Annotated in this window: 50 protein-coding genes (1 of these 50 running past the window's edge); 30 read left to right on the top strand and 20 right to left on the bottom strand. The window is 66.8% G+C overall.

Annotated features, from left to right (window positions below; all coding sequences use genetic code 11):
• The 17 genes from tsf to BW38_RS13370 all read left to right on the top strand — a co-directional run.
• Window positions 1-492 carry the 3' portion of a translation elongation factor Ts gene (gene tsf, locus BW38_RS13290; RefSeq protein ID WP_032975792.1) on the top strand. It extends 387 nt beyond the left edge of the window, so 492 of the gene's 879 nt are visible here — the last part of the coding sequence; the start codon falls outside the window, past its left edge; the stop codon is at window positions 490-492.
• A 269-nt stretch (window positions 493-761) separates the two neighbouring features.
• Window positions 762-2,300, top strand: a complete 1,539-nt coding sequence (locus tag BW38_RS13295) for a GGDEF domain-containing protein (protein ID WP_032975791.1) — start codon at window positions 762-764, stop codon at window positions 2,298-2,300.
• Window positions 2,301-2,419: 119 nt separating this feature from the next.
• On the top strand, window positions 2,420-3,148 hold the full coding sequence (pyrH, locus tag BW38_RS13300) for a UMP kinase (protein ID WP_025877663.1): 729 nt from the start codon (window positions 2,420-2,422) through the stop codon (window positions 3,146-3,148).
• 97 nt (window positions 3,149-3,245) lie between these two features.
• Window positions 3,246-3,800: a ribosome recycling factor gene (gene frr / locus BW38_RS13305; RefSeq protein ID WP_025877664.1), complete on the top strand. Its 555-nt coding sequence runs from the start codon at window positions 3,246-3,248 to the stop codon at window positions 3,798-3,800.
• A gap of 5 nt (window positions 3,801-3,805) precedes the next feature.
• On the top strand, window positions 3,806-4,573 hold the full coding sequence (gene uppS, locus BW38_RS13310; RefSeq protein ID WP_032975790.1) for a polyprenyl diphosphate synthase: 768 nt from the start codon (window positions 3,806-3,808) through the stop codon (window positions 4,571-4,573).
• Entirely contained in the window at window positions 4,570-5,406 is an 837-nt protein-coding gene (locus tag BW38_RS13315; RefSeq protein ID WP_025877667.1) for a phosphatidate cytidylyltransferase, read from the top strand. The genes uppS and BW38_RS13315 overlap by 4 nt, the downstream gene beginning before the upstream one ends.
• Window positions 5,407-5,408: 2 nt before the next feature.
• Window positions 5,409-6,599: a 1-deoxy-D-xylulose-5-phosphate reductoisomerase gene (locus BW38_RS13320; RefSeq protein ID WP_032975788.1), complete on the top strand. Its 1,191-nt coding sequence runs from the start codon at window positions 5,409-5,411 to the stop codon at window positions 6,597-6,599.
• Between the two features lie 55 nt (window positions 6,600-6,654).
• Window positions 6,655-8,013 carry an RIP metalloprotease RseP gene (rseP, locus tag BW38_RS13325; protein WP_032975787.1) on the top strand — a complete coding sequence of 453 codons (1,359 nt, stop codon included), beginning with the start codon at window positions 6,655-6,657 and terminating at the stop codon, window positions 8,011-8,013.
• Window positions 8,014-8,087: 74 nt separating this feature from the next.
• Window positions 8,088-10,451, top strand: a complete 2,364-nt coding sequence (gene bamA, locus BW38_RS13330; RefSeq protein WP_032975784.1) for an outer membrane protein assembly factor BamA — start codon at window positions 8,088-8,090, stop codon at window positions 10,449-10,451.
• Window positions 10,452-10,874: 423 nt separating this feature from the next.
• A complete protein-coding gene (gene lpxD, locus BW38_RS13335; protein WP_032975782.1) occupies window positions 10,875-11,897 on the top strand; it encodes a UDP-3-O-(3-hydroxymyristoyl)glucosamine N-acyltransferase in 1,023 nt (340 codons plus the stop codon).
• Window positions 11,894-12,349 carry a 3-hydroxyacyl-ACP dehydratase FabZ gene (gene fabZ, locus BW38_RS13340; RefSeq protein WP_025877675.1) on the top strand — a complete coding sequence of 152 codons (456 nt, stop codon included), beginning with the start codon at window positions 11,894-11,896 and terminating at the stop codon, window positions 12,347-12,349. Before lpxD ends, fabZ begins: the two co-directional genes overlap by 4 nt.
• Before the next feature lie 19 nt (window positions 12,350-12,368).
• A complete protein-coding gene (lpxA, locus tag BW38_RS13345) occupies window positions 12,369-13,160 on the top strand; it encodes an acyl-ACP--UDP-N-acetylglucosamine O-acyltransferase (RefSeq protein ID WP_025877677.1) in 792 nt (263 codons plus the stop codon).
• Window positions 13,161-13,213: 53 nt separating this feature from the next.
• Window positions 13,214-14,416, top strand: coding sequence for a lipid-A-disaccharide synthase (gene lpxB / locus BW38_RS13350; protein WP_223482669.1), 1,203 nt, complete (start codon window positions 13,214-13,216; stop codon window positions 14,414-14,416).
• Window positions 14,413-15,084 (top strand): ribonuclease HII, encoded by a 672-nt coding sequence (locus BW38_RS13355; protein WP_032975781.1) that lies wholly within the window; start codon window positions 14,413-14,415, stop codon window positions 15,082-15,084. The genes lpxB and BW38_RS13355 overlap by 4 nt, the downstream gene beginning before the upstream one ends.
• A 215-nt stretch (window positions 15,085-15,299) precedes the next feature.
• Entirely contained in the window at window positions 15,300-18,878 is a 3,579-nt protein-coding gene (dnaE, locus tag BW38_RS13360; protein ID WP_032975780.1) for a DNA polymerase III subunit alpha, read from the top strand.
• Window positions 18,879-18,937: 59 nt separating this feature from the next.
• Window positions 18,938-19,801 carry a hypothetical protein gene (locus tag BW38_RS13365; protein ID WP_032975779.1) on the top strand — a complete coding sequence of 288 codons (864 nt, stop codon included), beginning with the start codon at window positions 18,938-18,940 and terminating at the stop codon, window positions 19,799-19,801.
• A gap of 129 nt (window positions 19,802-19,930) precedes the next feature.
• Complete coding sequence (locus BW38_RS13370) at window positions 19,931-20,890, top strand: acetyl-CoA carboxylase carboxyltransferase subunit alpha (RefSeq protein WP_025877686.1); 960 nt, start codon at window positions 19,931-19,933, stop codon at window positions 20,888-20,890.
• A 484-nt stretch (window positions 20,891-21,374) separates the two neighbouring features.
• Here BW38_RS13370 and BW38_RS13375 read toward each other — a convergent pair whose 3' ends face one another.
• The gene (locus BW38_RS13375) at window positions 21,375-21,830 is read right to left on the bottom strand and encodes a CopD family protein (RefSeq protein WP_025877688.1); all 456 of its coding nucleotides are present in this window, start codon (window positions 21,828-21,830) and stop codon (window positions 21,375-21,377) included.
• Between the two features lie 148 nt (window positions 21,831-21,978).
• Here BW38_RS13375 and BW38_RS13380 point away from each other — a divergent pair, with 148 nt between their 5' ends.
• On the top strand, window positions 21,979-22,575 hold the full coding sequence (locus BW38_RS13380) for a class I SAM-dependent methyltransferase (RefSeq protein WP_032975778.1): 597 nt from the start codon (window positions 21,979-21,981) through the stop codon (window positions 22,573-22,575).
• A gap of 86 nt (window positions 22,576-22,661) precedes the next feature.
• Window positions 22,662-23,969, top strand: coding sequence for a polyhydroxyalkanoate depolymerase (gene phaZ, locus BW38_RS13385; RefSeq protein ID WP_032975777.1), 1,308 nt, complete (start codon window positions 22,662-22,664; stop codon window positions 23,967-23,969).
• Window positions 23,970-24,167: 198 nt separating this feature from the next.
• Here phaZ and BW38_RS13390 read toward each other — a convergent pair whose 3' ends face one another.
• From BW38_RS13390 to BW38_RS13400, 3 genes are all read right to left on the bottom strand, one after another.
• Window positions 24,168-25,157 (bottom strand): sensor domain-containing protein, encoded by a 990-nt coding sequence (locus BW38_RS13390; protein ID WP_032975776.1) that lies wholly within the window; start codon window positions 25,155-25,157, stop codon window positions 24,168-24,170.
• Window positions 25,154-25,519: a PadR family transcriptional regulator gene (locus BW38_RS13395; protein WP_032975774.1), complete on the bottom strand. Its 366-nt coding sequence runs from the start codon at window positions 25,517-25,519 to the stop codon at window positions 25,154-25,156. Before BW38_RS13395 ends, BW38_RS13390 begins: the two co-directional genes overlap by 4 nt.
• Before the next feature lie 92 nt (window positions 25,520-25,611).
• On the bottom strand, window positions 25,612-26,649 hold the full coding sequence (locus tag BW38_RS13400) for a hypothetical protein (protein WP_152543294.1): 1,038 nt from the start codon (window positions 26,647-26,649) through the stop codon (window positions 25,612-25,614).
• Here BW38_RS13400 and BW38_RS21745 point away from each other — a divergent pair.
• Entirely contained in the window at window positions 26,635-27,249 is a 615-nt protein-coding gene (locus BW38_RS21745; RefSeq protein ID WP_152543293.1) for a hypothetical protein, read from the top strand. The two genes, BW38_RS13400 and BW38_RS21745, sit on opposite strands and share 15 nt — an antisense overlap.
• The gene (locus tag BW38_RS13405) at window positions 27,222-28,124 is read left to right on the top strand and encodes a peptidylprolyl isomerase (RefSeq protein WP_032975772.1); all 903 of its coding nucleotides are present in this window, start codon (window positions 27,222-27,224) and stop codon (window positions 28,122-28,124) included. Before BW38_RS21745 ends, BW38_RS13405 begins: the two co-directional genes overlap by 28 nt.
• A 524-nt stretch (window positions 28,125-28,648) precedes the next feature.
• Here BW38_RS13405 and BW38_RS13410 read toward each other — a convergent pair.
• A complete protein-coding gene (locus BW38_RS13410) occupies window positions 28,649-29,521 on the bottom strand; it encodes a DMT family transporter (protein ID WP_025877696.1) in 873 nt (290 codons plus the stop codon).
• 116 nt (window positions 29,522-29,637) lie between these two features.
• Between BW38_RS13410 and BW38_RS13415 the strand changes: the two genes are divergently transcribed.
• Entirely contained in the window at window positions 29,638-30,582 is a 945-nt protein-coding gene (locus BW38_RS13415; protein WP_025877697.1) for a LysR substrate-binding domain-containing protein, read from the top strand.
• A 69-nt stretch (window positions 30,583-30,651) separates the two neighbouring features.
• A complete protein-coding gene (locus BW38_RS13420) occupies window positions 30,652-30,945 on the top strand; it encodes a hypothetical protein (protein WP_025877698.1) in 294 nt (97 codons plus the stop codon).
• Window positions 30,946-31,065: 120 nt separating this feature from the next.
• Here the strand turns inward: BW38_RS13420 and BW38_RS13425 are convergent, their stop codons facing one another.
• Window positions 31,066-31,875, bottom strand: a complete 810-nt coding sequence (locus BW38_RS13425; RefSeq protein WP_032975770.1) for a DUF4349 domain-containing protein — start codon at window positions 31,873-31,875, stop codon at window positions 31,066-31,068.
• Entirely contained in the window at window positions 31,872-32,228 is a 357-nt protein-coding gene (locus tag BW38_RS13430; RefSeq protein ID WP_025877700.1) for a GFA family protein, read from the bottom strand. Before BW38_RS13430 ends, BW38_RS13425 begins: the two co-directional genes overlap by 4 nt.
• A gap of 112 nt (window positions 32,229-32,340) precedes the next feature.
• On the opposite strand from BW38_RS13430, the gene BW38_RS13435 reads away from it, so the two are divergent.
• On the top strand, window positions 32,341-34,149 hold the full coding sequence (locus BW38_RS13435) for a DUF885 domain-containing protein (protein WP_032975769.1): 1,809 nt from the start codon (window positions 32,341-32,343) through the stop codon (window positions 34,147-34,149).
• Between the two features lie 121 nt (window positions 34,150-34,270).
• Here BW38_RS13435 and smrA read toward each other — a convergent pair whose 3' ends face one another.
• The gene (gene smrA, locus BW38_RS13440) at window positions 34,271-36,103 is read right to left on the bottom strand and encodes a multidrug efflux ABC transporter SmrA (RefSeq protein WP_032975768.1); all 1,833 of its coding nucleotides are present in this window, start codon (window positions 36,101-36,103) and stop codon (window positions 34,271-34,273) included.
• Window positions 36,104-36,295: 192 nt separating this feature from the next.
• Entirely contained in the window at window positions 36,296-37,855 is a 1,560-nt protein-coding gene (locus tag BW38_RS13445) for a serine hydrolase (RefSeq protein ID WP_032975766.1), read from the bottom strand.
• A gap of 110 nt (window positions 37,856-37,965) precedes the next feature.
• On the opposite strand from BW38_RS13445, the gene BW38_RS13450 reads away from it, so the two are divergent.
• Both BW38_RS13450 and BW38_RS13455 read left to right on the top strand, forming a co-directional pair.
• Complete coding sequence (locus BW38_RS13450; RefSeq protein ID WP_032975765.1) at window positions 37,966-38,409, top strand: VOC family protein; 444 nt, start codon at window positions 37,966-37,968, stop codon at window positions 38,407-38,409.
• Complete coding sequence (locus BW38_RS13455; protein ID WP_032975764.1) at window positions 38,406-39,284, top strand: DUF72 domain-containing protein; 879 nt, start codon at window positions 38,406-38,408, stop codon at window positions 39,282-39,284. The genes BW38_RS13450 and BW38_RS13455 overlap by 4 nt, the downstream gene beginning before the upstream one ends.
• On the opposite strand, the gene BW38_RS13460 is transcribed toward BW38_RS13455, so the two are convergent.
• Entirely contained in the window at window positions 39,205-39,822 is a 618-nt protein-coding gene (locus BW38_RS13460) for a Pr6Pr family membrane protein (protein WP_032975763.1), read from the bottom strand. The two genes, BW38_RS13455 and BW38_RS13460, sit on opposite strands and share 80 nt — an antisense overlap.
• Window positions 39,823-39,899: 77 nt before the next feature.
• Here BW38_RS13460 and BW38_RS13465 point away from each other — a divergent pair, with 77 nt between their 5' ends.
• Window positions 39,900-40,847 carry a DMT family transporter gene (locus BW38_RS13465; RefSeq protein ID WP_032975762.1) on the top strand — a complete coding sequence of 316 codons (948 nt, stop codon included), beginning with the start codon at window positions 39,900-39,902 and terminating at the stop codon, window positions 40,845-40,847.
• A 39-nt stretch (window positions 40,848-40,886) separates the two neighbouring features.
• On the opposite strand, the gene BW38_RS13470 is transcribed toward BW38_RS13465, so the two are convergent.
• The 6 genes from BW38_RS13470 to BW38_RS13495 form a co-directional block, all read right to left on the bottom strand.
• Complete coding sequence (locus tag BW38_RS13470; RefSeq protein ID WP_032975761.1) at window positions 40,887-42,047, bottom strand: AAA family ATPase; 1,161 nt, start codon at window positions 42,045-42,047, stop codon at window positions 40,887-40,889.
• A gap of 120 nt (window positions 42,048-42,167) precedes the next feature.
• A complete protein-coding gene (locus BW38_RS13475; protein WP_032975760.1) occupies window positions 42,168-43,238 on the bottom strand; it encodes a sensor domain-containing diguanylate cyclase in 1,071 nt (356 codons plus the stop codon).
• A 151-nt stretch (window positions 43,239-43,389) separates the two neighbouring features.
• A complete protein-coding gene (locus BW38_RS13480; protein WP_032975759.1) occupies window positions 43,390-44,112 on the bottom strand; it encodes a pseudouridine synthase in 723 nt (240 codons plus the stop codon).
• Between the two features lie 34 nt (window positions 44,113-44,146).
• A complete protein-coding gene (locus tag BW38_RS13485; RefSeq protein WP_032975758.1) occupies window positions 44,147-45,811 on the bottom strand; it encodes a diguanylate cyclase in 1,665 nt (554 codons plus the stop codon).
• 716 nt (window positions 45,812-46,527) lie between these two features.
• The gene (locus BW38_RS13490) at window positions 46,528-48,951 is read right to left on the bottom strand and encodes an EAL domain-containing protein (RefSeq protein WP_032975757.1); all 2,424 of its coding nucleotides are present in this window, start codon (window positions 48,949-48,951) and stop codon (window positions 46,528-46,530) included.
• Between the two features lie 188 nt (window positions 48,952-49,139).
• Window positions 49,140-51,068 carry a DEAD/DEAH box helicase gene (locus BW38_RS13495; RefSeq protein ID WP_025877722.1) on the bottom strand — a complete coding sequence of 643 codons (1,929 nt, stop codon included), beginning with the start codon at window positions 51,066-51,068 and terminating at the stop codon, window positions 49,140-49,142.
• A 269-nt stretch (window positions 51,069-51,337) separates the two neighbouring features.
• Between BW38_RS13495 and BW38_RS13500 the strand changes: the two genes are divergently transcribed.
• Window positions 51,338-51,559 (top strand): RNA-binding S4 domain-containing protein, encoded by a 222-nt coding sequence (locus BW38_RS13500; protein ID WP_025877723.1) that lies wholly within the window; start codon window positions 51,338-51,340, stop codon window positions 51,557-51,559.
• A 15-nt stretch (window positions 51,560-51,574) separates the two neighbouring features.
• Here the strand turns inward: BW38_RS13500 and ubiM are convergent, their stop codons facing one another.
• The 4 genes from ubiM to BW38_RS13520 all read right to left on the bottom strand — a co-directional run bounded on the left by ubiM (window position 51,575) and on the right by BW38_RS13520 (window position 55,003).
• The gene (ubiM, locus tag BW38_RS13505; protein WP_032975756.1) at window positions 51,575-52,753 is read right to left on the bottom strand and encodes a 5-demethoxyubiquinol-8 5-hydroxylase UbiM; all 1,179 of its coding nucleotides are present in this window, start codon (window positions 52,751-52,753) and stop codon (window positions 51,575-51,577) included.
• Window positions 52,754-52,833: 80 nt separating this feature from the next.
• Window positions 52,834-53,223, bottom strand: coding sequence for an MAPEG family protein (locus BW38_RS13510; RefSeq protein ID WP_025877726.1), 390 nt, complete (start codon window positions 53,221-53,223; stop codon window positions 52,834-52,836).
• A 12-nt stretch (window positions 53,224-53,235) separates the two neighbouring features.
• Entirely contained in the window at window positions 53,236-53,781 is a 546-nt protein-coding gene (locus tag BW38_RS13515; protein ID WP_032975755.1) for a DUF4019 domain-containing protein, read from the bottom strand.
• A 58-nt stretch (window positions 53,782-53,839) separates the two neighbouring features.
• Window positions 53,840-55,003 (bottom strand): hypothetical protein, encoded by a 1,164-nt coding sequence (locus tag BW38_RS13520; RefSeq protein ID WP_032975753.1) that lies wholly within the window; start codon window positions 55,001-55,003, stop codon window positions 53,840-53,842.
• 461 nt (window positions 55,004-55,464) lie between these two features.
• Here BW38_RS13520 and BW38_RS13525 point away from each other — a divergent pair, with 461 nt between their 5' ends.
• Complete coding sequence (locus BW38_RS13525) at window positions 55,465-56,943, top strand: DNA-3-methyladenine glycosylase 2 (protein ID WP_032975751.1); 1,479 nt, start codon at window positions 55,465-55,467, stop codon at window positions 56,941-56,943.
• The gene (locus BW38_RS13530) at window positions 56,940-57,431 is read left to right on the top strand and encodes a methylated-DNA--[protein]-cysteine S-methyltransferase (RefSeq protein ID WP_025877732.1); all 492 of its coding nucleotides are present in this window, start codon (window positions 56,940-56,942) and stop codon (window positions 57,429-57,431) included. Before BW38_RS13525 ends, BW38_RS13530 begins: the two co-directional genes overlap by 4 nt.
• Window positions 57,432-57,671: the final 240 nt, after the last annotated feature.

Genomic DNA, 57,671 nt, shown 5'->3' with positions numbered 1-57,671 from the left:
CAGACCCTGGGTGAGAACATCCAGATCCGTCGCCTGGTCAAGCTGGACACCACTGGCAACGTCGGTTCCTACGTCCACACCAACGGCAAGGTCGGCGTGCTGGTCGACCTGATCGGCGGCGACGCCGAACTGGCTCGCGGCCTGGCCATGCACGTGGCCGCGCTGAAGCCGCCGCACAACAAGGCTGCCGATGTGCCGGCCGAGTTCGTGGAAAAGGAAAAGGAAATCGAACTGGCCAAGATGTCCGAGAAGGACAAGTCCAAGCCGGCCGACATCCTGGAAAAGATCATCAGCGGCAAGATCAACAAGATCGTCAGCGAAGTGACCCTGTACGGCCAGAGCTACGTCCTGGACGGCGACAAGACCGTCGAGCAGGTGGTCAAGGCCGCCGGCGCCGACGTGGCTGGCTTCCAGCTGCTGGTCGTTGGCGAAGGCATCGAGAAGGTGGTGGAAGACTACGCCGCCGAAGTTGCCAAGGCGATGCAGGTCTGATTCCAGCCTCACGGCTGTAATGAAACCAGAAGGAGCCGCGGGAAACCGCGGCTCTTTTTTTATGCCGGTGGGCCTGTGGGTGCCCTTCACCTGTGGGTGGCCGAATCTGTGGGTGCGCACCGCTGGTGCGCACACCGACACCTTTGCGTTGCACGCGAATCAAGCCGATACTCGGCAAAGGGAACCTGCAGTCACATAACAGGAACGAAATTCGCAGACTGTGATGCATTCCTAGGTATTCTTGTCCTAATGGAATTGAACGACCCGACATGCCTCCCGAGCTGACAGCTGCACTGGCGCTTTGCCGCAACCTCCCCTCGCCGCCCGGTATTGCCCTGCGCATCATCGAACTGGCCCAGGACCCGGAGGCGGACATCGCAACCGCTGCGGACATCATCGCCATCGACATGGCGCTGAGTGCGCGCATGCTGCGTATCGCCAATTCACCGCTGTATGCCAGCCGGCGCCGGATCGAGAACCTCGGCCAGGCGCTGACCATGCTCGGGCTGAACGCTACGATCAGCCTCGCCCTGGGCTTCACTGTCACCCAGGGCCTGACCGGCAAAGGCGGCGCCGACCACGATCTGCGCCAACGCGCCTGGAAGCGCAGCATCCTCAGCGCGCTGGCTGCCAGCCAGCTCGGCCAGGCCCGCGGCCTGCGCCGACTGGAGGAGCTGATGCTGGCCGGGCTGCTGCAGGACATGGGCGTGCTGTGCCTGGCCCAGGCCGAATCCGAACGCTACCTACCGCTGCTGCGCGAAGCGCGCGACAACCCCGACCTGATCGCGCGCGAGCGCCAGGAACTCGGCTGCAGCCACGCCGACGTCGGTGCATGGGTGGCCGAGGAGTGGGGCCTGCCGCGCTACCTGGTGGACAGCATCCGCCACAGCGAAGACGAAGTCACCGCCGAAAATCCGTTCCAGGCCTGCGTACAGCTGTCTGGTGCCGTCGCCGACATCTGGCTGGATGAAGACGCCGATGGCGCACGCGAACGCGCCCTGCAGCAGGTCCACGACCGCCTGCAGATGGACAGCGCCCGCTTCGACCAGGTGCTGGCGCGGATCAGCGAAGCGCTGCCGGACATCGCCAGCCTGTTCGAGAACGGCCTGAACTCGCCGGCACGCGTGCGTGAACTGATTGACCACGCCCAGGAACTGGCCACCCTGCGCAACCTGCGCGAGCTGCAGGATGCCGACCAGGCCCGCCGCCGCGCCGATGAATTCGAGGCCCGCGCCAAGCGCCTGGCCGACCAGGCCCATCGCGACGCGTTGACCGGCGTCCTCAACCGCCGCCAGCTCGAAGCCGTGCTGGAACAGGAATTCCTGCGCGCCGGCCGCCATGGCTGGCCGTTGTCGGTGGCCTTCATCGACCTGGACGATTTCAAGAAGATCAACGATGCGCACGGCCACCTGACCGGCGACGAGGTGCTGCGCGCCTTTGCCGGCAAGCTGCAGGGGCAGCTGCGCAACAGCGACACCGTGGCCCGCTTCGGCGGCGAGGAGTTCGTCGCGCTGCTGCCCAATACCAGTGAATCTGTGGCCCTGGACGTGATCCGCCGGGTACTGGCGAACATCGTCGCCACCCCGATGGCGGAACTGGAAGGTGGCCCGCTGTTCATCACCTTCTCGGCCGGTGTGGCCACCCAGGGCGGCTACGAGCGCTTTGCCGGCGTGCAGGACCTGCTGCGCGCCGCCGATGACGTGCTCTACCGCTCCAAGAACCTGGGTCGCAACCGGGTCATCGCACGCTCTCCCGGCGAACTGGGGCATGATGAACTGTCTGCCACCGCTGGCGCCGAGCTGGGCTGAATGGTGCGCCCCGGATGCACGGGGCACACCGGTATTTTGCGCCGCAGTGCACAAAACGCTTTGGCCGCGCGCCGCTTGCGCGTAGAATCGCCCGCGATTTCCACGCACCCGAGGTCCCTATGTCCAAGCTCGCCTATCGCCGCATCCTGTTGAAACTTTCCGGGGAGGCGCTGATGGGAGATGAGGACTACGGCATCGACCCCAAGATCATCAACCGCCTGGCCCGTGAAGTCGTCGAGGCCCAGCAGGCCGGCGCCGAAGTCGCCCTGGTCATCGGTGGTGGCAACATCTTCCGCGGTGCTGGCCTGGCCGCTGGCGGCATGGACCGCGTCACCGGCGACCAGATGGGCATGCTGGCCACGGTCATCAACGCGCTGGCCATGCAGGATGCGCTGGAAAAAGTGGGCGCAAAGGCCCGCGTGATGAGCGCGATCAAGATCAACGACGTGTGCGAGGACTACATCCGCCGCCGCGCCATCCGCCACCTGGAAAAGGGCCGCCTGGTGATCTTCGCCGCAGGCGTCGGCAGCCCGTTCTTCACCACCGACTCGGGCGCCGCCCTGCGCGCGATCGAGATCGGCGCCGACCTGCTGCTGAAGGCAACCAAGGTCGATGGCGTGTACGACAAGGATCCGAACAAGTACAGCGACGCTGTCCGCTTCGACAGCCTGAGCTACGACGAAGTGATCCGCCGTGGCCTGGAAGTGATGGATACCGCCGCCTTCGCCCTGGCCCGTGACAGCGACCTGCCGATGCGCGTGTTCGACATGGGCCAGCCGGGCGAGCTGCTGAAGATCCTGCACGGCGAGAACATCGGTACCCTCGTCCAGGGCCGCGATCCGGCCTGAGGCTGAGCGCAAGGCGACCTCCGGGCCGATTCAGGCCCGGCGGCGTCCCGTATTCGCCTATAATCGCCCGATTCCAGTTACATCCAGGACCCTGGCGATGCTCAACGACATCAAGAACAACGCGCAGACGCGCATGGCCAAGAGCATCGACGCTCTTAAGCACACCCTCACTTCGATCCGCACCGGCCGCGCAACGCCGGCCCTGCTGGACCGTGTCACGGTCAATGCTTACGGCAACGCCAGCACGCCGCTGAACCAGGTAGCGTCCGTCTCCAACGCCGACGCCCACTCCCTGCTGGTCACGCCCTTCGACAAGAGCATGATCAAGGAGATCGAGAAGGGCCTGTACAACATCGAGCTGACCCCGAACACCATCGGCACCTCGATCCGCGTCAACCTGCCGCCGCCGACCGAAGAGCGCCGCAAGGAACTGGCCAAGCAGGTACAGAAGGAAGGCGAAGGCGCCAAGATCGCCGTGCGCAACATCCGCCAGGATGCGAACAAGGAAATCGCCAAGCTGCTGAAGGACAAGGCGATCAGCGAAGACGACAAGAAGCGCGGCGAAGACGATATCCAGAAGTTGACCGATGCCAACATCAAGGATATCGACAAGGTCGTCGCCGACAAGGAAAAGGAACTGATGTCGGTCTGAAGTCGATGCCTTCAGTCCCGCCTCCCCTGCCGGCCGCCCTCCCGCGCCACGTCGCCATCATCATGGATGGCAACGGGCGTTGGGCACAGCAGCGCCGTCGCCCCCGCGTGATCGGCCATCGAGCCGGCGCGCGCGCGGTAAACCGCACCATCGAGCGCTGCCTGGAACTGGGCATTCCGGCGCTGACCCTGTTCGCGTTCTCCAGCGAGAACTGGGGCCGGCCGCAGGAAGAAGTCGATGCGTTGATGAAGCTGTTCCTCGGCGCGCTCGACCGCGAAGTGGACGAGCTGCATCGGCGCGGCGTGCGCGTGCGCTTCATCGGCGAACGCGAGCGCTTCGGTGCTGCCCTGGTCAGCCGCATGCAGCTCGCCGAACAGCGCACCGCCGACAACAGCACACTGACCCTGTCGATCGCCGCCAGCTATGGTGGCCGTCAGGACATCGCCCGTGCCGCACGCGCACTGGCTGTTGAAGTTGCAGCCGGCCGCCTGCTTCCCGAGCAGATCGACGAATCCCTGCTGGGGCGACAGGTGGCCCTGGCCGACCTGCCGCCACCGGACCTGTTCATCCGCACCGGCGGCGATACCCGCATCAGCAATTTCCTGCTGTGGCAGCTGGCGTATACCGAGCTGTGGTTCACCGAAGCGCTGTGGCCGGATTTCGATGCCGCGCAGCTGCAGCTGGCGCTGGATGCCTACGCCAGCCGTGAGCGCCGCTTCGGCCTGACCAGCGCCCAGATCGCCGCCCTGGCCACCGAGACGTCCAGCCCATGACCAAGACCCGAGTCCTCGCCGCGCTGATCATGGCGCCGGTCGCCATTGCTGCGATCCTGTTGCTGCCCACGCAATGGCTGGCCGCCGCCGCCGCTGCCGTGCTGCTGATCGGCCTGTGGGAATGGCTGAAGCTGGCCGACGTCGAAGACACCCTCGCCCGCACCGTGCTGCTGGTCCTCAACCTGGTGCTGATGGTGCTGCTGGTGTGGGCCGATGCCGGCACCCTGGTGCTGTTCCAGATCGCGACCCTGGTGGGCGTGGCGTGGTGGCTGGGCGCGCTGGTGTGGCTGCGCTTCTTCAACTTCGGCGCGCAGCCTGGCAGTCCGGCGCGCATCCTCAAGCTGCTGGCCGGCACCCTGGCCATCGTGCCGGCGTGGGCTGCGCTGGTGCTGATCCATGCCGGCGGCGACCCGCCCGGCCATCAGGGCCACCTGTGGCTGCTGGCCGCGCTGGCACTGGTCTGGGCCGCTGATTCGGGCGCCTACTTCGCTGGCCGTCACTTCGGCAAGCACAAGCTGGCACCGCGGATCAGCCCGAACAAGACCTGGGAAGGCCTCGTCGGCGGGCTGATCGCCGGCGTTGCGGTGGCCGTCGGCCTGGGCTGGCTGGCCGGCATCGATGCCGCGCACCTGCCCGGCCTGCTGGTTACCTCGGTGGTGGCCGTATTCGCCTCGGTACTGGGCGACCTGTTCGAAAGCCTGATCAAGCGCCATGCCGGCGCCAAGGATTCAGGCCACCTGATCCCCGGCCACGGCGGCGTGCTCGACCGCGTCGACGGCGTGCTGGCGGCCATCCCGGTGTTCGCACTGGGCAAGGAAATCTTCGGGTTCTGACCATGGAAGCTGCTGCAGACCTGCGCCGGGTCGCCGTATTCGGCGCCACCGGCTCGATTGGTGCCTCCACGCTTGACGTGATCGCCCGCCATCCGCTGCGGTACCAGGCCACCGTGCTTGCCGCCGGCCGCCAGGTACAGGCGCTGCTGGCCCTGTGCCGGCAGCACCGGCCCGCGCATGCGGTGATCGCCGATGAAACCCTGTATGCCGAACTGCGCGACGGCCTGCGCGAAGCCGGCCTGGCTACCCAGGCCCACGCTGGCCATGCCGCGCTGGACCAGCTGGCGGCCAGCGACGCCTGCGACACCGTGGTTGCCGCGATCGTCGGCGCCGCCGGCCTGTCCTCGACCCTGGCCGCCGCTGCGGCCGGCAAGCGCATCCTGCTGGCCAACAAGGAATCGCTGGTACTGGCCGGCGAACTGCTGACCCGTACCGCCGAACGTGCCGGCGCCGAGATCATCCCGATCGACAGCGAGCACAGTGCGATCTTCCAGTGCCTGCGCTCACGTGATGCCAGCCTCGACGGTGCCGGCGTGCGCCGCATCCTGCTGACCGCCTCGGGTGGCCCATTCCGCGGGCGCAGCCGCGCCGAACTGCAGCAGGTCACCCCGGCCCAGGCCGTGGCGCATCCGAAGTGGTCGATGGGGCCGAAGATCTCGGTCGATTCGGCGACGTTGATGAACAAAGGCCTGGAGGTCATCGAGGCCCACCACCTGTTCGGCATCCCCGGCGAACGCATCGAGGTGCTGGTACACCCGCAGAGCCTGGTGCATTCGCTGGTGGAGTTCGTTGACGGCTCCACGCTGGCGCAGATGGGCCTGCCGGACATGCGCACCACCCTGGCCGTAGGCCTGGGCTGGCCGCAACGGATCGAATCGGGCGTGTCCGGGCTGGACCTGCTCGCCCAGGGCCGGCTGGATTTCGAGGCCCCCGACACCGAGGCCTTCCCCTGCCTGGCCTTGGCGTGGCAAGCGATGCGCGCCGGTGGCACCGCCCCGGCGGTGCTGAACGCCGCCAACGAAGAGGCTGTTTCAGCGTTTCTTCAGGGCCGCATAGGCTTCCTGACCATTCCGACGCTGGTTGCTAACGCTCTTTCAACACTGCCGACCGAACCAGCCGATACACTTGAGGTTCTGTTGTCCGCCGACCAGCGGGCCCGCCAGCTGACCCTGAACGCCATCGCCGCCACCTGAACAGCGCACCCATCCCGTATGACGCCGCCGCCCGTGTCCGCCAATGTGAACCTGCATGACTGACTTCATCGGATCGGTCTGGTGGATGATCGTCAGCCTTGGGCTGCTGGTCACCTTCCACGAATTCGGGCACTACTGGGTCGGGCGCCTGTGCGGGGTCAAGGTGCTGCGCTTCTCGGTGGGCTTCGGCCGTCCGCTGTGGTCGCGCCGCGACCGCCATGGCACCGAGTTCGCCATTGCCGCCATCCCGCTGGGCGGCTATGTGAAATTCCTCGACGAACGCGAAGTCGAGGTCCATCCGCACGAGCGTGGCCAGGCCTTCAACCACAAGACCGTGTGGCAGCGCATCGCCATTGTTGCGGCCGGCCCGATCGCCAACCTGCTGCTGTGCATCCTGCTGCTGTGGGCGATGTTCGTGATCGGCAAGCAGGACTATTCGGCAACCGTCGGCCGCGCTACCGGCATGGCCGCCACGGCCGGGCTCGGCAGTGGTGACCGCCTGCTGCGCGTGGACGGCCGCGATGTGATCACCCTGGGTGAGGCCAGCATGGCCCTGACCGCCGCGGCGCTGGACCGTCGCGATGTGACCCTGGAGGTGCTCGACCCCGCAGACCAGCTGCGCTCGCGCACCCTGCCGCTGTCGCAGCTGCCGGCCGGTTTCGATGAACGCCGGGTTCCGATCCTGGCCGGCGTGTACTGGCGTGCGTGGCTGCAGCCGCCGCTGGTGGATAACATCGTGAAAGGTTCGGCTGCAGAGGGTCACCTGCAGGCCGGCGATCTGATCGTGGCGATCGACGGCCAGCGCATCGACAGCGTCGAGCAGGCCATCAGCGAAGTGGGCAGCCTCGGCCGCCGCGGTGGCCCGGCGATGATCGAGGTGCTGCGTGGTGGCGAGCGCCTGGCGCTGGAGATCACCCCACGCCAGGGCAAGGACGGCAAGGGCCAGCCCATCTGGCAGATCGGCGCCGGCTTTGCCCAGAGCTACAGCCCCGCCTACGACACCCTGCTCAAGTTCGGCCCGCTGCAGTCGGTCACGGTCGCGGTGCGCGAAACCGGCAGGATGGCCGCCGATTCATTGGCCATGATGGGCCGGATCGTGACCGGCAAAGCCTCGCTGCAGAACGTTTCCGGCCCGGTCACCATTGCCCGGGTTGCCAATATTTCGGCCAAACGCGGCGTGGACTGGTTCATCCAGTTCCTCGCCCTGTTGTCGCTGAGCCTGTGCATCATCAACCTGCTGCCGATCCCCATCTTGGACGGCGGCCACCTGCTGTATTACCTTATCGAGTTGGTCAAGGGCAGCCCGCTGAGCGAGCGTGCCGTCGCCGCCGGCCAATACATCGGCCTGGCGTTGCTGGCCGGGCTGATGGGATTGGCGTTCTACAACGACATCCTCGGCCTGGTCCCGCGATGAACTTTTCCATGTTTTTGCCGTCTACTGCGTCGGCATCCCTTACCAATGAAATCGACCTTCCTACCGGACGTGACATGACGCGACTCCCCAATCGCCGCCTGCTGGCCCTCGCCCTCGCCGCCGTCACCGGCGCTCCCGCCCTGGCCCAGGCAGCCGAGCCCTTCACTGTCAGCGACATCCGCGTCGACGGCCTGCAGCGCATCAGCTCCGGTACGGTGTTCACCTACCTGCCGGTCGAGCGTGGCGAGACGGTCACCGACAGCAAGGTCGGCGAAACCATCCGCGCCCTGTACAAGACCGGCTTCTTCGAAGACGTACAGCTGGATCGCCAGGGCAGCATCCTGGTGGTGACCGTCAAGGAGCGCCCGGCGATCAACAAGCTGACCGTCACCGGCAACAAGGACATCAAGTCCGACCAGCTGCTCAAGGGCCTGTCCGACATCGGCCTGACCGAAGGCGGCACCTTCGATCGCCTGAGCCTGGATCGCGTGACCCAGGAACTTCGCCGCCAGTACAACGATCGTGGCAAATACACCGTCGACATCACCCCGACCGTGAGCCCGCTGGACCGTAATCGCGTCGACATCGCCATCGCGATCAAGGAAGGCAAGGCGGCCAAGATCCGCCACGTCAACATCGTCGGCACCGAGAAGTACGACAGCAAGGACATCCTGGAGTACTGGGAGTCCAAGGAGCACAACTGGGCGTCGTGGTACCGCCGTGACGACCAGTACTCCAAGGAAAAGCTGTCCGGCGACCTGGAAAAGCTCAACTCCTGGTACCTGGACCGCGGCTATGTCGACTTCAGCATCGACTCGACGCAGGTGTCGATCAGCCCCGACAAGCGCGACATGTTCATCACCGCCGGCGTGACCGAAGGCGACCAGTACAAGATCTCCGAGATCAAGGTCAGCGGCGATACGATCCTGCCGCAGGAAGACGTCGAGCGCATGGTCGTGCAGAAGTCCGGCGACACGTTCTCGCGTGCCCTGCTGGAATTCAGCTCCGACTCGATCACCAACTCGCTGTCCAACATCGGTTATGCCTTCGCCAAGGTGAACCCGATTCCGACCACCAACCGCGCCGAGCAGACCGTGGCGGTCAACATGCAGGTCGTGCCCGGCCCGCGCGTGACCGTCCGCCGCATCATCTTCAAGGGCAACACCCGCACCTCCGACGAGGTGATGCGCCGTGAAATGCGCCAGTTCGAGAACAGCTGGTACTCGCAGGCCGCGATCGACCGTTCCAAGATCCGCCTGCAGCGCCTGGGTTACTTCGAGGCGGTGGAAGTGGAAACCCCGCCCGTCAGCGGCAGCAACGACCAGGTCGACGTCGTCTACAACGTCAAGGAAACCACCTCGGGCAGCTTCGTGTTCGGCCTGGGCTATTCGCAGTCCTACGGCATGACCACCTCGGTGCAGCTGTCGCAGAACAACTTCCTGGGCGGCGGCAACCGCGTGTCGGTCGAAGCTTCGCGCAGCAGCTACCTGCAGCGCTACGGCTTCAGCTACACCAACCCGTACTTCACCGATGACGGCGTTTCGCTGGGCTACAACCTGTCCTGGCGCGAACTGGACTACTCCGACTTCAACACCGCGCAGTACAACAGCACCAACGGTTCGGCGCAGGTGGTATTCGGCGTGCCGATCACCGAGACCGACACCGTCTCGCTGATGTTCGGCATCGACAGCAACCAGATCACCACGTACGCGGGCTCGACCCCGAAGTCGATCATCGATTACATCGATGCCGTCGGCAGCCGCACCTTCCATGCGTGGCGCACCGAGCTGGGCTGGGCCCGCGACTCGCGCAACGACTACTTCATGCCGACCCGCGGTACCTACCAGCGCGTGGGCCTGGAAACCACGCTGCCGGGTTCGACCATCGAGTACTACAAGCTGAACTACCAGATCAGCAAGTACTGGCCGATCATCCCCTCGCTGGTGATCAACACCCGCGCCGAAATCGGCTACGGCGATGCCTACGGCAACGACAAGACCCGCGTGATCGACAACGGCGACGGCACCACCCGCACCGTCACCGCGTCGGGCCTGCCGTTCTACGAGAACTTCTACGCCGGTGGTACCAACTCGGTTCGTGGCTTCGAGGACAACACCCTCGGCCCGCGCGAAGTCACCAACGGCTACCCGAACGGCCAGCCGCTGGGTGGTTCGCTGAAGACCGTCGGTTCGGTCGAAGCCTACTTCCCGCGCCTGTTCGACAGCCCGTCGGCCCGTGTGTCGGCCTTCGTCGACTTCGGCAACGTCTACAACGGCACCGACAACTTCAAGGCCAACGAGCTGCGCGTCTCCACCGGTGTAGCCCTGCTGTGGCGCGCCCCGGTCGGCCCGATCTCGATCAGCTATGCGTTCCCGCTGAAGAAGAAGGACGGCGACGAGATCGAACGTCTGCAATTTACGTTTGGTGGCCAGTTCTAACTGGCCACCAAACGTTCCCACGGTTTGCGATGCAAACCGCGGGGCCTATCCTGCTCCCTATCCCCCGCGCCGTTGGCGCGCCCCCCTTAACAAAGGGGGGCTTTCCACCAGACGGGTCTTGAATCGCCGGGCATTGCCCGGCGTTTTCGTTATTGAAGCGCACGCTGACGCGCGGTGAGCCGAGTATGGCCCGGTTCTGCAGGCGACTGTGGACGTTGGATCCGCTCGCACGCGGAAGACTATCCGGCGATGGCGCAGGGGGCTGACCAGGACCGTTGGCGCCATGGATGGCGCCATCGAGCCCCCAGGGATGGGTTTACGGCGTGTCCTGGGCAGCCCCCTGCGCCATCGCCCCACGGATCAGCCAGGCGCCGGCTTTTGCTCCCGCATGACCGCAATGGCGTCACACGTTAAACTCCCGCCGTGAATACTCCTACCTACACCGCCCAGCAACTCGCCGATCAGTTCGGCCTGCAGGTCCATGGCGACCCAGGCACCGCCATCGATGGCGTGGCCACCCTCGCCCATGCCGGTGCCGGCCAGCTGACCTTCCTTGCCAATCCGCGCTACCGCGCCCAGCTGGCCGACAGCCAGGCCGGCATCGTGGTGCTGCGCGCCGAGGATGCCGACGCGGCTCCCGGCACCGCGCTGGTTGCCAAGGACCCCTACACCACCTTTGCCAAGATCGGCGCGCTGTTCGACATCGCCCCGACCCGCCCGCCCGGCATCCATCCCAGCGCAGTGATCGATCCGCAGGCGCAGGTCGCCGCCAGCGCCCACGTCGGTCCGTTCGTCACCATCGGCGCACGCAGCGTCATCGGCGAGAACTGCATCATCGGCGCCGGCAGCATCATCGGCGAAGACTGCACCCTCGACAGCGGCTGTGAACTGATCGCCCGCGTCACCCTGGTCACCCGCGTCAAGCTGGGCAAGCGCGTGCGCATCCATCCCGGCGCCGTGCTGGGCGCCGATGGCTTCGGCCTGGCCATGGACGCTGGTAAATGGATCAAGGTGCCGCAGCTTGGCGGCGTGCGCATCGGCGACGACTGCGAGATCGGCGCCAACACCTGTGTCGACCGTGGCGCGCTGGAAGACACCGTGCTGGCCGAGGACGTCCGCCTGGACAACCTGGTACAGATCGCACACAACGTGCAGATCGGCGCGCACTCGGCCATCGCCGGCTGCACCGGCATTGCCGGCAGCGCCAAGATCGGCCGTTACTGCCTGCTCGGCGGCGCCGTTGGCGTCGTCGGTCATCTTGAAATCTGCGACAAGGTCGTGATCACCGGCAAATCGGTGGTCCGCAACTCCATCACCGAGCCGGGCGAGTATTCCTCCGGCACGCCCCTGACCGACAACCGCACGTGGCGCAAGAATGCCGCGCGCTTCAAGCAGCTCGATGCCCTGGCCCGTCGCATCCTGTCTGTGAGCAAGGAGAAAGAATGAGCCACACCCAGACCCTGCCGGACATGGCGCAGATCCAGACGCTGCTTCCGCACCGCTACCCGTTCCTGCTGGTGGACAAGGTGGTGTCGATCGACTACGAGAAGCGCACGATCGTCGCGACCAAGAACGTCAGCATCAACGAGCCGTTCTTCCAGGGCCACTTCCCGGGCCAGCCGATCATGCCCGGCGTGCTGATCATCGAAGCCATGGCCCAGGCCGGCGGCGTGCTGACCCAGTTGACGCTGGGCCGCGATGCGCAGTCCAAGCTGTTCTACATGGTCAAGGTCGACAAGGCCCGCTTCACCAAGCAGGTGGTGCCCGGTGACGTGCTGGAGATGCACGTGGAGATCAAGCGCGTGATCCGCAACATGGCCGTGTACGACTGCGTGGCCAAGGTCGACGGCGAAGTCGTCGCCTGCGCCGAGGTGCTGTGCGCCGGCACCCGCGAATGACCCTGGCTGGAGGTCCGAGATGAGCGACAACGCCCCCCTGATCCACCCCACTGCCGTGATCGATCCGTCGGCGCGCCTGGCCGACGATGTCCGCGTGGGCGCGTTCACGATCATCGGGCCGGATGTCGAGATCGGTGCCGGCACCGAGGTCGGTCCGCACTGCAGCATCCATGGCCCGACCCGGATCGGCCGCGACAACCGTTTCATCGGCCATGTCGCGGTCGGCGGCGAACCGCAGGACAAGAAGTACGGCGGTGAACGCACCGAACTGGTGATCGGCGACCGCAACGTGTTCCGCGAGTTCGTCACCCTCAACCGTGGCACTGGCGGCGGCGGTGGCATCACCACCATCGGCGATGACAACTGGATGCTGGCCTACACGCACGTGGCCCACGATTGCCACGTCGGCAACTTCTGCGTGTTCTCCAACAACACCACGCTGGCCGGGCACGTGACCGTGGGTGACTACGTGATCATCAGCGGCTTCGCCGGTGCGCACCAGTTCTGCCGCATCGGTGCACATGCCTTCCTCGGCATGGGCGCGCTGACCAATGGCGACGTGCCCCCGTTCACCATGGTCGGCACCGACTCGCTGGGCCGCCCGCGCGGCATCAACAGCGAGGGCCTGAAGCGTCGCGGCTTCGATCCCGAGCGCATCACCGCCATCAAGCGTGCCTACCGCACGCTGTACGTGGCGGGCCTGCCGCTGGCCGAAGCCAAGGCACAGCTGGCCGAGCAGGCGCGCGACAGTGACGACGTCAAGTCGATGCTGGACTTCATCGAGCACACCGAGAGGCACCTGCTGCGATGAGCAGCGCGACCGGCCAGGCGCCGGCCGGCGCCGAGGTGATTTCGCTGGCCTCGATGGCCGGTAGCGTGCCTGCACACCGGGTGCTCAGCGAGCGCCCGTTGCGGATCGCCCTGGTCGCCGGTGAAGCCTCCGGCGACCTGCTCGGCGCAGGCCTGGTGCGCGAACTGAAGGCCCGCTTCCCGCATGCCGAATTCGCAGGCATCGGCGGCGATGCCATGCGCAGCGCCGGCTGCCAGACCTGGCACGATGCCAGCGAACTGGCGGTAATGGGCCTGACCGAAGTCCTGCGCCATCTGCCGCGGCTGCTCAAGCTGCGTTCGGCCTTCCGCCAGCGTGCGCTGGAGTGGCAACCGGATGTGTTCATCGGCATCGACGCTCCGGACTTCAATCTGGGCATCGAACGCTGGCTGAAACAGCGTGGCGTGCGCACCGTGCACTACGTCAGCCCCTCGGTGTGGGCATGGCGCGAGAAGCGTGCCGAGAAGATCGGCAGCAGCGCCGACCTGGTGCTGTGCCTGTTCCCGATGGAACCGCCGATCTACGCCAAGCACGGCATCGACGCGCGCTTCGTCGGCCATCCGATGGCCGATGACATCCCGCTGCACGTCGACCGGGAAGCGGCCCGGATCGAGCTCGGCCTGCCCGCCTCGGCCAAGGTGCTGGCCGTGCTTCCCGGCAGCCGCCTGGGCGAGATATCCAAGCTCGGCGAAGCCTTCTTCGAGGCCGCCTGGCAGGTATCCGAGCGCATTCCCGGCCTGCACGTGGTGGTGCCGGCGGCCAACGCGGCCTGCCGGCGCCTGATCGAAGAGCAGCTGTCACGCTCGGCGCTGCCGGTGGCCTATTCGCATGTACTGGACGGCCAGGCACGCAACGCGATGATCGCCGCCGACGTGGTGGTGCTGGCCTCCGGTACCGCCACCCTGGAGGCGATGCTGGTGAAGCGTCCGATGGTGGTCGGCTACCGGGTCAACGAACTGACGTACCGCCTGGTGAAGGCGCTGGGGTTGATCAAGGTCGACCGCTTCGCCCTGCCCAACATCCTGGCCGGCCAGGACCTGGCGCCAGAGCTGATGCAGCACGACTGCACGCCGGAAAAACTGGCCGCCGCCATCCAGCAGTGGTTCGACCATCCGCAGCGGATCGCCGACCTGCAGGGCACCTACGCGCGCCTGCATGAACGACTGCGCCGCAATGCATCGGCGCGCGCAGCCGATGCCGTTGGCGAGCTGCTGGTGCGCGGCCAGGAAAAGGCATGAGCCGCCGCCACGCCGCAGCCGCCAGCCTGGCCTTGTTCGATGGTGCCGCGGTGATCGACCCCGGCCACCGCATCGCCGGTGTCGACGAAGCCGGACGCGGACCGCTGGCCGGCCCCGTCGCGGTGGCAGCAGTGGTGTTCGATCCACAGCGGCCACGACTGAACGGCCTGGATGATTCCAAGCAGCTGACCGCAGCCCGCCGCGAGCAGCTGCATGACCGCATCCTCGACCGCGCCCTGGCCTGGCACGTGGTGCTGGTGGACGTGGAAGCCATCGATCGCCTGAACATCTATCAAGCCACCCTGCAGGGCATGCGCGATGTGGTCGCGGCGGTAGCCCACGTGGCCGGCTTCGCCCGCATCGACGGCAACGTGGTACCCAAGGGGCTGGTGCTGCCGGCGCAGGCGCTGGTCGGCGGCGATGGCATCGACCGCGCGATCATGGCGGCCTCGATCCTGGCCAAGGTCTCGCGCGACCGCTACATGCTGGACCTGCACGCACGCCACCCGCAGTACGGCTTCGACCAGCACAAGGGCTACGGCACCCCGGCGCATCTGGCCGCCCTGCGTGAACACGGCCCGTGCGCGGAGCACCGGCGCAGCTTCGCCCCGGTGCGCGAGTGCCTGGAGGCGCCGCCGGCTGGGGCGGCCGCCATCGCGATCGCCTGAACGTTCGCCGGGCATGGCCCGGCGCTACCACGGCAACATGAACGCCCCCGGTAGCACCGTGCCATGCCCGGCGGCATTGGCGATATCGCGCACCGTCAAGTCCTTGTCGCAACCCCCTGCCCTCGCTACCCTGACCGGGCACTCCAGCGCTTCCCGACCCCGGCGACGATTCCCGCGTCTGCACCCGGGGCCTGCGCGCTCCAACCTGGTCCGGCATGTCCAACTCCCGCTTCGTACATCTCCACGTCCACACCGAGTTCTCGCTGGCGGACTCCACCATCCGCGTGCCGGCCAAGCCGGACCAGGCTGACCCGAAGAAGGCCAAGCAGGCCAACCTGCTATCGCGCTCGGTCGAACTCGGCCTGCCTGCGCTGGCGGTGACCGACCTCAACAACCTGTTCGCCCTGGTCAAGTTCTACAAGGCCGCCGAAGGCGTGGGCATCAAGCCCATCGCCGGCGCCGACGTGATGATCGCCGAAGAAGGCCAGGACCCGTGGCGGATGACCCTGCTGTGCCGCGACCGCGAGGGCTACCTGAGCCTGTCGCGTCTGCTGACCCGGGCATGGATGGAAGGCCATCGCCCCGAGGGCGGCGTGGCGGTGCACCCGGACTGGCTGAAGGCCGGCAACGCCAACCTGTTCGCCCTGGCCGGCCGTGAGAGTCTGGCCGGGCGCCTGGCCCTGGATGGCAAGCACGATCTGGCCGAGCAGCAGCTGGCCGACTGGCAGCGCGTGTTCGGCGACGGCCTGCACCTGGAGCTGACCCGCACCGGCCGCGATGGCGAAGAGAGCTTCAACCAGTTCGCGCTGATGGCCGCCGGCCAACGTGGCCTGCCGGTGATCGCCAGCAACGACGTACGCTTCCTGTCGCCGTCCGATTTCAGCGCGCACGAAGCCCGCGTGTGCATCTCCACCGGCCGCGTACTGGATGACCCCAAGCGCCCGCGCGAGTACAGCGACCAGCAGTACCTGAAGTCGGCCGAAGAGATGTGCGCGCTGTTCGCCGACATCCCCGATGCGATCGACAACACGCTGGCGCTGGCCGAGCGCTGCAACATCGAGATGCGCCTGGGCACCTACTTCCTGCCCGACTATCCGGTGCCCGACGAGGAGACGCTGGACAGCTGGATCCGCAGCGAGTCGCGCAAGGGCCTGGCCGCACGCCTGGAAAAGAATCCCATCGCGCCCGGCATGACCGCGCAGGATTACAGCGACCGCCTCGAGTTCGAGCTGGACACCATCATCAAGATGGGCTTCCCCGGCTACTTCCTGATCGTGGCCGACTTCATCCAGTGGGGCAAGGCGCAGGGCATTCCGATCGGCCCGGGCCGTGGTTCGGGTGCGGGTTCGCTGGTGGCGTGGGCACTGCAGATCACCGATCTGGACCCGCTGCCGTACAACCTGCTGTTCGAGCGCTTCCTCAACCCCGAACGCGTGTCGATGCCCGACTTCGACATCGACTTCTGCATGGACCGCCGCGACGAGGTCATCGACTACGTTGCGCGCAAATATGGCCGCGAGCGGGTCAGCCAGATCATCACCTACGGCACCATGGCGGCCAAGGCGGTGGTGCGCGACTCCGGCCGCGTGCTCGGCTTCCCCTACGGCCTGGTCGACGGCGTCGCCAAGCTGATCCCGAACATCCTCGGCATCTCGCTGAAGGATGCGATGGGTGAGGGCAAGGACAGCGAGATGGCTTCGCCCGAGCTGATCCAGCGCTACCAGAGCGAAGACGACGTCCGCGACCTGATCGACCTGGCGCGGCAGCTGGAGGACCTGACCCGCAACGCCGGCAAGCACGCCGGTGGCGTGGTGATCGCGCCCGAGCCGTTGAGCGAGTTCTGCCCGCTGTTCGCCGAACACGATGAAGACGGCCGCGGCAAGAATCCGGTCACCCAGTTCGACAAGAACGACGTTGAAGAAGTCGGCCTGGTGAAGTTCGACTTCCTCGGCCTGCGCACGCTGACGATCATCGACTGGGCGGTGAAGGCGATCAACAAGCGCCACGAGCGCGCCGGCATTCCGCCGGTGGACATCACCCAGCTGCCGCTGGACGATGCGCCCACCTACAAGGACATCTTCGCCTCGGGCAATACCGGCGCGGTGTTCCAGTTCGAATCCTCGGGCATGCGCCGCCTGCTGAAGGACGCCAAGCCCGACCGTTTCGAAGACCTGATCGCGCTGGTGTCGCTGTACCGACCCGGCCCGATGGACCTGATTCCCTCCTTCGTCGACCGCAAGCACGGGCGCGAAGACGTGGAGTATCCCGATCCGCGCACCGAGCGCATCCTGCGCGACACCTACGGCATCATGGTGTACCAGGAGCAGGTGATGCAGATGGCGCAGATCGTCGGCGGCTACTCGCTGGGCGGCGCCGACCTGCTGCGCCGTGCGATGGGCAAGAAGGTGCCGGCGGAAATGGCCAAGCACCGCGAGATCTTCCGCGAAGGTGCGGCCAAGGACGGCGTCGGCGAAGCCAAGGCCGATGCGATCTTCGACCTGATGGAGAAGTTCGCCGGCTACGGCTTCAACAAGTCGCACGCCGCCGCCTACGCGCTGGTGAGTTACCAGACGGCCTGGCTCAAGCGCCATTACCCGGCCGAGTTCATGGCCGCGACGCTGTCTTCGGACATGGACAACACCGAAAAGGTGGTCGGCTTCCTGGACGAAGTACGCAACCTCGGCCTGACCGTGCTGCCGCCGAAGGTGAACCAGTCCGCCTTCATGTTTGAAGCGTCCACGCCGGACACGATCCAATACGGCCTGGGGGCGATCAAGGGCGTCGGCCAGGGTGCCTGCGAAGCGGTGGTGGACGAACGCCTTCGCGGCGGCGACTACACCGATCTGCTCGATTTCTGCACCCGCATCGGTTCGGCCAAGCTCAACCGGCGCACGCTGGAAGCAATGATCAACTGCGGTGCGCTGGATGAGTTGGGCCACAACCGTGCCTCGCTGATGCTGCAGCTGCCGGAAGTGATCAAGGCCACTGAACAGATGGCGCGCGAGCGTGCGTCCGGCCAGAACTCGCTGTTCGGCGGCCCCGAGCCGGGCGTGCAGGCCATCCACCTGGAGCTGCAGGAAACCGACGAATGGCCGTTGCTGCAGCGCCTCAACGGCGAGCGCGACACGCTGGGCTTCTACCTCAGTGGCCACCCGTTCGACCCGTGGCGCGATGACGTGCGCGATCTGGTCGGTACCGACCTCGGCTCGGTGGAAAAGATCTGGAGCGCCAACAGCAACAGTGGTGGCGGCGAGAAGCGCTGGCGTCCGGAAGTGCAGACCGTGCTTGCCGGCCAGGTGGTTGGCGTGCGCCGCAAGGGCGAGAGCCAGATCTTCATCCAGCTGGAAGATGGCCGTGGCCGCGTCGAATGCAGCGCGTTCTCCGATGCCATGGCCGAGTTCGGCCACCTGATGACCAAGGACCGTATCCTGGTGGTCAAGGGCGGCCTGCGCGAAGACGAATTCAATGGCGGCTTCGCACTGCGCATCCGCCAGTGCTGGGACTTCGACGAGGTCTGTGCGAACTACGCCACGCGCCTGTCGCTGCGGTTGGACCTGCGCCATCAGCGACCGGTATGGGAGCGCATCGACGCCCTGCTCGACCGCCATCGCCCCGGCCGCACGCCCCTGCGCCTGGACCTGCTGCTGAAGGGCCCCGATGGCGGCATCGCCGGCATGCTCGATGTTTCCGGGCAGAGCGCGGTGCGCGTCGATTCCAAGCTGATGGAGGCGCTGCGCGCCGAACCGGCCGTGCGCACGCTGAAGGTGCGCTACAGCCCGCCATGGGCCAGCTGAGGCTGGCCCCGGATCTGTTGCTGTTTTCCCACTGCATACGTCAAGGACGATTGCCCGTAATGAAGAACCTGCTGTTGCCGATGATGGCCGCGCTCGCGCTGGCCGGCTGTTCCTCCAAGGTCGATTTCGAGATCGACAACCCGACCGATGCGCCGCTGGCGATCAGCATCGATGGCAAGGACCTGCCGGTGGCCGCGCACGCGTCGCGACCGATCAGCCTGGCTGCCGGTGAGCATCACCTGCATACCGACCGCCTGGGCGATGTGCGCTTCATCGTCTACGCCGACGGCCGCGGCGGCCTGATCAATCCCAGCCTCAGCGAGTACGTGACGGCGCGCGAGATCTATGTGACCGGCGAGGACAAGCTGAAGAACTTCGGCGTCAGCGGCCTGGGCATCGAGCTGGGCGGTGTCGAGTTCAAGGGACCGTTCGAAAAGCACCACGGCCTGTTCATCGACAAGACCTGGAACTTCGGCGTGCGCGAGCCGTTCCCCGAGGAGCAGGTGGTTGCGCACGTGGACTCGACCGGCGGCCGGATCAGCACCAAGATCTTCACCGCGCCCGAGTTCATCACCTACATCGAGGCCAGCATGGGCGAACCCGGTGCCTACAAGCGCGAGCAGCCCGCCGGCTACGTGGCCCCGGCCTACACGCTGGAACCGGCGCCGGCGCTGCCCGCGCTGGACCCGGCCTTCGAGGCCCATGCCGGTCCGGTGCGCGACATCTATGCCCGCTGGCTGAAGGCCACCACGGCCAGCGAGCAGAAGGCCCTGCGCAAGGAAGACTTCCAGGCGCAGATGGCCTTCACCCAGGCCACCATGACGCTGGGCGCGAAGCTGCCGGCGGCAGCCAACCAGGCCTACAACGACTTCGTGACGATCCGAAGTACCGAAATGGCCCGCAGCGCGCTGGTCCTGCCCTGAACCGGCGGCCGGCGGACCGACTGGCGCCGCCGGCCCCCACTGCGCTACCGTCGGCTTCCAGACGAAGGCGTACGGGCCGTTCCTGCGCATTCGGCTAGAATTCCCCTCTTCTTTACACGACGGCTTCCGATGAATCCGAACTACCTCGACTTCGAGCAACCCATCGCCGACCTGGAAGCCAAGATCCAGGAACTGCGCAACGCCAGTGCCGGGCCGGCGGTCAATGTCGAGGCCGAAGTGCATGCGCTGCAGGACAAGCTGCGCGTGCGCACCGCACAGATCTTCCGCAACCTGACCTCGTGGCAGGTGCTGCAGCTGGCCCGCCATCCGTCGCGCCCGTACACCGCCGACTACATCCGCATCATCTGCGATGAGTTCCAGGAACTGGCCGGCGACCGTGCCTTCGCCGACGACAAGGCGATCATGGGCGGCCTGGCCCGCATCAATGGCCGCTCGGTGATGGTCATCGGCCACCAGAAGGGCCGCGACACCAAGGAAAAGATCAAGCGCAACTTCGGCATGCCCAAGCCCGAGGGCTACCGCAAGGCGCTGCGCCTGATGAAGATGGCCGAGCGTTTCGGCCTGCCGGTGCTGACCCTGATCGACACCGCCGGCGCCTGGCCGGGCATCGATGCCGAGTCGCGCGGCCAGTCCGAAGCGATCGCGCGCAACCTGATCGAAATGGCCGAACTGAAGGTGCCGATCATCTGCACCGTGATCGGTGAAGGCGGCTCGGGCGGCGCACTGGCGCTGGGCGTGGGCGACCGTACCGTGATGCTGGAATACGCGGTGTACTCGACCATCACCCCGGAAGGCTGTGCTTCGATCCTGTGGAAGGATGCCGGCAAGGCCAAGGATGCTGCCGAGCAGCTGGGCCTGACCGCGCCGCGCCTGAAGGGCCTGGGCCTGGTCGACAAGGTCGTGCGCGAGCCGACCGGCGGCGCCCATCGCAACCCGACGCAGATGGCCAAGCGACTGAAGGCCGTGCTGCTGAACGAGCTGGACGCGCTGGATGCGCTGTCCACCGAAGAGCTGCTGGACCAGCGCTACAAGCGCCTGCGCAGCTACGGTACTTACGAAGCGGCCTGAGCCTGTGCTCGAGGCGTTACTTTTCTTTTCGCGAAAAGAAAAGTAACCAAAAGAAACGCTCCGCCAGCCGCGAGCCGGTGTGCTCTGCACACCGGTTCCCTGCGCTCCTCAGTCCGACAAGGGACGGCGCGGAACTCGCTACGCTCAAACATCCGCGCCTCTACGCCCTTGCCGGACCTCCGGTGCTCGGCTCGCTTGAAGGCGGATTGGGAAAGCAGAGCGAAAAGCATCCACGCATGGCGTGGATCTACTGGGTGCAGGTGTGGCGTTTGACGTTGGGTCCGCCTTTTAGCGAGCCGAGCATCGCAGGGGAATCAGGGGCGTAGAGGCGCCGATGTCTGAGCGCAGCGAGTTCGGCGCCGTCCCCTGATTCACCGAGAAGCACAGGGCACCGGTGCGTAGCACCGGCTCGCGACCTGGCGGCGTGTTCTTTGGTTACTTTCTTGCACGAGCAAGAAAGTGACATGTTCGAGAGCTCCAGATCTCAGAACGGCTTGGCCAGCACCAGCCAGACGATCGGGATGAAGGCCAGCAGCGGAATCTCGTTGATCCAGCGCAGCGCGCGCGACGACGGCAGCGCCCTGCCCTTGGCCACGCCCTTCAGCAGCCGCCCGATCCAGATGAAGTACGCTAGCAGCACCACCACCAGGCCCAGCTTGGCGTGCAGCCATCCCGCGCCACCCGGGGCGACCATGGTCGGGAAATCCGGAATCACCTTGTAGCCCAGCCACAGCACCAGGCCGAGCACGAACGCCAGGCCGAACATCGAATGGCCGAAGCGGTACAAGCGCATGCCCATCAGCTGCAGGCGCTCAACCACCGCCGGCTGCCCCGCCGTCTCGGACAGGTTCACCAGGATGCGCGGCAGGTAGAACACCGTGGCCATCCATGCCACCACGAACACGATGTGGAAGGTCTTGACCCAGTAGTAGCTCTGCATGCGCTCGCTCCGGCGGCTGGCGTGGATGTCCGCCATTCTCGCATGTGCTGACGAGGCCACCTCACGTGCAACCGCCGCGACACATCGACGCATGGTGTGCTGCAACGCCGTACGATAGGCGCCGATTTCACGACTGCACCCGAACGCCATGGACAAGACCTACGACGCCGCCTACTTCCAGCGCTGGTACCGGCACGCCGACATCGGCGGCAGCGCGCGCCTGGCGCGCAAGGTCGCCCTCGCCGTGGCGACGGCCGAGTACTACCTGGAACGACCGATCCGCAGCGTGCTGGATATCGGCTGCGGCGAAGGTGCGTGGCGCGCACCGCTGCTGAAACTGCGTCCGAAGGTCGAATACCTCGGTTTCGACAGCAGCGAGTACGCTGTGCGCCGCTACGGTCGCACCCGCAACCTGCACCTGGCCAGCTTTGGCGATTTCGCCTGGCTGCGGCCCTGCGCCCCGGTCGACCTGCTGGTCTGTTCGGACGTGATGCACTACGTGCCCAACCGCGAACTTCGCGCAGGCTTGGCCGGTGTCGCCGAGCTGACCGCAGGCGTGGCGTTCTTGGAGACCTTCGCCGCCGAAGATGAATTCGAGGGCGACCATGACGGCTTCCAGTCGCGCCCGGCCCGCTGGTACCGGCGCGAGCTGACGCGCCAAGGCCTGCAGGCAGTCGGGTCCCACCTCTGGCTGGGGCCAGCACTGGCCACCGAAGCCACTGCGCTGGAACAGGCGGCCCGCTGAATACGGGCAGTGCGTCTGTTTAACGTCCGGGACGGTCGGATGCGCTATGCTGCGCGGCAACATAAGACCATACATATTCGGTCGGCATGCTCTATCAACTGCACGAACTGACCCGCAACCTGCTCGCCCCCTGGGTGCACCAGGCCCAGGCCAACGCCAAGTTCTTCGCCAACCAGGGACACTGGTGGTCGCAGATGCCCGGCGCTGATCGCTTGGCGGCGGTCAATGAGCTGTTCCATCGCATCGGCAAGGATTACGAGAAGCCCGAATGGGGCATCAACGAAATCGAGGTCGAGGGCGAGCGCGTGCCGATCGTGGTGCACGAGGAACTCAGCAAGCCGTTCTGCAATCTGCTGCGCTTCAAGCGCCACAGCAATGAAGCCGACCAGCTGCACACCATGCTCAACCAGCCGTTCGTGCTGGTGGTGGCGCCGTTGTCGGGCCATCACGCCACGCTGCTGCGCGACACCGTGCGCACGCTGCTGCGCGACCACCGCGTGTACGTGACCGACTGGGTCGACGCGCGCATGGTGCCCGGCAGCGAAGGCGAATTCGGGCTGGACGACTACATCGCCTACATCCAGGAGTTCATCCGCCATCTTGGCGTGGAGCGCCTGCACGTGGTGAGTGTCTGCCAGCCGACCGTACCGGTGCTGGCCGCGGTTTCATTGATGGCCAGCCGCGGCGAACCGACGCCGCGCACGCTGGTGATGATGGGTGGCCCGATCGACGCGCGCTGCAGCCCGACCGCGGTCAACAACCTGGCCACGCAGAACCCGTTGTCGTGGTTCGAGAACAACGTCATCCACACCGTACCGGCCAGCTATCCCGGTGTCGGCCGCCGCGTGTATCCCGGTTTCCTGCAGCACGCCGGCTTCCTGTCGATGAATCCCAGCCGCCACTTCAGCTCGCACTGGGATTTCTACACCGACCTGGTGAAGGGCGACCTGGAGGATGCCGACGCGCACCGTCGCTTCTACGACGAGTACAACGCGGTGCTGGACATGCCGGCCAAGTACTACCTGGACACCATCTCCGTGGTGTTCCAGGACTTCCTGCTGCCGCGTGGCGAGTGGGTGGTCAACGGCGAAAAGGTCGACCCGTCGGCAATCCGCGATACCGCGCTGCTGAGCATCGAAGGCGAGCTGGACGATATCGCCGGCCTCGGCCAGACCGAAGCGGCGCAGGCGCTGTGCAGCGGTATACCGGCCGAACGCCGTGAACACTTCATCGTGGATGGTGCAGGCCATTACGGCATCTTCAGCGGCCGCCGCTGGCGCGAAGTGGTGTACCCGAAGGTGCGTGACTTCTTCGCCGCGCATGCCGAAGCCCCGGCAGCGAAGGCCACGAAGAAGAAGAGCAACGTCACCCCGCTGCGCCGCAAGGCGGGGTAGCACGCCCCTGGTGGATGCCAACCTTGGTTGGCGCTTCTGGTAGATGCCAACCTTGGTTGGCGCTTTCGGTAGATGCCAACCTTGGTTGGCGCTCTTTCAAGCGTACTGACACCTGATGGTTCGTGCCAACCAAGGTTGGCACCTACCATGGCGAAGTGCCGACCGAGGTCGGCACCCACCAGAGAACAGATCGCTGCCTTACAAGCGCACCAGCAGGTTCTTGGCCAGCATGCCGTGCAGCTTGCCGATGCCGCGTGCCAGGTGCATCGTCAGCAGCAGCAGCAACACACCCACCGCTGCTACCACGATCGCCACCAGCGGCGAGGCTGCCATCGGCAGCACGTTCACGTCGTTGATGTAGATGCCGGGGATGTCGCCGCTGAAGATCGCCGCCACCGGTGCCCAGATCAAGCCCAGCGACAGCGACAGCAAGGTCACCGCGATGGTGAAGTAGATGATGCCCAGCGGCAGCATCAGCACGAAGTACAGCAGGGTCAGCCAGGTGCGGCCATCGGTGAACATGTCGCCGATACGCTGCAGCCAGCTGCGGCTGCGGTCGGTGTACTGCGGCCGGCGCGGCATGCGCTCGCCCAGCAGCGCTTCCACCAGCCGCCCTTCCAGCAACGCCAGTCCACGCACCGAGCCGAAGAACAGCACCGTCAGCGGGACGCCGATGATCAGGATCAGCAGGCCCAGCGACAGCGACAGGCCGGTGACCACCCAGGTGAAGAAGAAGATGCCGGTGGCCAGCGACAACAGCATGTAGAACAGCGCGCCGTAGGTGTGCGGGTCCGTCACTACGCCGAAGAAACGCGCCAGCAGCGAGCGGTGCACGGGCGCTGCGGGCGGTGCCGCCGGTGCAGCACCGCTGGCCTCGGCCGCCGCACGCAGCACCGGGGCCGTGTCAGCCCGCGGCGTGCGCAGCGCGCGGTTCACCGTGAGCTCGGTTTCGCGATAGATCTCCGCCACCTCGTCCGGTGCACCGTAGCTGCCGGCGACATCGGCGATGACCTCGGCTTCGCTGCGGCCGGGTTGCGCCGCCAGTTCAGAGCGCAGGTATTCCTCGGCGTCGTACAGGGCGTCCTGCACCATCGCCGGATCGGCACCGTCCAGCGCGGCACGCAGCTGCGCCAGGTACTGCGGGATGGTGCTGGGCAGACGGTTGCCTGCCAGGTCCAGGTCGTTCATTGCGGTACCCCCTCCAACACGGAATCGACGGAATCACGGGTGTCGCGCCAGGCCTGGCGCCATTGCTGCAGCACCTCCCGGCCACGCGCGTTGATGCGGTAGTAGCGGCGCGGCGGCCCGCTGCTGGACGGCTCCACATGGCTCTCCAGCAGGCCGGCGCCCTCCAGGTTGCGCAGCACCGGGTACAGCGCGCTCTGCTTGCCACTGAGCACGCCCTCGCCCACCCGTTCCAGCTCCTTGGCGATCAGGTAGCCGTACAGCGGCTCACCGGCGCGGGCCAGCACTGCGAGCAGGGCCAGCGACACGGTGCCGGCGCTGAGCTCCTTCTGGAACTTCTTCAGGTGGACATCGTCCTCGGACATGACCGGCCCTCCACTACGTTGAAGTCCACAGTAGTGCGAAGTTCGGTATAGCGAATGTGTCGTTAGTCATCCTGCCTTGCGGAAAGGGGCCTTCAGGCATGATGGACGGCCGCCCGCACTTGGGCCGCAACGTTCTGCGGCAAAGCGTGCCTGCCCTCTTCAAGCCGGCTGAGCAGGGCCTGCCGGCGGGCGGCCCCGAGCGGCGAGTACTGCCCGCTCACCCGAAGCCAGCCATGCACGAGCCGCAGGTGCCAGGCACGTTCATCCTCGCGCTGCGGTACCGCATCCAGCAGCAGGTCGAGGTGTTGCCACAAGGGCAGCCGGGTCAGCTGCCCGAGCAGGCCAGCCTGTGCCACCGGCGAAGGACCGTCGTGGCAGAAGGCGAGCAGGCGCCGCGGGTCCAGCTCTGCCGCCCATAGCACGGTGGCGCTGGCCAGCAACGCATTCACGGTCCGCCCCGGCTTTTCCAGTGCCTCGCGCAGCAATGCCAGACGGGCACCGCCCTCGGCCCGCACCCAGCCGCGCAGGCAGTTGCGCTGATGGCGCGCCGATACCTGGGGCAACAAGGCGCGCAATGCAGGCATATCCTCTGCCTCGGCGTGATCGGCCAGCGCTTCCAATGCTTCGCGCCATCGCGCGCGTCGACGGTGCTTGAGCTCGTCTCGCCACAACGCGATGGCCGGCGTGGCCTGCCGCTGCTGGAGCAGCCACATCGCCAACCGGCGCACGCCTCTCGAACGGTCGAATGCCGCGGTTTCGATGTGCGCATCCAAGCCGGCCACCTCGCGCTCGACCAGCGCACGCAACGCGGCACTACGTACCCCGCTCGCAGGCGCGGACAATGCCAGCGCGCACTTCGCCTCGACATCCGCAGGCTCACCGTGGTGCAGAAGATCGGCAAGTGCCAGGTGCGAGATGTGCGGATCACTGTCCAGAATCGCGCGCACGCGCAATGCTGCCCGATCCGGATGACTGTGCAGGGCGACGGCGTAGGCCATCAGCCGGGTGCGTGCGTCGGGATGGCCCAGCAGTCCTTCAAGCACTATGCGGCTGGAGGGCGATGACAACCAGGCGAACAGGGTGCCCTCGAGCCACGCCCGATCAACGCGCTGGGAATGGCGCAGGCGCACGGCGACCGGCCAAGCCGCCAGTACGTGCTGCACCGCGCACTGCCCGAGCAGGGACATCACGCAATCCTGCGCCGCCGCACGCACTTCAGCCACCCAGTCATTGCAGCGGAGCAAGGCACAGGACAACGTCAAATGGCTGGGCACCGAGCGCATCATCTGCAACGCGGCCTCACGCGTGCGGCCATTGCCATCCGAGCCCGCAAGGAACAGTGCCGCCGTCTGCACAGTAACCGGCGCCGCTGCACAGGCTTTCAGGCAGGCGAGCAGGCCATCATCGTTGGCAGCCCACCAACTGCGCCGACGCTCATCAAGATCGAACAGCCCACGTGGCGACAACGTCTGCAACCAATGCACACGATTCCCCCCTTCATCGACGAACGCCTTCAGGATCTGGTCGATTCTGGCGCTCAGTGCGGCTTCGGGGGCCTCCGGATGCGGTATCAACATCATCTGCTTCCATTAAGGAGAATGACCATCGTGCCGCACGTACATGGACACGGCCAGCACGCGACCGTGGCGCAGGCACGCACTCTCGCGCAGAATCGAGACCTCGTTCATGTTCCGGGGATCCCATGCCGCACCGTCGACGCCTTGCCCTGACCGCCCTTGCCCTGGCCTGCCTGCTGCCCGCAATGGCCAGCGCAGCCACGCCCTACCGCAGCCCGCAGCAGATCCTCGATGCCTCCGCGGCCAGCGACTGGCGCACGCCGGACCCGGCCAACCTGCTGTACATGGACCTGCCAGCCGGGCGGGTGATCATCGAGCTGGCGCCGCAGTTTGCCCCGCGCCATGTCGCCAACATCCAGACCTTCGCCCACGAGCACTTCTGGGACGGCACCAGCATCTACCGCTCACAGGACAACTTCGTGGTGCAGTTCGGCGATGCCGACGCCGACGATGCCGCCAAGGCCAAGCCGTTCGGCAGCGCCCAGCGCAAGCTGCCGGCCGAATTCGAGCGTGCCAACAGCGGTTTGAAGGTGAGCGTGCTGCCCGACCGTGATGGCTGGGCAGCGCAGACCGGCTTCGTCGACGGCTTCCCGGTCGGCCAGGACCCGCAGGCCGGCCAGGCCTGGCTGGCGCACTGCTACGGCATGCTGGGTGCGGGCCGCAGCAACGAGGAAGACAGCAGCATCGGTGCCGAACTGTATGTGGTGACCGGCCAGTCGCCGCGCCAGCTGGACCGCAACATCACCCTGGTCGGCCGCGTGCTGAAGGGCATGGAACTGCTCAGTGCGATCCAGCGTGGACCGGCACCGATGGGTTTCTACACCGACCCGAAGCTGCGCACACCGATCGTGTCGATCCGCCGCGTCAGCGACGTACCCGCGGCCGAGCGCACGCCGATCCAGGTGCTGCGCACGGATTCAAAGACCTTCGCCGATACGGTCGAAGCGCGGCGCAACCGCGTGGATGATTTCTACAAGCGCCCGGCCGGGCATATCGACCTGTGCAATATTCCGGTGCCGGTACGGTGATGCTTTCCTCGCGTGACGTGTGCTGAAGGTGCTTCACCGTTCATGGGCGTCACTTTTCTTTTCGCGCGAAAAGAAAAGTAACCAAAAGAAACGCGCCGCCGGTCGCGAGCCGCCGTGCTGCGCACGTCGGTCCCCTGCGATGCTCGGCTCGCTCAAGGCGGACCCAGATCAAAGGCCGCAGCTGCACCCAGTAGATCCACGCCATGCGTGGATGCTCTTGCTGTTGGTCTTGACCTTCCAGTCCGCCTTGAGCGAGCCGAGCACCGCAGGTCCGGCGAGGGCGAAGAGGCGCCGATGTCCTGTAGAGCCGACTGTTAGTCGGCTGACTTCTGCGCGCCGCCCCTCGACGGGCCGAGGAGCGCAGGGCACCGGTGCGCAGCACCGGCTCGCGACCTGGCGGCGTGTTTCTTTGGTTACTTTCTTTGCACGAGCAAAGAAAGTGACGCCTCCCCGCAGGCGCGGGAAAAGGCTGCCGGGCAGCGCCCGGCACTACCAGTGTGTCGGACGACGCTGCGTCGGCGCCCTCAGCCCTTCTGACTCACCGCCACGCTACCGAGAATCAGCGCACCCGCAATCAGCATCTGCAGCGTCACCGGCTCGCCCAGGAACAACCAGGCGAACGCAGCACCGAACAACGGAACAAGGTAGGTCACCGTTGACGCACGCGACGGGCCGATGCGGCCGATCAGGCGATAGAACATCAGGAAGGCGAATCCGGTGCAGACCACGCCCAGCGCGATCGCCGCGCCCCAGGCCTTGCCTGGGATCGGACCCTGCGGCAGATGAGTGAGCGCCATCGGCAACAACCACAATGAGGCGCACGACAACGTGGCAGCGGCGGCAGCAGCCGAAGGCAGACCGGTCATGTGCCGCTTCACCAGGTTCACGCCCAAGCCGTACAGCAGCGAGGCGGCGGCACCGGCAAGTACGGCCGTGCCGATGCTCAGCCCCGAGATCTTGGCCGTGGCCAGCACCACCACGCCGGCAAACCCCACCAGCAGCGCGCCGGCGCGGCGTACACCTATCTTCTCGCCGAAGAACAGGAAGGCGATCAGTGCGGCAAACAGCACCGTCATCGCATTGCAGATCGCACCGATGGCCGCCGGCGCACGCTCTGCGGCGTACGCGAACAGCACGAACGGCAACGCCGAATTGACCAGGCCGATCGGCGCCAACCACAACCAGCGGCGCGGTGGGAACTGCGCGCGTGCGCGCCACAGGAACGGCAGCAACACCAGTGCGCCCAGCACCAGCCGCACCTCGACCAGGGCGAACGGCCCGAATGAAGGCACCGCCACCCGCATGAACAGGAACGAGCAGCCCCAGATCGCGCCGAGCAGGGTCAATTCCAGCGGTGTGCGCCAATCACGCTCGGTCGCTTGGGGTATCGCATTCATGTGCTCTGTCCGTTCGTCATCGAGGCGCTGTTCCGGCCACACAGGATCAGCCGCAGACGCCCGCTGCACAAGCGCGTAGTATCGCTGCCAGCCACAAATATGGTTTGAGGCTGGACATGCTGCTACGCCCTTCCCTGCTTCCCGCCCTGGCCGTTTTCGCGGTCGCTGCGCGCCATCAGAACTTCGCCCAGGCCGCGCAGGAACTGCATCTGACCGCCAGCGCGGTCAGCCACCATGTGCGGCGCCTGGAAGAGGTGCTGGCCACGCGCCTGTTCCTGCGCCATGCACGCGGGGTACGCCTGACCGCCGAAGGCCGGCAGTTGGCCGACGCCGCCAGCGCGGCGTTCACCGATGTCGCTGCCGTCGCCCACCATCTGCAGCCGGACGCGGACAGCGTGCCGCTGCGGATCGCGACGCTGCGCTCGCTGTCGTACTGCTGGCTGCTGCCACGGCTACCGCGTTTCACCCAGGCCCATCCACACATCCGCATCGAGCTGCACACCGGCAGTGGCCTGGACCGTTACGACGAGAACGGCCCGGAGGTCGGCATCCGCTACGGACTGGGCCAATGGCCCGGACTGCATGCGCAGCACCTGATGGACGACAACCTGTTTCCCGTCGCGTCCCCGGCGCTGCCGGGAGTCGAAGCACTGCAGGACCCGGCACGTATCGCCGAGCTGCCGCTGCTGAGCGATCTGTCACCACAAGGCTGGCGCGATTGGTTCCGCCATGCCGGCGTGCGTCCGCCGTCACCGCTGCCGGCAATGCACACCTTTGCCGACAGTACCGATGCGATGCGCGCGGCGGTGTACGGCATGGGCGCGGTGCTGGCGCGCACCCACGTCGCCCAGCCGTACCTGCAGCGCTATGAGCTGGTACGCCTGCCTGGCCCTGCACTGAAGGCACGCTATGCCTATTACGTGGTGCATGCCGAAGGGCGACCGCCCAGCCCCGCCGCACGGCTGTTCATCGACTGGCTGCTGGGCCAGGCAGCGGATGAGCGCACGCCGGTGCCGGCGTTGCCGGACAGCCTGCTGGGCCGCCCGAGCACACCCGGCTGACTGCGCCCTCACCCGATCTTTGCCCAGCGCTGGCTAGGCTGCAGGCGAACCCCACAACGTGCTTCCGCCATGGCCCTGCTGCGACTGAGAATTACCGGAACCGAAGATGATGCCCGCGCGATCAGCGACCTGCTGCTCGGCCTGGAAGGCATCGAACACGTCGAAGAGACCGACGACCTGATGCCGCACATGGACGACGATGACTCCAGCTCGGCCGGGCTGTCCGACGACATCGGCCCGGGTACCCACGAACTGGAAGTGGAAGTAGGCAACGAGAGCACCGCGCAGAAAGTGCGCGATGCGGTGCAGGAACTGGCACTGGAACTGGATGTGTTCGTCGAATACGAGACCGACGAAGGCTGAGCGTCCGCCGGGCATGGCCCGGCGCTACCCGATGCTCAAGGCACGTCGGTAACGCCGGGCCATGCGCCGTCTGTTCCGGTAGCGCCGGGCCATGCCCGGCGAATACGCGGCGCGGTTCGATCAGGGCTTGCGGCGTCGGCGACGGATCAGCGCACGGACGATCCAGGCCATCACCAGCGCCACCACGCCCACCGGCAGCAAAGCGGCCGCGGCACGGATCAGGAATGCCACGCTGGTGCTGAGAATGCTGCCCGACTCGCTCAGTGCTTCGCCGATCTCGCTGCGGCTGCGCTGGCCGGACGTCGTGTCGAAGTGCAGGGTCACCAGCTGGGTATCGATGCGCCTGCGCTGCTGGGCGGCATCCTTGGTGGCCTGTTCCACCCCCGCCTCGATCTCCGACAGGCGCGTAGTGATCGCCATCAGATCCTCGATCTTCAGATCGCCGCGGTCCTGGTAGGACAGCAGCCGCGCGTGCTCCTTCTCCAGCCGAGCCTTGGTCAGCGCGGTGTCGGCCACCTGCTGGGCCAGGTCCTCGGCACGCGTGTTGCGCGCCTGCAGCTTGCCGCCCTCGCCGGCCAGGCCGATCAGCGATTCCACGCCCTTCGGCGCGATGCGTACCTTGACTTCGCCACTGGGCCGTTCGCCACTGCGCTGATCCACCTGCAGCACCGCGCACTCACCGAACTTCGCGTTCTGGCACGCCTGCGCGACCTGCTGGATGCGCGGGGCGATCTGCGCTGCTTCCAGCTGCACCTGCACATCGTGCTCGTAGGCCAGGAAAGCGCCTTCCGGCGAAGCGACAGCGGCATCGGCATCGGCAGCGACTGCGCCGGCCTCCTGCGCTCGCTCACCGTTCTTGGCACAGGCCGCCAGCGCCAGCAGCAATGCCGGCACGATAACCACGCGCGTCCACACGCGAGGCGCCGTCATCGCGAGGCTCCGTCGAACGCGGTGATCGACAGCCCACCCAGCTCGACCTGTGGCAGGCAGCGCACGTTGATCGCCACCATCGGCAGGCCGCTGCGCGGATCCACCGCCTCGCTGTACGGCGCGGTGCCGCACTCGCGGCAGTGATGGTGATCGATGTTATGGGTGTTGAACTGGTAGGTCGCCACGTCGGCGATATCGGTGCCCAGCTGGAACGCCTCGCGCGGGGCGAACCAGAGCAGGCTGCCGCGGCGGCGGCACATCGAGCAGTTGCAGTCGATGACGTCCTTGATGGGGGCGTCGGCCTGCACGGTGAATGCGATCCTGCCGCAATGGCAGCTTCCCTGGTATTCCATGTCCCGCGCTCCGCTGGAGAGTCCTTGTATGCACCCATGGTAATCCTATGGCACGGGGACAAAGCAGCCCCGGGGGCCTATGCTCGAGGATTGACCCCGTACAGGAATGCCGATGCGCCCGCATCTTCTTGCCCTCGCCCTCGCCGCCGCCCTCGCCGGTTGCCAGCCGGCCGATGCCCCGACCAACGGTTCCACCCCGGCCGCCAGCCAGCAGGCCGGAGATGCGGCGGTCGACGCCGCCTTCGCCGACCTGTCCAAGCGTGCCCTGGATACCTGGATGCAGCTGTCCCCGGTCAGCGCCACCCAGATCGGCGACCACCGCTATGACAGCGAGATCGACGACCTGAGCGCGGCCGGCCAGCAGAAGACCGTGGACGCCTACAAGGGCCTGCTGGGCGAGCTGGACAAGATCGAGGTGGCCAAGCTGGGCCGCGAAAACCAGGTGGATGCAGCGATCCTGCGCAACCAGCTGCAGTCGGAAATCTGGAATGCCGAGGTCATGCAGTCCGGCAAGTGGGATCCGCAGCTGTACAACGGCGTTGCCGGCAGCGCGATCTACGGCCTGATGGCACGCGAGTTCGCGCCGCTGCCCGAGCGCCTGAAGGCCGCCACCGCGCGCATGGAGAAACTGCCGGCGATCTTCGCCCAGGCTCGCGAAAACCTGGATCCGGCGCGCGTGCCGAAGATCCATGCCGAGACCGTGGCCAAGCAGAACAAGGGCATCCTCAGCATCGTCGATACCTTCATCACCCCGCACATCGGCGAGCTGCCGCAGGCCGACCAGCAGCGCCTGCAGGCCGCCATCGACGGCCTGAAGAAGGCCGTGGACGAACAGCAGACCTGGCTGGACAAGACCCTGGTGCCGAACGCCAAGGGTGACTTCCGCATCGGTGCGGAAAAGTACGACCAGAAGCTCAAGTTCGCGCTGAATTCCTCGCTGTCGCGGCAGGAGATCGGTGAGCGTGCACGCGCCGAACTCAAGCGCGTGCGCGAGGACATGTACGGCATCGCGCAGACCGTGCTGAAGGACAAGCCGGGCGCACCGGAAATGCCGGCGCAGCCGACCGACGAACAGCAGCAGAAGGGGATCGAGGCCGCGCTGGAGCTGGCCTACGCTGACAAGCCGGCGCGCGACAAGGTGGTCGACGACGCCAAGGCCGCACTGGAGCAGTCCACTGCGTTCGTCCGCGAGCACGACCTGATGACCCTGCCCGACGCGCCGGTGGACATCATCCTGATGCCGGAATTCCAGCGTGGCGTGGCCGTGGCCTATTGCGATTCGCCGGGCCCGCTGGACAAGAACCTGAAGACCTTCTACGCGGTTTCGCCGATTCCGGACGACTGGAACGACAAGCAGGTCGATTCGTTCCTGCGCGAATACAACTCGCGCATGATCCACCTGCTGAGCATCCACGAGGGCACCCCGGGCCACTATCTGGAAGGCTGGCATTCGGCCAAGTTCCCCTCCACCCTGCGCGCGGTGCTGCGCTCGGGCCTGTTCGCCGAAGGCTGGGCGGTCTACACCGAGCGCATGATGCAGGAGCAGGGGTATCTCAACAACGACCCGCTGTTCCACCTGGTGCAGCTGAAGTTCTACCTGCGCACGATTTCCAACGCGATCCTCGACCAGGGTGTGCACGTGGACAACTGGGATCGCGAAAAGGCGATGCACCTGATGACCCACGACGCCTTCCAGCAGGAAAGCGAAGCCTCGGGCAAGTGGGTGCGCGCGCAGCTGACCTCGGCTCAGCTGCCGACCTACTTCGTCGGTGCGCAGGAACACTTCGACACCCGCAAGGCGATGCAGGACAAGCTGGGTGACAAGTTCAAGCTGAAGGCCTACCACGACCAGATGCTGTCCTACGGCGCACCGCCGGTGCGCTTCGCACGCCAGCTGATGCTGGACCAGCCGATCGAGTGAGGGATCGGGTGTGAGTTGAATGAAAACGGCCCGGGGAAACCCGGGCCGTTTCTTTATCCGTGTGGCACAGCATCCACGCATGGCGTGGATCTACTGTTGCGCATCCACCGTGCGGCGTTGGTCATTGCTCCGCAGCTACAAAACCACCGGTCTGCCGTGCCCACAAGCGCGCGTACAGTCCACCGGCCTCGATCAGCTCGGCATGGCTACCGGTCTCGACGATCCGGCCCTGGTCCATCACCACCAGCCGGTCCATGCGCGCGATGGTCGACAGACGATGGGCGATCGCGATCACCGTCTTGCCGCCCATCAGCTCGTCCAGGTTGTCCTGGATGGCCGCTTCCACTTCCGAGTCCAGTGCCGAGGTCGCCTCGTCCAGCACCAGGATCGGGGCGTCCTTCAGCAGCACACGGGCAATGGCGATGCGCTGGCGCTGGCCACCGGACAGCTTCACCCCGCGCTCGCCGACATGCGCGTCGTAGCCACGACGCCCTTCCCCGTCGACCAGCGTGTCGATGAAGGCCTCCGCGCGCGCCTTGGCCACGGCCGCGTGCAGCTGCGCGTCGGTCGCATCGGGACGGCCGTACAGCAGGTTGTCGCGGATCGAACGGTGCAGCAGCGAGGTGTCCTGGGTGACCACGCCGATCTGCTGGCGCAGGCTTTCCTGGGTGACGTAGGCGATGTTCTGATCATCGATCAGGATGCGCCCGCTTTCCAGGTCGTACAGCCGCAGCAGTACGTTCACCAGCGTCGACTTGCCGGCACCGGAGGGGCCGACCAGGCCGATCTTCTCGCCCGGCTTCACCACCAGGTCCAGGCCGGCGATCACGCCGCCCTTCTTGCCGTAATGGAAATGGACATCCTGGAAGTGCACACCGCCACGAGTCACCTGCAGCGGCACCGCATCCTCGCGGTCCTGCACGGTCAGCGGCTGGGCGATGGTGGTGATGCCATCCTGCACGGTACCGATGTCTTCGAAGATGCCGTTGATGGTCCACATGATCCAGCCGGACATGTTGTGGATGCGGATCACCAGGCCGGTTGCCAGGGTGATCGCGCCGACGGTGATGTGTCCGCCGTTCCACAGCCACAGTGCCAGGCCACAGGTGCCGGCGATGAGGAAACCATTGACGATGGCGATGGTCAGGTCCATGCCGGTGGTGATCCGGGTCTGCGCGCGGTGCTTGACCGCCAGCTCCTGGATCGAATCGGCGACATAGGCCTGCTCGCGGCCGCCGTGGGCGAACAGCTTCAGCGTGGGAATGTTGGTGTAGCCATCGACGATGCGTCCCATCGCCTTGGAGCGCGCCTCCGAGGCGATCCAGGCCCGTTCCTTCGCGCGCGGCACGAAGTAGATCATGATCACCACGTAGGCCAGCAGCCACAGGATCAGCGGCACCATCAACCGCCAGTCGGCCTGCGCGAACAGGTACAGCGCGGTGCCGGTATAGACCACGATGTACCACAGCGAATCGACCATCTGCACCGCCGACTCGCGCAGCGAGGTACCGGTCTGCATCACCCGGTTGGCCATGCTGCCGGCGAAGTCGTTCTGGAAGAAGCTCAGGCTCTGCCGCACCACGTAGTTGTGCATCAGCCAGCGCGATCGATTGCTCAGCCCCGGCACGATGGCCTGGTTGACCAGCAGGTTGTGCAGGCCGACCAGGATCGGGCGCGCGATGACGGTGATGAACAGCATCCAGCCGAGCGTATCGGCATGGCGCTGGAAGAAGTCCGCGCCGGGCTGCTCGGCAACCATGTCGACGATGCGACCGAGGAAATCGAACATCGCCACTTCCACCAGCGCCAGCAGCAGGCCAGCGACCAGGGTGGCCAGCAGCACCGGCCACACCGGCCGCAGGTAGTGCAGGTAGAACGGCACCACGGTGCGCGGCGGCATGCGCCCGTCAATGGGCGGAAACACCGGAATCAGGGATTCAAACCAACGGAACATCGCATTCCCTCGCCATCGATAGCCGGCGGAGTATCCCACGCCGCGTGTGTACGCCGGCCGACGATCACCACCGGTTCCGGGTGGCGCCGGGCCATGCCCGGCGGATCGCCTGCAACCGCGCTACGCGCTCGCCTGACGTGGTCCGGCGCTACCCGTCCGCTCGGCCAAACGGTAGCGCCGCGCCTGGCGGCGTCATTTCACCGGCGTGAACAGCAGGTCCTGGAAATCGAAGCTGAAATCGGTCAGGTCCGAGATCGGCTGCATGCGCACCTCGCGCACTTTTCCATCCGGGTCCAGGCTGAAATTGACGAACGCATCGGCATTGAGCGAGCGGTCGTCCCAGCGCACGATGAAGGTGTCGTGCTGCCAGTGCTCCAGGCGGCCGCTCAGCTGTGCGGTCTTCGCAAAGCGCAGGCGCAGGCCCTTGCCTTCCGCCGTCACCACCATGTCGCCATACCAGCGGTCGCGGTAGGTGGCCGCATACCCGGCCAGCGGCAACGACGGCCTGCTGCCCTTGTCACGCTCGGCCTGGTGCTTGGCCCACGCTTCGTCGGCCTTGTCCTGGCCCTTGGCCACGCCCTTGGCATAGGCATCCACCCAGTCGTGCTTTTCACCGCCAAGGTAGGCATCGAGCACGCTCAGCGTGATCGCATTGAAGGCCGCACCCACTTCCTGGTTGGTCAGCACCACCACGCCCAGCTTCTCGCCCGGCACCAGGGTCAGCCGCGAAACCATGCCCGGCCAGCCACCGGTGTGCCAGACCAGCTTCTGCCCGCGATAGTCGCTCAGGCTCCAGCCCTCGCCATAGCCGGCGAAGTTGGCCCGCGCCGGCGCCAGCTCCGGCACGCTCGGCGCCGGGATCGTCTGCGGCGTGATCATCTGCCACATCTGCTGCTGGCTCTTGGCGGTGAACAGCGCAGTGCCATCGGCCAGCTTGCCTTCGGCCAGCTGCACCTGCATCCAGCGTGCCATGTCGTGGGCATTGGAATAGATGCCACCGGCACCGGCATTGTTCGACCAGGTCAACGGTGCAACGGTGCGCAGGTCCTTGAAATCGTACTTGGCGTGGCCGACCGCAGCCTTGTCGCCGGCCTTGAGGTGATCGGCGTTGTAGCGCGTGCCGGCCATGCCGACCTTGTCGAAGATGCGTGTCTGCAGGAACTGCTGGTAGCTCATTCCCGAAACGTGCTCGATCACCTGCTGGGCGACTGCATACAGGATGTTGTCGTAGGCATAGCGCTCGCGGAAACCGCCCTTCAGCGGCACCTGGCCGAGGCGCTGCACGACTTCGGCATTACTGTAGGAGGTGGTTGGCCAGAACAGCAGGTCGCCCGCGCCCAGGCTCAGGCCGCTGCGGTGGGAAAGCAGGTCGCGGATCGTCATCTGCCCGGTCACGAACGGATCGGACATGCGGAACGATGGCAGGTGGTCGATCACCTTGTCGTCCATCTTCAGCTTGCCGTCCTCGGCCAGCAGATTCAGCGAGGTGGCAGTGAAGGCCTTGGTGTTGGAGGCGATGGCGAACAGGGTATCGGCCTCGACCGGCGCCGGCTTGCCCAGCTCACGCACGCCCCAGCCGCGTTCCAGCACCACCTGCCCGTCCTTGACCACGGCCACGGCGATACCGGGCACGTCGAACTGCGCGCGCACGCGCTCCACGGTCGCATCCAGGTCCTGCAGCTGCTGCGGGGTCGCCGCATTGGCCATGGTCGTGCACGCAAGCAGCACGGCTCCTCCGATCCAGGTTTTCATCCAGCACCATCTCCGAACAGGGGTAGCGGCCATGTGCAGGCCGTCACCGGGGTTTCGCGCGATGGTAACGGCCACGGGTGCAGCCTGCCCTGTGCCATAGGAGGGGTGTCATGGGTGCGAACGGCCAGAGCATCAACGGCTCCACCATCATTCCGTGCCTGCGTTACCGCGATGCGCTGGCGGCCATCGACTGGCTGCAGCGCGCGTTCGGTTTCCACGCGCAGGCCGTGCATGCCGACGGCGATAGGGTGCATCACGCGCAGCTGGTATTCGGCCAGGGCATGATCATGCTCGGATCTGCCAGCAACAGCGGCGAATGGGCCAAGCTGGCGGTGATGCCCGATGAAGTCGGCGGCCGGCAGACCCAAAGTGCCTGCGTGATCGTCACCGATGTCGACGCCCACTATGCCCGGGCCAAGGCTGCCGGTGCGCGCATCGTCATCGACATTGCCGACCAGGCCTACGGTGGACGTGGCTATGCCTGCGCCGACCCGGAAGGCTACCTGTGGTGGTTCGGCAGTTACGATCCGTGGCGGGCGGAACACACGCAATGACGGCACGGCAAGCGTCTGCGGCGCCGGTCCGCTGCGGTATCGGCGGCTGGGTGTTCCCGCAATGGCGTGGGGGCGCCTTCTATCCGCCAGGACTGATCCAGCGCGAAGAGCTGGCCTATGCCAGTCGTGCGTTGCGCTGCATCGAGATCAACGGCACCTTCTACCGCACCCCGACAGCGGCCCAGTGCGCGCAATGGGCAGCGCAGACGCCGGAAGGTTTCCGGTTCTCGATGAAGGCCCCGCGTCATCTGGTGCAGCGTCGCGACCTGTCGTCCACGATCGAGGCGGCCAGCGCGTTCCTGCAGGCGGCCGTCGCGCTGGGCGACCGGCTGGGCCCGTTGCTCTGGCAGTTCGACCCGCAGCACCCGGCCGATGCCGCGGCGCTGGATGCCTTCATGGCACAGCTGCCCAGGCAGCTGGATGGAACGGGGTTGCAGCATGCGTTGGAGGTGCGCAACGCCAGCGTCCATGGGCCGGAACTGGTGCAAGCGGCGCGCCGGCATGGCGTGGCCCTGGTGATCGAAGACAGCGACGAATCGCCGCTGCATGGCGACATCACCGCGGGCTTCGTCTATGCACGGATCAAACGCAGCCAGGCCAGACTGGCCGAAGGTCTTCCCCAGCCGATGCAGCAGCGCTGGGCCACGCGCGCGCGGTGCTGGGCCCGGGGTGAGGCGGTGGACGACCTGCCCTGCCTGGCCGCACCGTCCCCTGCCGCGCCGCGCGAGGTCTACCTGCTGTGCATCGGCGCCGGCAAGGTGCGCAATCCGGCGGCGGCGATGGCGCTGCAGCGGGTCATCGACGGCGCCAGCGGTCCACTGCCCACAGCAGTGTCCAGCCCAGCACGAACACCCCGCCGACGCGCAGCACGCTGAGGCCGAATGCACGCGAACCGATCCGCTGTACTTCCAGGAACGGATACGGTGCGCTGCCCAGCCACGAGGCCGTGAGCATCGCCCAGCCCAGGTAGGCCAGCGGCACCAGCAGGACCACACCCAACGCACGCCAGCGCAGGCCACCATGTGGCAGCAGCCCCGCCCAACCGGCCAGATACAGCAGCGGCACCACGTAGTGCAAGCCGGCATCGGCCCACCATTGCAGGCCAGTTGGCTGCCACAGCCCCTGCAGCGCCAGCAGATAGATCAGGCCGGTGACGCCGATGCACAGTGCCAGGGTAGCGGCTACCGTAGGTCGCAGTGCGCGGCCGCCGCAGAGCCAGAGGCAGCCCAGGCACACGGCCAGATTGCTGAGGATGGTGAAGTAGCTGAAGAAGCGCAGGCTCGCCACGCCGGGTCCCAGGCTGGCGCCGATGCCGCGCATCAGCAGGGCAAACTGCAGCAGCAGCGATGCTGCCGCGACCAGTGCGGTCAACAGCGCCCAGCCGCGCAGCAGAAGAAAACGGGCAGCAGGCATGCACGGCTCCCTCGTGGCAACGCCGCGAGCATGCCACAGGCATCGCCCGCCGATGCGGCTTGCCTCACAATACCCCGATGAGCACACCCGACACCCGCAAAGCGCTTTGGCAGATCCACTTCTGTGTCCTGCTGTGGGGCGTCACCGCCATCCTCGGCAAGTTGATCACCCTGCCGGCGCTGCCGCTGGTGTGGTGGCGGATGCTGCTGGTGGTGGCGATGCTGGCGTTGCTGCCGCGGGTCTGGCGCGGGCTGCGCACGTTGCCGCTGCGGCTGGTCGCCGGCTATGCCGGTATCGGCGCGCTGGTGGCCCTGCACTGGCTGACCTTCTACGGCGCGGTGAAGCTGGCCAATGCCTCGGTTGCCGCCACCTGCATCGCCCTGGCACCGGTGTTCACCTCGATCATCGAGCCCTGGGTGGCCAAGCGTCCCTTCCAGCTGCGCGAACTGGCCTTCGGCCTGGCCGTGCTGCCCGGTGTGGCGCTGGTGGTGGGCGGCGTGCCCGACGGCATGCGCCTGGGCGTGTTGATCGGTGCGCTCTCGGCCCTGCTGGTGGCAGTGTTCGGCTCGCTCAACAAGCGCATGGTCAGCCATGCCGATCCGCTGACGGTGACCGCGCTGGAACTTGGCGCGGGCACGCTCACCCTCACCCTGCTGGGACCGCTGATGCCGTACCTGCTGCCAGCGCTGGCCAGCCCGTTGTGGATCGTTCCCGACCTGCACGACGGCATCCTGCTGCTGGTGCTGGCCGGTGTCTGCACGCTGCTGCCGTTCGCCCTGGCCCTGGTCGCGCTGCGCCACCTCAGCGCCTACACCGTGCAGCTGGTCACCAACCTGGAACCGGTCTACGCCGTGTTGCTGGCCGTGGTGCTGCTGCGCGAGCAGCACGAAGTCACCCCGTGGTTCTACCTGGGCGTGGCGATCATCGTCGGTGCCGTGTTCCTGCATCCGCTGCTCAACCGCCGCAAGCGCGTGCAGCATCCGGAAATCCTCGGAACATCCGAAGCGCGCAACATCGCCGATTGAGCGCGTCCGCGCATTGCGTGGATCTTCCCGGCACCCGTCTCAGCGCTGCGGCCAATGCCAGGCCGGTGCATCCAGCAGGCCCTGCCCGCTCAGCAGCGTACGCCCGTGTTCCTTGTGCAGGTGCATTGAATGGCACTGCGGTGCCTGTTCCAGCGAGGCAATCAAGCGCGTGGCGTGAGATACCACCCAGACCTGGCTGCGTGCACTGGCGGCGATGATCAACCGTGCCAGCGCCGGCAGCAGGTCCGGATGCAGGCTGGTCTCCGGCTCGTTGAGCACCAGCAGCGGCGGCGGCCGTGGCGTGTGCAGGGCCGCGGCCAGCAACAGGAACCGCAGCGTGCCGTCGGACAATTCGGCCATCGACAATGGCCGCAGCAGACCGGGCTGGTGGAAGCGCAGCGCGAGTCGGCCATCCAGTTCCTCGAAGCTGACCGTCGCTCCCGGAAATGCATCCTCGATCGTCCGAGCCAGCGCCTGCGGATCGCCGATTTCGAGGATCGTCACCCAGGCGGCGGCGAGGTCGCGGCCGTCGTGGTGCAGCACCGGGGTACGGGTCGCCATCGCCGGTTGTCGCGCCGGTGCATCGGCATCGCTGCGGAAGTGGTCGTAGAAGCGCCAACGGCGGATGTACTCGCGCAAGGTGATGGCTTCCGGCATGCGCTGTGGATCGCCCACCTGGGTGAACAGGCTGTCGAACAGCGAAAGACGGTCGTCCACCAGGTCCCAGCCGCGTGCGTGCCGCTGCCGCACCAGCGCACCGCGGCGGTCGACCAGCAGATTGGCGCTGCGCAGAAACGGCCCTGCCCAGATCGCTTCAGCCTTGATCTGCGGGTCCAGCGCGAAAGCTGATCGGCTCGGTGGCGGATATCCGAGGTCGATGGCGTAGCCGAATTCATCGGTGGCGAAGCCCAGCTTGAGCCCCACCGATTCCTGGCGCGGCCCGCCCTGCAGCGGGATCTCACCGGCCAGCACGCGGCGGTCGATCTTTTCCGGACCTGCCCACAGCGCCGAGCCCAATCCACCCTCCCGCGCCAGTACCGCTGCAACACCGCCCTGCGCGGTTTCCGCCAGCAGGCGCAGCGCGCGGTACAGGCTGGATTTGCCACTGCCGTTGTCGCCGGTGACCACGTTGAGCCGCTGCATCGGCAGCACCAGCGCATGCAGCGATCGGTAATTGGCGATGGCCAGGGTCTGCAGCATGGTCGACGTCCTTGCGGTGAGACGTTGAGGGTGCCGTATGGGTATCGCAATGGCTGCGACTGCACGCAAAGGCCCGGGCCATCCACGCATGGCGTGGATCCACCGCAACCGCGCGGGCGGTCAGGGCGCCACTTCCACCCGGTTGCGGCCGGCGCCCTTAGCCCGGTACAGCGCGGCATCGGCACGGGCCAGGGTCTGGTCAGACGTTTCACCGGGCTGGTGCTGTGCCACACCGATGCTGATGGTCACCGGGAAGCCCAGCGGCAGGTTGGACACGGCTACCCGCAGGAACTCGCATTGCAGTTCGGCGGTACGCAGGTCCGCGTCCGGCATCAGTGCCACGAATTCCTCGCCGCCATAGCGCGCGGCCAGACCCCCACCGGCGAAGTGCGAGCGCAGCAGCGCCCCCAGTTCGGCCAGCACCCGGTCGCCGGTCGCGTGGCCCTGGAAATCATTGATGTGCTTGAAATGATCGATGTCCAGCAGGGCCACGCAGGCCTGCCGGTCGCGGCCATCGACGGCAATCACCGCCTCGTCCAGCGCCGCTGCCAGTGCCCGCCGGTTGGGCAGGCCGGTCAGGGCGTCGGTACGGCTCTGTTCGGCCAGGTCGGCATTCTGGGCCAGCAGCACATCGTGATACTCCGACAGCAGGCGTTCGTAATCGTTGCGCTCAAGCATGTGCCGCTGGATATCCAGGGCGAAACGGCGCAGCTCCATCACCACCATCACCTGCCGCGACAGCGCGGCCAGCGCTTCGGCCTTGTCGGTCGCCAGCTGCTGCGGCCGCGCGTCGAACACGCACAGGGTTCCCAGCGGCAGGCCGTCGCTGCTGATCAACGGCGCACCGGCATAGAAGCGCACATGCGGGTCGCCGGTCACCACCGGATTGTCGTGGAAGCGGACGTCCTGCAATGCATCCTCAACCACCATGATTTCCTGCGGTTGCAGGATCGCGTGGCCGCACATCGACTCGCTGCGCAGGTTCTCGGTCGCGTCGATGCCCTGCATCGACTTGAACCACTGGCGCTCGACGTCGATCAGGGTCACGGCCGCCATGGTCGTGCCACACACCGCCTTGGCGATGGCCACCAGGTCATCGAACGAGCGTTCGCGCTCGGAATCGAGGATCCGGTAGCGGTACAGCGCCTCCAGGCGCAGCGCTTCGTTGGCGGGCTTGTCGGGCTTGATCATGCAGCGTCACGTTCCGGCAGGGCGCCGCAAAGTCTAGCGGATGCGGGCGGCCAATCTGCATTCCGGTAGTGCCGGCCGTTGGTCGGCTCCCTGATGTTCATTGCCAGCACCGTGCAGTTGCCGGCCAGCGGCCGGCACTACCGGTCGTTGCTTACCAGTCCTGCTGCTGCGGCAACAGGCCGTGAAGCTCCTGCTCGGTCAGGTTGCGCCACTGGCCCGGCTTCAGTGCACCGATCTTGATGTTGTCGATACGTACGCGGCGCAGCTGGGTCACGCGGTAGCCGAACTCGGCCGCCATCAGCCGGATCTGCCGGTTCAGGCCCTGCTGCAGGATGATGCGGAAACCGAACTTGGCGATCCGCGAGGTCTTGCACGGCAGCGTCATCTGGTCATGGATGCGCACGCCACGGGCCATCGCGCGCAGGAACTCGTCGGTGACCGGCTTGTTCACTGCCACCAGGTATTCCTTCTGGTGGCCGTTCTCGGCGCGCAGGATCTGGTTGACGATGTCGCCGTTGCTGGTCATCAGGATCAGGCCTTCGGACTCCTTGTCCAGGCGGCCGATCGGGAAGATGCGCTGTTCATGGCCGACGAAGTCGACGATGTTGCCCTTCACCGTGCTTTCGGTGGTGCAGGTCACGCCCACCGGCTTGTTCAGCACGATGTACACGTGGCGGCGGGCGCCGGGCTTGCGGGCAGTGCGCATGCGCAGGGGCTGGCCGTCGACCAGCACCTTGTCATCCTCGCCGACCACCGCGCCGGTGCCGGCGGCATGGCCATTGACGGTGACCCGGCGGGCGGCGATCAGGCGATCGGCCTCGCGTCGGGAGCAGAAGCCGGTGTCGGCGATGTATTTGTTGAGTCGGCTGGTCATCGCCCCATTATCCGGCATCACCGCCCTTCCCGCCTCATGCCGTGGTCAACGGATCTTCGGTTTCGCCATCGAACACCCGGTTGCGGCCACTGCGCTTGGCTACGTACATGGCGTGGTCGGCGCGCCGCAGCAGCGCGGCCAGGTCATCTTCGGCCGGTCGCCACTGTGCCATGCCGATGCTCGCGGTCACCTCCAGAGCGGGCACCTGCAGGTCCCGGCAGGTCTCGGTGATGCGCTGGCGCAGGCGTTCCAGGCGGGTGGCCGCAACCTCACGCGGCATGCCCGGCAACAGCAGCAGGAACTCCTCGCCCCCCATCCGCACCACCTGGTCCTCGCTGCGGACAGCGGCGCGAAGCGCGCGGGCCACGGCCACCAGCACCTGGTCGCCGATCTCGTGGCCATGGCGATCATTGATGTCCTTGAACAGATCGATATCGAGGAAGCCGATCACCAGCGGCCCCCTCTCACGCTCGCCGCCCTGCAGATGCTGGGCCAGCTGCTGCAGGCCGGCACGGCGGTTGGGCAGGCCGGTCAGCATGTCGGTCTCGGCGAGCTGGCGCATTTCATCGCGCTGCTGGCGCAGCCGGCCCAGGCGCAGGTTGAGCGCATAGGCCGCCATCATCAGCAGCCAGGTGACCGCCAGCTGCAGGGCCTCCACCCGGTATTCCATCAACCAGTGCGCGCTGGCGGCGTCGGCCACGATCAGCACCAGCATCGGCGCCAGTGCGGCCAGTCCGGCCAGCGACCAGACATCGCCGCGCAACCGGGCCCAGATGCCCATCGCCAACGACAGCGCGCAGCCGGCAATGAAGCTCCACTGCAGGACCTGTGCGACCACGACCAGTCCATCGCGCTGCAACCACGGCACCAGTGCCGCCAGCGTGAGCAGGGACCACAACACCAGCTGCTGGCCCGCGCGCGAACGTGGCAGCACGCGGTCACCGCCGTTCAGGCGCCACAGCGCCGGCAACACCAGTGCCTGGGTCGCTGCAGTCAGCGCCAGCAGCCACCAGTCACCGCGCCCGCCGACGCGCAGCCAGGGCTCGGGATAGCCGCTGAGGCCGCCCAGGATCGACTGCCACAGCACCAGCACCAGGGTGGCACCGATATACATCAGGAAGCTGCGGTCGCGGGTGGTCAGGTAGGCCATCAGCGCCGACAGCGCCAGCGCGATTGCCACGGCGATGCATGCGGCGCGCACCAGCAGCCGGGCAGTGTCGTTCTGCTGCACCGGGCTGGGCGCACCCAGCTGCAATGTGGGAACCCAGCGCGCCTTCAGCGGCGTCTGCCAGGAGACCAGGAAGGGTTCGTGGCTGCCGGCAGCGGGTACCGCCACCATGCCGATGCCCGCACGAAAGCGCGAATCGCGGGTGCGGGCATCCTGCATGTTGCCGCAGATCTCGCGATCACCGTGTTGCAGCCGCACTTCGCCGGCAAAGATGTTGAAGACATCCAGCGCCTGCGGCTGCCCGGACCAGCCTTCTGGCGGTGCATTCACCCGTGTCTGCTGGCGCGGCCCGGCCAGCATCTCCGGCGTGCACGCGCGATGGGGCGTAGGTTCGGCTGTCGCGGTGCCGACCAGAAGGTAATCGCGGCCAGCGTCGACGCTGCGCGCATGGCCCAGCCACGGCAACGCCAACCACACCAGCAGCAGGACAAGCACCGCCCCTGTTTCCAAACGCACCTGCCTGCCGCCCACGCCACGTCCTGTTCCTGCTTACGTCCGCGCCCACTGCGCGTCGCCCCTGGCGGCATTATCGCAGCGGAATGCACCACCGATGTGTAGACCAAAGTGGCGGAGGTATTGGCCGGGCTGCCGCCCGGCACCCGCTGTAGTGCCGGCCGCTGGCCGGCAACCTCAACAGCAACAGCAACTGCGGGCTACCGAGCTGGGCGGGGCGGTATGGGCAGGCAGGACACGCCGTAAACCCATCCATGGGGGCTCGATGGCGCCTTGCTCGTGTGCGCCGTCCTGCGCACACGGCAAGACCGGGGTTGGGCGTCCTGCCCAACCCGCCCGAGGGCATGCCTCGGGCCCATGGCGCCAACGGTCCTGCCTGCCCATACCGCCCCACCCCTGACAGTGTCCCGCCATCTGGTAGATCCACGCCGTGCGTGGATGGATGTTCATACCGTTTCGAAATCAATGAATGGATTGGATGTCATCCACGCATGGCGTGGATCTACGTGTCGACCAAGGTCGACACCCACCAACAGCAGCCGGAATCTGTCGAAGGCGGGGTGGGTCCGGTTGCGGGGGCGTGAGCGCCATGGATGGCGCGACCGAGCCTACAGGGACGTACTTGCGGCGTCCCCCGCAACCGGACCCACCCCGCCATCCCACGGAATGCAGCTGTTGCTGTTGCTGTTGCTGTTGAGGTTGAGGGTGCCGGGCGCCGCCCGGCCGCAGCACCTTCAGCCGACAGCCGATGGCCCCTGCGTACCGGCCAACCGCATCGGTCGCAGGTCAGCCAGGGTCAGCCGTTCCAGCGGCTGCGGCCGTTCGATGGCATAACCCTGCAGCCCCTGCACGCCCATCCCGGCCAGCGCCTCGGCAATTTCGGTGGTCTCCACCCACTCGGCCACCACCTCCATCTGCAGTTCGCGGCCCAGCTCGCTGATCGCGCGCACGCTGGCACGGCTGACCGGATCGGTGTCCATGTCGCGCACGAACGCCCCATCGATCTTCAGCATGTCCGCTGACAGCTGCCGCAGATAACCGAACGAGGACAGGCCCGAGCCGAAATCGTCCAGCGCCACCCGGCAGCCGCGCGCCTTGACCGCGTCGATGAAGGCACGCGCCTGGCTCAGGTTACCGATGGCCGCGGTTTCGGTGATCTCGAAACAGAGCTTGGACGCCAGCGCGCGGTTGCGCTCCAGCAGGTCACAGACGAAGGCAAGGAATCCCGGTTCGGCGATCGACTGGGCCGATACATTGACGTTGCACAGGCCCAGCTGCCGTACGTGCGCCGGGCACACCTGCAGGTGGCGGAACAGCAGGCCGAGCACGTGCCGGTCCAGCACCACCGCCATGCCGTAGCGCTCCACAGCAGGCATGAACTGGCCCGGCAGGTGCAGTACGCCTTCACTGTCACGCATGCGCACCAGCACCTCGTAGTGCAGGTAGGACGGATCGCCGACCTTGGCGATGCGCTGCGCATACAACAGCATCCGGTTCTCGGCCATGGCGCGACTGACGCCCTGCAGGCGTTCGGCCTCCAGCCGTCGCTCCTCCAGCGCCAGCCGGTTTTCGTTGAAGCAATGCACGCGGTTGCGACCGGCCTGCTTGGCCGCATAGCACGCGCTGTCGGCCGCGCTCATCAACCAGTTCACGTCCGGCGCCTCGGCTGTCACTTCGACCACGCCGACACTGCAGCTCAACTGGGGACTGCCCTCGCTGACCGGGAACGTGGCCTGGCCCAGGTTGCGGATCAACCGCTGCAGCACACGCTTGGCTTCATCCTGGTTGGCGCGGGCAAGGAACACCGCGAACTCGTCCGCCCCCAGGCGGCCGACCCAGTCGCCATCGCGCACCGCGCCGACCAGGTACTCGGCGAAACTGCGCAGCATCTGGTCGCCGGCCGCGTGGCCGAAGCTGTCGTTGACCAGCTTGAAGTGGTCCAGGTTGATGTAGCCCAGGGCATGGGTTCCACCGTCGGAGCGGACCTGCAGCAGCGATTTTTCCAGCAGGCGCTCGATCTCGCGACGATTGATCAGGCCGGTCAGGGGGTCATGGCTGGCGTGGTGCTCTATCTCACGTGCCAGGGCATGGTTCTGGCTGACATCCTCGACGATGGCGAACACCGACAGGCGGCCGCTGGCAGTGCGCACGCCGGTACCACTCCAGCGCCCCCACACCAGGCTGCCATCGCGGCGCCGGAAGCGCAACTCGCCCGGTCGCAGCTGACGTTCCCAGTCGATGCGGCCACTTTCATCGATCACCACCTCGCCCTCCATCAGCAGCTCGGCCAGCGACATCTGCAGCAGCACGTCCCGACGATGGTCGAGAATGTCGGCCATCGCCTGGTTGGCCTCCAACACCCGGCCGCCGGCATCCAGCTTGAGCATGCCGACGTTGGCTTGGTAGAAGGCGGCCCGGAAGCGGCTCTCATGCTCGGTCAGGTCCTTGCCGACCCGGCGCGCCAGGGCCACCGCCATCAGGCTGATCAGCAGGACCGACAGGCCGCCCACGGCCAGGGTCGCGATGCGCACCGCGCGGGCCATGCGCAGCAGTGCCTGCGAGAACGCCTGCGCCTGCCCGCGCAGCTGGTGGTCGATGCCACGCAGCCGATGCAGGTAGTCATCCACGGTCGCCTCGTCCAGCGGCCCCGAGCCATGGCGCCGTTGCAGTTCCTCCGCCAGCGACTGCATGGCCAGCAGGTTTGCGTCGGTCTGCCGCCACAACCAGGTGGCTTCGCGGAAGGCTCCGACGTTGCGCGCATGGCGGAACGAGAAGATCAGCCGCGGAATGTCGGCGCGGGCATTGCCCCCACGCAGAAAACCGGCGCGGGCTGTCGCCTCGTCCGGTTCGGGTTGCTCCAGCGCCTTGCGGGCCTGCAGGTCACCCAACGGAACCTGCAGTGCCGTCTGGGCATCCTGCAGATCCTGCAGATGGCCACGCGCCAGGTAACGGCTGAGCGCTGCGGTGGCGTCCTGCTGCCCCCGCGACCAGTAGCCCTGCCCTGCGATCCATGCGGTCGATGCCGCCTGCAGCTCCTGGATCACAGCCGACAGCGCGACCAGTCCGATCGCCATGCCCGTCAACAGCGCAAATCGCAGTCCCAGCCCGCGGGTCATCGGTACCCGTCGGCGCTGCTGGTCCATGCCACTTCTACCCATCCTGGATCCCCCGAATGTGCTGCGGTGACAATCTCCTACGGAACCGCGCCAGCCTAGAACCGGTGATGTGTGGGCCATGCGAAACCGGACCCGGCCGGTGATCGGCAGCGGAGGCCGGGCCGCCCTGGCGCCATGCAAACAACAACGCCAGCCCGGAGGCTGGCGTTGTTCGTCTACTTCAGCGCGGCTTAGAAGCTGCGCGGGCCACGTGGCTTGTTGAAGCCATCACGACGCGGCGGACGGCTGTCGCGGTCGCCGCCGGGGCCACCCGGACCGCTGCGACGCGGAGCTCCCGGGCCACCCGGACCGCCCGGACCACGCTTGTCGAAGCGCGGCTTGAACGGACGCGGCGCCGGATTGACCTCTTCACCGGCGGCCAACGGGCGCATCTGCAGCTGCTGGCCGGACACCCAGACCTTCTGCAGGTGGGTCAGCACGTCCGACGGCATCTGTGCCGGCAGATCCAGCAGCGAGAAGTCGTCGTGGATGTCGATACGACCGATGAAGCGGCTTTCCAGGCCGGCTTCATTGGCGATGGCGCCGACGATGTTGGCCGGCTTCACGCCATGCTGGTGGCCGACCGAAATGCGGTAGGTCTCCATGCCCTGCTCCGGTGCACCGCGCGGCGGCACGTCACGGCGCGGGCGCTGCTCGAAGCCACCCTCGGCATCGTCACGACGCGGGCCACGCTCGAAGCGCGGGCCGCGCTCGTTGCGGTCGCCACGTTCCGGGCGCTCAGTGCGCTCGAAACGCTCGCGCGGCGCACGCTCTTCGCGCGGTGCACGCACCGGCGGCTGCAGCAGGAACGGGGTATCGCCCTGCATCATCTTCGCCAGTGCGGCGGCCACTTCGATGGCCGGCACGTTCTGTTCGGACTCGAAACGCTCCAGCAGCTGGCGGTAGAAGTCCAGGCCGCCCTGGCCCAGCGTCTCGGTGATGCGCGAGGTGAACTTGTTGATGCGGTTGTCGTTGACCGCTTCCACGCTCGGCAGCTGCATTTCTTCGATCGGCTGGCGGGTCGCACGCTCGATCTGGCGCAGCATGCCCTTTTCGCGCGGGGTGGCGAACAGGATTGCTTCACCGCTGCGGCCGGCACGGCCGGTACGGCCGATGCGGTGCACGTAGCTTTCGGTGTCGTACGGGATGTCGTAGTTCAGCACGTGGCTGATGCGTTCCACGTCCAGGCCACGAGCAGCCACGTCGGTGGCGACCAGGATGTCCAGCTTGCCTTCCTTCAGCATGGCGATGGTGCGCTCACGCTGGGCCTGCTGCATGTCACCGTTGATGGCGGCAGCGGCCAGGCCACGGGCCTGCAGCTTGCTGGCCAGCTCTTCGGTGCCGGCCTTGGTGCGCGCGAAGACGATCATCGCGTCGAACGGCTCGACTTCGAGGATGCGGGTCAGCGCGTCCAGCTTGTGCATGCCGCTCACCCACCAGTAGCGCTGGCGGATGTTGGCCGAGGTGGTGGTCTTGGTCGCGATGGTGACTTCGACCGGGTCCTTCAGGTAGGTCTGCGCGATACGACGGATGGCCGGCGGCATGGTGGCCGAGAACAGCGCCACCTGGCGCTTCTCCGGCAGCTTCTTCAGCACCGCTTCGACGTCGTCGATGAAACCCATGCGCAGCATTTCATCGGCTTCGTCCAGCACCAGCGTCTTCAGCTCGGACAGGTCCAGCGTGCTGCGGTTCAGATGGTCGATGACGCGGCCGGGGGTACCGACCACGATGTGCACGCCGCGGCGCAGGGCCGTCAGCTGCTGGCCGTACGGCTGGCCGCCGTACACCGGCAGCACGCGGAAACCGGGGATCTTGGAGGAATAGGACTGGAACGCCTCGGCAACCTGGATGGCCAGCTCGCGGGTCGGGGCCAGCACCAGGGCCTGCGGCTTGATCTGCTGCAGGTCGATGTTGGACAGCACCGGCAGCGCGAAGGCCGCGGTCTTGCCGGTACCGGTCTGGGCCTGGCCCAGCACGTCGCGGCCTTCCAGCATCGCCGGGATGGTGGCAGCCTGGATCGGCGACGGCGTTTCGTAGCCGATGGCAGTGACAGCCTGCATGACAGAATCGGACAGGCCGAGCTGCGCGAACTGCAGCTGCGCTTGGGTTTCTTGGGACATGGGGAACTCCGAAGGCACTGCCACGAGCATGGCAGGCGAAAAAAAAGGGGGATTCCGCGCTTTGGGCGCCCTTCTTATCGCGTGCCCTGGCGCTGCTCGGTTGGAGCTGAGGTTTTACTCGCTCAGAGCGGAATGATACCGCACTGTGCCTGAACAAGGTGTACAGGAAGCCAACGGCATGCCGTTACGGCCCGCCGTGGCGCACAATAGGCGCCCATTTTACCGCCGCGGGCCCTGTCCTGCAGCGCCTGCCCCAGGAAACCCGTTCCATGCAGATCCTCGAATTCGACCTCGACGGCGATTACGTCGAACTCAAGCAGTTGCTGAAGCTTGCCGACCTGGTCACCAGCGGCGGCGAAGCCAAGATGGTCATCAGCGAAGGCCTGGTGCTGGTCGATGGCGAGGTCGAGCTGCGCAAGGCCTGCAAGATCCGCGCAGGCCAGGTGGTCGAGTTCAACGACAGCCAGATCCGCGTCCTGGCCGCCGCGTAAGTCACCGCGTGGCCGTCAGGCCACGCGCTGGGTCAGGTGGGCGGCAATCAACTGCCGGAACGGTGCCACCCCCTGCGCCACCCGCAACCCGGCCGCCCGCAACAGGCGCGCCGGACGACGGTCGTCGGTATACAGGCTGGCAATCGCATTGGTCGCTTCATACAGCGGCCGCGCCGCCAGCCGATGCCCGCGCTGGTAGCGGCCCAGCATGCCGGCCGCGGCGATGTCCGCTCCACGTCGCTGCTGCTCGGCGATGCCCTGCGCCAGCCGCTGCGCGCTGGCCAGGCCCAGGTTGAAACCATGTGCGGTGACCGGGTGCATGCCCACTGCGGCATCACCGATCAGTGCCGAACGTTCGCCGACAAAGCGGTGCGCATATACCCCGACCAGGGGATAGGCCTTTGGCGTGGCCACCGGCTGCATGCGTCCCAGGCGGTGTTCGAAGAACCCGCTGATGGCCTCCCCGAACGCGATCTCATCCATCGCCAGCAGCGCTTCGATCTGCCGCGGCGGCAGGGTGATCACCGCCGATGCCTGGCCTTCGTTGAGCGGCAGCAACGCCATCGTGCGGCCATAGCCGAACCATTCCCATGCTGTGTAGTGATGATCGCGCTCGACCTGCATCCTGCAGACCAGCATCGATTTGCCGAAGTCACGCATCTGCGCACCGATGCCGAGCATGCGGCGGGTGCCGGAGAAGCGACTGTCGGCACATACCAGCAGCCGCGCGTGCAGCTCGCTGCCATCGTCCAGGCGCACCACGTGGCCCTGGCTGTCGGCGCGTACCGCCTGCACCTTGCGGCCATCAAACAATTCCAGCCCGTCCTGGCCCTGCACCGCCTGCCAGGCCGCGCGGCGGATCAGATGGTTGGGCACCAGCCAGCCCAGCGGCTGGCCATCGACCTGGCTGCTGGCGAAGGTCAGCGCGAAGGGCGAACCTCCGTTCAGCACCCGCGCGTCGCGCAGTTCGGCAACCTCGGCTTCGGGCAGGCGCTGCCACAGGCCAAGCTGTTCCAGGCTTTGCCGCGAGGCATGGGTCAGGGCGATTTCGCGGCCGTCGAAGGCCGCCTCGGCCAGGGCCTGGCGCGGCTGTGCCTCGACCAGCCCCACCTGCAGGCCAGTGCTGGCCAGCGCGCGCGCAAAGCACAGCCCGGCCGGTCCGGCGCCGACCACCACCACGTCCATCCTGCGCATGCGCGCCTCCTGCCGTTGATCCAGTCGCGGCCAGCATAGCGCTGCGTGCCTGACCGGCCTTGATCTGGATCAGCTGCGCGTCACAGCAGCGCGAACACCATCGCCAGGATCGCCACGATCGACACCAGCCAGACCAGGCTGCGCACATAGGGCACGCCGGCTGCGTACAGCGGCAGGTAGACAACACGTGCCCAGAAGTAGACCTGCGCCGCCAGCGCGGTGGTGTCGCTGCCACGCCCGGCCAGCACCACCGCAATCGCAGCGGCGGCGAAGAACGGGAAGGTCTCGAAGAAGTTGGATTGCGCCCGCTGCAGTCGTCCAGCCAGTGGACTCAGCGGCTTGGACGAGTCGTCTCGTGCAGAAGCGTTCCATTTCATCCCGCGCTCGCGGGTGACCACGGTGGAGGCGGCAAAGATGTAGACGAAACCCAGCAGCATCGCCCACGCCAGCATCGTCAGTTCGGTGGCCATCGTCGATCTCCGTCAGGGGCTGGATGCGCGCAGGCTGTAGCCGGCCAAGCGCCAGGTCTGGTCTTCGTCGAAGCGGAACGACACCAGCTCGCGTACCGGCTGCGCGCTGTTGGCGAAACGGGTCGGGAAGCTGACGTTGATGTACAGGCCCTCGGGCACGGCAGCACCTGCAGCGTATTTCACGCGGGTGATGGTCGGCTGGCCACGCCCGGCCAGCGCGCCAAGACGCGTGCGGTCTGCGGCAAGCTGGCTGACGAAGGCCGCCTTGGGCACTGCGCGGCGGGCAACCGCCGAGGCGCCGTCCCACAGCTCACCGGCCCGATTGGCGTCGACCAGTTGCGCGGCCTTCAATGCGGCACTGCCCATTTCCGCGTCCTGTTTCTGCACCTGCGCCTGCTGGGCCGGGCTCAACGCCGGCGCGGCAGCAGTGGCCGGCTTCGCGGCCGTCGGTGCGCTCGGCGCGGGGCGAGCCGGGGCCGGTGCGGGCGTGGCCGGCGCCGGCGTTTGCGCCAGTGCAGCCAGGGGCAACAGGGACAGCAGCAGGAGCACGCGCTTCATGGACACCGCCGGTTCGATGGAAAGAACCGCAGTCTACGCCAGCGCAGTGAGTGGACCGTCAGCGCGCCTGGACGCTGCCTTCCACCGCGCCCGCCTCGGCCTGCGCCGCCGGTGCCGCCGATGCCGCGGGCAGCTGCTCGGCCACCGGCGGCTGCTCCGGCGGTGCCGGTGGCAGCGTAGCCACGTCGATCTCCGACAGCGGGCTTTCCTCCGGGCACACCGGGTCGGGGAAGCCGAAGCGCTGCTTCAGCGACTGGCCACAGCTGTTGATCGATTCCATGTCGGCACCGTCGCGCTTGCACTGCTGGTCGAACGCCACCAGGAACGCATCCTTGCGCTGCACGAAGTCGTCGCCGCAGGTACGCATCTGCTTGATCCGCTCCAGGTCGTCCTGCACGGCGTTGGTCCCGTCCAGGCCGTACTGGCGAAGCTCTTCGGCAGTCAGCAGGCGCAGGCTGCGGTTGGGCACGGTCATCATCAGGTCGGCCACACCCACCGCCACACCATTGCGCTGCAGATAATCCTTCACGTTGTCATAGACCTCGTGCAGTTCGCGGTTGAGCTCTGCGCGCGAAGTGGCCTTGGAACTGATGCGCATCATGCGGTGGATGCCGACCTTGCCGGTCAACAGGCGGTTGTCGCCGGCAGCCAGCACGAACACGCAGGCGCTGTGGCAGATCGAGCCCTCGCGCACCCAGATGGTCCAGCCGGATTCGCCGATGCTGTCGCCGGCAACGATGGCCGATTCCACCTGGCCACCGCTGGAATCCAGATCCAGGATGCGCTTGTGGATCTGCAGCTCGTCGGCGACCACGGCCAGCCGCCACATCATCTCGGCAAACCCGGGGTTGATCTTGCCGTTGTAGCGCACGCGCAGCAGGCCACGCTCGGCGCACGGCGCCAGCGCCTGCTTCAACTGTTCGCGCTGCAGGCCTTCCAGTTCAATGCCATCGCCGCCGTCGCCAGCGTAATCGGTGGTGCAGCTGACCCAGGCCTTGCCGTTTTCCAGCTGCGCCTGCGGCCAGGGCCGATCAGCCCGGCTGCGCGCCTGTGCCGGCGGGGGCGGCGCATCGGCGGCATTGATCGACACCATGTTTTCGCCATCGCTGGCCGGGGCCCGCGTGGCCTTGTCGGCAGCGGTGACGTTGCCGGGGTTCTCCAACTGGCTGCAGCCCGCCAGGGCCAGGAATAACAGGGGCAACCAGCGGAGTTTGGCGGACATCGGGCAACCGGATTCAGACAGGCAAGAACCACAGTCTACCCGTCCATGGCGCGCATTCAGCGCCCGCCACTGAACCTGTTCTGACCCTCACGTACCGTCATTTCCCATTCCAGTGTCTTCCCCCTTCCCATCCACGCATGGCGTGGATCTACATGTCGACCAAGGTCGACACCCACCAAGAGCAGGCCATGCCATCTCGACAGTTCGCGGAAATCTGTCGAAGGCGGGGTGGATCCGGTTGCAGGGGTGTCCGCGGCATGGATGCCGCGGCCAAGCTTACAGGGACGTACTTGCAGCGTCCCCTGCAACCGGACCCACCCCGCCATCCCACGGCTAGCCCGCTGTTGCCGTTGCCGTTGCCGTTGCCTTTGCGGGTGCCGGGCGCAGCCCGGCCAGGCCCCTCCAGCATCCATGTCCGAATATGGCGAGTACTACCGCCCGCAGGCGCCTAGACTGGCGCCATGGATACCGCACTCGCCCTCGACACTGCCGCCTGCGATCGCGCTCGCCTGGCCCGTGATGCACGCTTCGACGGCGTATTCTTCACCGCCGTGCGCAGCACCGGCATCTACTGCCGGCCGGTGTGCCCGGCGCCACCACCGAAGCCGCGCAACATCACCTATTTCCCCACGGCTGCGGCCGCTGCGTCCGCCGGCTATCGCCCCTGCCTGCGCTGCCGCCCCGAGCTGGCCCCGCTGGCACAACAGGCGCTGGCCGGACAGGCCGTGCAGCGGGCCCTGGCGCTGATCCATGCCGGCTTCCTGCAGGACCAGCCGGTGGCCGAGCTGGCAGGAAAGATCGGCCTCAGCGCACGCCAGCTGCAACGCCTGTTCGTCGAACGGCTGGGCGCAACGCCAGGGCAGATCCACGCAACCCATCGCCTGCTGCTGGCCAAGCAGCTGCTGACCGAAACCACGCTGCCGGTGACCGACGTGGCACTGGCCGCTGGTTACAACAGCCTGCGCCGCTTCAATACGGCATTCCTGCAGGGCTGCGGCATGGCGCCCACCGTACTTCGCCGCCAACACCATCCCCTGGCCGCCGACGATGGCGGGCTGGTGCTGCGCCTGGGCTATCGACCGCCGCTGGATTTCCCCCGCATGCTGGCCTTCCTGCGCAAGCGCAGCCTGCCCGGCATCGAACTGATCGGTGAAGACAGTTACCAGCGCGTGTTGAGCACAGCCGAGCGCCCCGCCCCGCTGCGCGTCACCGCCGACCCGAAGCGGCCCGAGCTGCGCCTGCAACTGGGCGCGGTCGACCCACGCCTGATTCCGGACATCGTGCGCCGCGTGCGCCGTGTGTTCGACCTGGACGCCGACCTGCAGCAGGTGCACGCAGCGCTGGGCGATGAACCGCTGTTGGCGCGCGGCATCGCCGAGCGCCCCGGCCTGCGCGTGCCAGGCGGATGGGACGGCTTCGAGGTGGGCGTGCGCGCGGTACTGGGCCAGCAGGTCAGCGTGGCCGCGGCCACCACGTTCGCGCGCCGGCTGGTCGATGCCTACGGTGCGCACCTGCCCGGCATGCCGTCCGAATTCGACCGTCAGTTTCCAGCGCCGGACGTACTGGCCGACGCGCCGCTGGAATCGATCGGCCTGCCACGCAGCCGCGCCGCCACCGTGCGCGCCCTCGCCGCAGCCTGCGCCAGCGGCCAGCTGGACTTCGGGCCGGGGCAGGCACTGGAGGAATTCGTCGCCCGCTGCGTGGCCCTGCCCGGCATCGGCCCGTGGACGGCGCAGTACATTGCCCTGCGCGGGCTCGGCCAGCCTGATGCCTTCCCCGCCGGTGACCTGGTGCTGCAGCAGGTGCTGGGCCACGCGCAGGGCCAGCGCCTCAGCGAACGCGCCACCGAGGCCCGTTCGCAATCATGGCGACCATGGCGCGCCTATGCCGTGCTGCATCTGTGGCACCTGTCCGGCACTTTCGTTGGAGAACCCTCATGAACCTCTTGTTCGATCGCTTCGATACACCGATCGGTGAACTGACCATCGCCGGGGATGAGAATGGCCTGGCCCACGTTCTGTTCCCGGAAAACCGCCATCCTGCGCGCGGCCGCGAGCACTGGCATTACGCGCCTGGCGCATTGCCGGAGGCGCGCGAACAGTTGCTGCAGTACCTGCACGGTGAGCGCAGCGGTTTCGACCTGGCGCTGGCACCGCATGGCACGCCGTTCCAGCTGCGCGTCTGGCATGCGCTGGCGTTGATTCCCTTCGGCCAGACCTGGAGCTACCTGCAGCTGGCGCAGCAGCTGGGTCAGCCGACGGCGACCCGTGCGGTCGGCGCGGCCAATGGCCGCAATCCGTTGCCGATCGTGCTGCCGTGCCATCGCGTGATCGGCAGCAACGGTACGTTGACCGGTTTCGGTGGCGGCCTGGAAACCAAAGCGGCGTTGTTGCGGCTGGAGCAGCGACAGGCACCGCTGTTTGCATGAGGGTTGGAGGCAGGGCTGCGCCCTGCACCCGCTACAAGCCAGAGCAACATCAACGTCAACGTCAACATCAACGTCCAAAGCGGTCTATCCGAGGGTGGTCGGGGCGGTGTCGGGTTGCGGGGACGCCGCAAGTACGTCCTTGTAGCAACTGTGTTGCTGGAGGAGCGCCAGCCCTTCCGGTAAACGGGCACGGTAGTGCCGGCCGCTGGCCGGCAGCCTCAGGAGCAACGCCCTCTGGTG

The sequence above is a fragment of the Stenotrophomonas sp. RIT309 genome (assembly GCF_000632045.1).
GTDB classification, from domain to species: domain Bacteria; phylum Pseudomonadota; class Gammaproteobacteria; order Xanthomonadales; family Xanthomonadaceae; genus Stenotrophomonas; species Stenotrophomonas indicatrix.
This window is presented reverse-complemented; position numbering and strand designations above follow the sequence as displayed.

Coding starts and splice junctions, on each gene's coding strand:
- BW38_RS13320 (WP_032975788.1), top strand. CDS start 5,409: ATGGAAGCTGCTGCAGACCTGCGCCGGGTCGCCGTATTCGGCGCCACC.
- rseP (WP_032975787.1), top strand. CDS start 6,655: ATGACTGACTTCATCGGATCGGTCTGGTGGATGATCGTCAGCCTTGGG.
- BW38_RS13390 (WP_032975776.1), bottom strand. CDS start 25,157: ATGAACGACCTGGACCTGGCAGGCAACCGTCTGCCCAGCACCATCCCG.
- smrA (WP_032975768.1), bottom strand. CDS start 36,103: ATGTTCCGTTGGTTTGAATCCCTGATTCCGGTGTTTCCGCCCATTGAC.
- BW38_RS13525 (WP_032975751.1), top strand. CDS start 55,465: ATGGATACCGCACTCGCCCTCGACACTGCCGCCTGCGATCGCGCTCGC.
- BW38_RS13395 (WP_032975774.1), bottom strand. CDS start 25,519: ATGTCCGAGGACGATGTCCACCTGAAGAAGTTCCAGAAGGAGCTCAGC.
- pyrH (WP_025877663.1), top strand. CDS start 2,420: ATGTCCAAGCTCGCCTATCGCCGCATCCTGTTGAAACTTTCCGGGGAG.
- BW38_RS21745 (WP_152543293.1), top strand. CDS start 26,635: ATGGCGCAGGCGCACGGCGACCGGCCAAGCCGCCAGTACGTGCTGCAC.
- BW38_RS13515 (WP_032975755.1), bottom strand. CDS start 53,781: ATGAAGCGCGTGCTCCTGCTGCTGTCCCTGTTGCCCCTGGCTGCACTG.
- BW38_RS13355 (WP_032975781.1), top strand. CDS start 14,413: ATGAGCCGCCGCCACGCCGCAGCCGCCAGCCTGGCCTTGTTCGATGGT.
- BW38_RS13445 (WP_032975766.1), bottom strand. CDS start 37,855: ATGAAAACCTGGATCGGAGGAGCCGTGCTGCTTGCGTGCACGACCATG.
- BW38_RS13520 (WP_032975753.1), bottom strand. CDS start 55,003: ATGTCCGCCAAACTCCGCTGGTTGCCCCTGTTATTCCTGGCCCTGGCG.
- BW38_RS13495 (WP_025877722.1), bottom strand. CDS start 51,068: ATGTCCCAAGAAACCCAAGCGCAGCTGCAGTTCGCGCAGCTCGGCCTG.
- BW38_RS13465 (WP_032975762.1), top strand. CDS start 39,900: ATGAGCACACCCGACACCCGCAAAGCGCTTTGGCAGATCCACTTCTGT.
- BW38_RS13365 (WP_032975779.1), top strand. CDS start 18,938: ATGAAGAACCTGCTGTTGCCGATGATGGCCGCGCTCGCGCTGGCCGGC.
- BW38_RS13375 (WP_025877688.1), bottom strand. CDS start 21,830: ATGCAGAGCTACTACTGGGTCAAGACCTTCCACATCGTGTTCGTGGTG.
- BW38_RS13490 (WP_032975757.1), bottom strand. CDS start 48,951: ATGGGTAGAAGTGGCATGGACCAGCAGCGCCGACGGGTACCGATGACC.
- BW38_RS13450 (WP_032975765.1), top strand. CDS start 37,966: ATGGGTGCGAACGGCCAGAGCATCAACGGCTCCACCATCATTCCGTGC.
- dnaE (WP_032975780.1), top strand. CDS start 15,300: ATGTCCAACTCCCGCTTCGTACATCTCCACGTCCACACCGAGTTCTCG.
- bamA (WP_032975784.1), top strand. CDS start 8,088: ATGACGCGACTCCCCAATCGCCGCCTGCTGGCCCTCGCCCTCGCCGCC.
- BW38_RS13470 (WP_032975761.1), bottom strand. CDS start 42,047: ATGCTGCAGACCCTGGCCATCGCCAATTACCGATCGCTGCATGCGCTG.
- frr (WP_025877664.1), top strand. CDS start 3,246: ATGCTCAACGACATCAAGAACAACGCGCAGACGCGCATGGCCAAGAGC.
- BW38_RS13500 (WP_025877723.1), top strand. CDS start 51,338: ATGCAGATCCTCGAATTCGACCTCGACGGCGATTACGTCGAACTCAAG.
- phaZ (WP_032975777.1), top strand. CDS start 22,662: ATGCTCTATCAACTGCACGAACTGACCCGCAACCTGCTCGCCCCCTGG.
- BW38_RS13420 (WP_025877698.1), top strand. CDS start 30,652: ATGGCCCTGCTGCGACTGAGAATTACCGGAACCGAAGATGATGCCCGC.
- BW38_RS13415 (WP_025877697.1), top strand. CDS start 29,638: ATGCTGCTACGCCCTTCCCTGCTTCCCGCCCTGGCCGTTTTCGCGGTC.
- lpxA (WP_025877677.1), top strand. CDS start 12,369: ATGAGCGACAACGCCCCCCTGATCCACCCCACTGCCGTGATCGATCCG.
- BW38_RS13380 (WP_032975778.1), top strand. CDS start 21,979: ATGGACAAGACCTACGACGCCGCCTACTTCCAGCGCTGGTACCGGCAC.
- BW38_RS13425 (WP_032975770.1), bottom strand. CDS start 31,875: ATGACGGCGCCTCGCGTGTGGACGCGCGTGGTTATCGTGCCGGCATTG.
- BW38_RS13480 (WP_032975759.1), bottom strand. CDS start 44,112: ATGACCAGCCGACTCAACAAATACATCGCCGACACCGGCTTCTGCTCC.
- BW38_RS13530 (WP_025877732.1), top strand. CDS start 56,940: ATGAACCTCTTGTTCGATCGCTTCGATACACCGATCGGTGAACTGACC.
- uppS (WP_032975790.1), top strand. CDS start 3,806: ATGCCTTCAGTCCCGCCTCCCCTGCCGGCCGCCCTCCCGCGCCACGTC.
- BW38_RS13315 (WP_025877667.1), top strand. CDS start 4,570: ATGACCAAGACCCGAGTCCTCGCCGCGCTGATCATGGCGCCGGTCGCC.
- BW38_RS13295 (WP_032975791.1), top strand. CDS start 762: ATGCCTCCCGAGCTGACAGCTGCACTGGCGCTTTGCCGCAACCTCCCC.
- BW38_RS13405 (WP_032975772.1), top strand. CDS start 27,222: ATGCCGCACCGTCGACGCCTTGCCCTGACCGCCCTTGCCCTGGCCTGC.
- lpxB (WP_223482669.1), top strand. CDS start 13,214: ATGGCCGGTAGCGTGCCTGCACACCGGGTGCTCAGCGAGCGCCCGTTG.
- BW38_RS13410 (WP_025877696.1), bottom strand. CDS start 29,521: ATGAATGCGATACCCCAAGCGACCGAGCGTGATTGGCGCACACCGCTG.
- BW38_RS13475 (WP_032975760.1), bottom strand. CDS start 43,238: ATGATCAAGCCCGACAAGCCCGCCAACGAAGCGCTGCGCCTGGAGGCG.
- BW38_RS13460 (WP_032975763.1), bottom strand. CDS start 39,822: ATGCCTGCTGCCCGTTTTCTTCTGCTGCGCGGCTGGGCGCTGTTGACC.
- BW38_RS13370 (WP_025877686.1), top strand. CDS start 19,931: ATGAATCCGAACTACCTCGACTTCGAGCAACCCATCGCCGACCTGGAA.
- fabZ (WP_025877675.1), top strand. CDS start 11,894: ATGAGCCACACCCAGACCCTGCCGGACATGGCGCAGATCCAGACGCTG.
- BW38_RS13430 (WP_025877700.1), bottom strand. CDS start 32,228: ATGGAATACCAGGGAAGCTGCCATTGCGGCAGGATCGCATTCACCGTG.
- BW38_RS13455 (WP_032975764.1), top strand. CDS start 38,406: ATGACGGCACGGCAAGCGTCTGCGGCGCCGGTCCGCTGCGGTATCGGC.
- ubiM (WP_032975756.1), bottom strand. CDS start 52,753: ATGCGCAGGATGGACGTGGTGGTGGTCGGCGCCGGACCGGCCGGGCTG.
- BW38_RS13510 (WP_025877726.1), bottom strand. CDS start 53,223: ATGGCCACCGAACTGACGATGCTGGCGTGGGCGATGCTGCTGGGTTTC.
- BW38_RS13435 (WP_032975769.1), top strand. CDS start 32,341: ATGCGCCCGCATCTTCTTGCCCTCGCCCTCGCCGCCGCCCTCGCCGGT.